The 57,671-nt window shown below is 31.9% G+C and carries 54 protein-coding genes and 1 pseudogene (2 of these 55 running past the window's edge); 19 read left to right on the plus strand and 36 right to left on the minus strand.

The window, feature by feature from the left end:
* A protein-coding gene (locus tag ACXHHC_RS00305) for a peptide MFS transporter (RefSeq protein WP_458227651.1) crosses the window boundary here: on the minus strand, positions 1–1,124 show its 5' portion. It extends 649 nt beyond the left edge of the window; the window shows 1,124 of its 1,773 coding nt (coding positions 1–1,124); its start codon is at positions 1,122–1,124; the stop codon falls past the left edge of the window.
* A gap of 171 nt (positions 1,125–1,295) precedes the next feature.
* Here ACXHHC_RS00305 and ACXHHC_RS00310 point away from each other — a divergent pair, with 171 nt between their 5' ends.
* Complete coding sequence (locus ACXHHC_RS00310) at positions 1,296–2,567, plus strand: hydroxymethylglutaryl-CoA reductase, degradative (RefSeq protein WP_458227652.1); 1,272 nt, start codon at positions 1,296–1,298, stop codon at positions 2,565–2,567.
* Entirely contained in the window at positions 2,567–3,475 is a 909-nt protein-coding gene (locus ACXHHC_RS00315) for a GYDIA family GHMP kinase (protein WP_458227653.1), read from the plus strand. The genes ACXHHC_RS00310 and ACXHHC_RS00315 overlap by 1 nt, the downstream gene beginning before the upstream one ends.
* Here ACXHHC_RS00315 and ACXHHC_RS00320 read toward each other — a convergent pair.
* Positions 3,472–3,990, minus strand: a complete 519-nt coding sequence (locus ACXHHC_RS00320; RefSeq protein WP_458227654.1) for an IS1096 element passenger TnpR family protein — start codon at positions 3,988–3,990, stop codon at positions 3,472–3,474. The two genes, ACXHHC_RS00315 and ACXHHC_RS00320, sit on opposite strands and share 4 nt — an antisense overlap.
* 81 nt (positions 3,991–4,071) lie before the next feature.
* Between ACXHHC_RS00320 and ACXHHC_RS00325 the strand changes: the two genes are divergently transcribed.
* Together ACXHHC_RS00325 and ACXHHC_RS00330 are read left to right on the plus strand one after the other, a co-directional pair.
* The gene (locus ACXHHC_RS00325) at positions 4,072–4,488 is read left to right on the plus strand and encodes a PaaI family thioesterase (RefSeq protein ID WP_458227655.1); all 417 of its coding nucleotides are present in this window, start codon (positions 4,072–4,074) and stop codon (positions 4,486–4,488) included.
* Between the two features lie 11 nt (positions 4,489–4,499).
* Positions 4,500–5,543 carry a chorismate-binding protein gene (locus tag ACXHHC_RS00330; protein ID WP_458227656.1) on the plus strand — a complete coding sequence of 348 codons (1,044 nt, stop codon included), beginning with the start codon at positions 4,500–4,502 and terminating at the stop codon, positions 5,541–5,543.
* Here the strand turns inward: ACXHHC_RS00330 and ACXHHC_RS00335 are convergent.
* The 4 genes from ACXHHC_RS00335 to ACXHHC_RS00350 are packed head-to-tail and all read right to left on the minus strand — an operon-like array spanning position 5,540 to position 8,503.
* Complete coding sequence (locus ACXHHC_RS00335; protein ID WP_458227657.1) at positions 5,540–5,992, minus strand: hypothetical protein; 453 nt, start codon at positions 5,990–5,992, stop codon at positions 5,540–5,542. The two genes, ACXHHC_RS00330 and ACXHHC_RS00335, sit on opposite strands and share 4 nt — an antisense overlap.
* 1 nt (position 5,993) lies before the next feature.
* Positions 5,994–6,470 (minus strand): hypothetical protein, encoded by a 477-nt coding sequence (locus tag ACXHHC_RS00340; RefSeq protein WP_458227658.1) that lies wholly within the window; start codon positions 6,468–6,470, stop codon positions 5,994–5,996.
* 33 nt (positions 6,471–6,503) lie between these two features.
* Positions 6,504–7,046 (minus strand): RNA polymerase sigma factor, encoded by a 543-nt coding sequence (locus ACXHHC_RS00345; protein ID WP_458227659.1) that lies wholly within the window; start codon positions 7,044–7,046, stop codon positions 6,504–6,506.
* Between the two features lie 11 nt (positions 7,047–7,057).
* On the minus strand, positions 7,058–8,503 hold the full coding sequence (locus ACXHHC_RS00350; protein WP_458227660.1) for a TonB-dependent receptor: 1,446 nt from the start codon (positions 8,501–8,503) through the stop codon (positions 7,058–7,060).
* An 88-nt stretch (positions 8,504–8,591) separates the two neighbouring features.
* Between ACXHHC_RS00350 and ACXHHC_RS00355 the strand changes: the two genes are divergently transcribed.
* The gene (locus tag ACXHHC_RS00355) at positions 8,592–9,356 is read left to right on the plus strand and encodes an MBL fold metallo-hydrolase (protein ID WP_458227661.1); all 765 of its coding nucleotides are present in this window, start codon (positions 8,592–8,594) and stop codon (positions 9,354–9,356) included.
* A gap of 95 nt (positions 9,357–9,451) precedes the next feature.
* Positions 9,452–9,613: a YqaE/Pmp3 family membrane protein gene (locus ACXHHC_RS00360; protein WP_458227662.1), complete on the plus strand. Its 162-nt coding sequence runs from the start codon at positions 9,452–9,454 to the stop codon at positions 9,611–9,613.
* 35 nt (positions 9,614–9,648) lie between these two features.
* Here the strand turns inward: ACXHHC_RS00360 and ACXHHC_RS00365 are convergent, their stop codons facing one another.
* The 4 genes from ACXHHC_RS00365 to ACXHHC_RS00380 all read right to left on the minus strand — a co-directional run bounded on the left by ACXHHC_RS00365 (position 9,649) and on the right by ACXHHC_RS00380 (position 13,246).
* The gene (locus ACXHHC_RS00365) at positions 9,649–10,293 is read right to left on the minus strand and encodes an alpha/beta hydrolase (protein WP_458227663.1); all 645 of its coding nucleotides are present in this window, start codon (positions 10,291–10,293) and stop codon (positions 9,649–9,651) included.
* 8 nt (positions 10,294–10,301) lie between these two features.
* Positions 10,302–11,558 carry a dihydroorotase gene (locus ACXHHC_RS00370; RefSeq protein ID WP_458227664.1) on the minus strand — a complete coding sequence of 419 codons (1,257 nt, stop codon included), beginning with the start codon at positions 11,556–11,558 and terminating at the stop codon, positions 10,302–10,304.
* A gap of 146 nt (positions 11,559–11,704) precedes the next feature.
* A complete protein-coding gene (locus ACXHHC_RS00375) occupies positions 11,705–12,439 on the minus strand; it encodes a 5'-methylthioadenosine/adenosylhomocysteine nucleosidase (RefSeq protein WP_458227665.1) in 735 nt (244 codons plus the stop codon).
* Between the two features lie 144 nt (positions 12,440–12,583).
* Positions 12,584–13,246 carry an ABC transporter ATP-binding protein gene (locus tag ACXHHC_RS00380; protein WP_458227666.1) on the minus strand — a complete coding sequence of 221 codons (663 nt, stop codon included), beginning with the start codon at positions 13,244–13,246 and terminating at the stop codon, positions 12,584–12,586.
* Between the two features lie 137 nt (positions 13,247–13,383).
* Here ACXHHC_RS00380 and sucC (ACXHHC_RS00385) point away from each other — a divergent pair, with 137 nt between their 5' ends.
* From sucC (ACXHHC_RS00385) to ACXHHC_RS00400, 4 genes and pseudogenes are all read left to right on the plus strand, one after another.
* On the plus strand, positions 13,384–14,580 hold the full coding sequence (gene sucC, locus ACXHHC_RS00385) for an ADP-forming succinate--CoA ligase subunit beta (RefSeq protein ID WP_458227667.1): 1,197 nt from the start codon (positions 13,384–13,386) through the stop codon (positions 14,578–14,580).
* A gap of 193 nt (positions 14,581–14,773) precedes the next feature.
* A pseudogene (sucC, locus tag ACXHHC_RS00390) lies at positions 14,774–15,973 on the plus strand (ADP-forming succinate--CoA ligase subunit beta); the annotation flags it as partial.
* 117 nt (positions 15,974–16,090) lie between these two features.
* On the plus strand, positions 16,091–17,209 hold the full coding sequence (locus tag ACXHHC_RS00395; RefSeq protein WP_458227668.1) for a transglutaminase domain-containing protein: 1,119 nt from the start codon (positions 16,091–16,093) through the stop codon (positions 17,207–17,209).
* Between the two features lie 140 nt (positions 17,210–17,349).
* On the plus strand, positions 17,350–18,372 hold the full coding sequence (locus tag ACXHHC_RS00400; protein WP_458227669.1) for an SMP-30/gluconolactonase/LRE family protein: 1,023 nt from the start codon (positions 17,350–17,352) through the stop codon (positions 18,370–18,372).
* A gap of 39 nt (positions 18,373–18,411) precedes the next feature.
* Here ACXHHC_RS00400 and ACXHHC_RS00405 read toward each other — a convergent pair whose 3' ends face one another.
* From ACXHHC_RS00405 to ACXHHC_RS00415, 3 genes are all read right to left on the minus strand, one after another.
* Positions 18,412–19,398: a glycosyltransferase family protein gene (locus ACXHHC_RS00405; RefSeq protein ID WP_458227670.1), complete on the minus strand. Its 987-nt coding sequence runs from the start codon at positions 19,396–19,398 to the stop codon at positions 18,412–18,414.
* Positions 19,399–19,403: 5 nt separating this feature from the next.
* Complete coding sequence (locus ACXHHC_RS00410; protein ID WP_458227671.1) at positions 19,404–20,309, minus strand: UDP-2,3-diacylglucosamine diphosphatase; 906 nt, start codon at positions 20,307–20,309, stop codon at positions 19,404–19,406.
* Positions 20,310–20,383: 74 nt separating this feature from the next.
* The gene (locus tag ACXHHC_RS00415; protein WP_458227672.1) at positions 20,384–21,601 is read right to left on the minus strand and encodes a NupC/NupG family nucleoside CNT transporter; all 1,218 of its coding nucleotides are present in this window, start codon (positions 21,599–21,601) and stop codon (positions 20,384–20,386) included.
* Between the two features lie 104 nt (positions 21,602–21,705).
* On the opposite strand from ACXHHC_RS00415, the gene ACXHHC_RS00420 reads away from it, so the two are divergent.
* The gene (locus ACXHHC_RS00420; protein ID WP_458227673.1) at positions 21,706–23,694 is read left to right on the plus strand and encodes a DUF4954 family protein; all 1,989 of its coding nucleotides are present in this window, start codon (positions 21,706–21,708) and stop codon (positions 23,692–23,694) included.
* Positions 23,694–25,538, plus strand: coding sequence for a glutamine--fructose-6-phosphate transaminase (isomerizing) (gene glmS / locus ACXHHC_RS00425; protein ID WP_458227674.1), 1,845 nt, complete (start codon positions 23,694–23,696; stop codon positions 25,536–25,538). Before ACXHHC_RS00420 ends, glmS begins: the two co-directional genes overlap by 1 nt.
* A 75-nt stretch (positions 25,539–25,613) precedes the next feature.
* Here glmS and ACXHHC_RS00430 read toward each other — a convergent pair whose 3' ends face one another.
* The 8 genes from ACXHHC_RS00430 to ACXHHC_RS00465 all read right to left on the minus strand — a co-directional run bounded on the left by ACXHHC_RS00430 (position 25,614) and on the right by ACXHHC_RS00465 (position 33,140).
* A complete protein-coding gene (locus tag ACXHHC_RS00430; protein WP_458227675.1) occupies positions 25,614–26,366 on the minus strand; it encodes a head GIN domain-containing protein in 753 nt (250 codons plus the stop codon).
* 11 nt (positions 26,367–26,377) lie between these two features.
* Entirely contained in the window at positions 26,378–27,967 is a 1,590-nt protein-coding gene (locus ACXHHC_RS00435) for a PspC domain-containing protein (RefSeq protein ID WP_458227676.1), read from the minus strand.
* Positions 27,968–27,971: 4 nt separating this feature from the next.
* Entirely contained in the window at positions 27,972–28,304 is a 333-nt protein-coding gene (locus ACXHHC_RS00440; protein WP_458227677.1) for a PadR family transcriptional regulator, read from the minus strand.
* Positions 28,305–28,322: 18 nt separating this feature from the next.
* Positions 28,323–28,772: a DUF4870 domain-containing protein gene (locus ACXHHC_RS00445; protein ID WP_458227678.1), complete on the minus strand. Its 450-nt coding sequence runs from the start codon at positions 28,770–28,772 to the stop codon at positions 28,323–28,325.
* 262 nt (positions 28,773–29,034) lie between these two features.
* The gene (locus tag ACXHHC_RS00450; RefSeq protein ID WP_458227679.1) at positions 29,035–30,273 is read right to left on the minus strand and encodes a DUF7477 domain-containing protein; all 1,239 of its coding nucleotides are present in this window, start codon (positions 30,271–30,273) and stop codon (positions 29,035–29,037) included.
* Between the two features lie 52 nt (positions 30,274–30,325).
* The gene (gene miaA / locus ACXHHC_RS00455) at positions 30,326–31,231 is read right to left on the minus strand and encodes a tRNA (adenosine(37)-N6)-dimethylallyltransferase MiaA (protein WP_458227680.1); all 906 of its coding nucleotides are present in this window, start codon (positions 31,229–31,231) and stop codon (positions 30,326–30,328) included.
* A 6-nt stretch (positions 31,232–31,237) separates the two neighbouring features.
* The gene (locus ACXHHC_RS00460) at positions 31,238–32,056 is read right to left on the minus strand and encodes an ion transporter (protein WP_458227681.1); all 819 of its coding nucleotides are present in this window, start codon (positions 32,054–32,056) and stop codon (positions 31,238–31,240) included.
* Positions 32,040–33,140 carry an exonuclease domain-containing protein gene (locus ACXHHC_RS00465; protein WP_458227682.1) on the minus strand — a complete coding sequence of 367 codons (1,101 nt, stop codon included), beginning with the start codon at positions 33,138–33,140 and terminating at the stop codon, positions 32,040–32,042. The genes ACXHHC_RS00460 and ACXHHC_RS00465 overlap by 17 nt, the downstream gene beginning before the upstream one ends.
* Before the next feature lie 224 nt (positions 33,141–33,364).
* Between ACXHHC_RS00465 and ACXHHC_RS00470 the strand changes: the two genes are divergently transcribed.
* A complete protein-coding gene (locus tag ACXHHC_RS00470) occupies positions 33,365–33,871 on the plus strand; it encodes a DUF6702 family protein (protein ID WP_458227683.1) in 507 nt (168 codons plus the stop codon).
* 44 nt (positions 33,872–33,915) lie between these two features.
* Positions 33,916–36,234: a M1 family metallopeptidase gene (locus ACXHHC_RS00475; protein WP_458227684.1), complete on the plus strand. Its 2,319-nt coding sequence runs from the start codon at positions 33,916–33,918 to the stop codon at positions 36,232–36,234.
* A gap of 117 nt (positions 36,235–36,351) precedes the next feature.
* Here ACXHHC_RS00475 and ACXHHC_RS00480 read toward each other — a convergent pair whose 3' ends face one another.
* The 3 genes from ACXHHC_RS00480 to ACXHHC_RS00490 all read right to left on the minus strand — a co-directional run bounded on the left by ACXHHC_RS00480 (position 36,352) and on the right by ACXHHC_RS00490 (position 40,671).
* Complete coding sequence (locus ACXHHC_RS00480) at positions 36,352–37,011, minus strand: YggS family pyridoxal phosphate-dependent enzyme (protein WP_458227685.1); 660 nt, start codon at positions 37,009–37,011, stop codon at positions 36,352–36,354.
* Between the two features lie 69 nt (positions 37,012–37,080).
* On the minus strand, positions 37,081–38,793 hold the full coding sequence (locus ACXHHC_RS00485) for a hypothetical protein (protein WP_458227686.1): 1,713 nt from the start codon (positions 38,791–38,793) through the stop codon (positions 37,081–37,083).
* A gap of 171 nt (positions 38,794–38,964) precedes the next feature.
* Positions 38,965–40,671 carry a hypothetical protein gene (locus ACXHHC_RS00490; protein WP_458227687.1) on the minus strand — a complete coding sequence of 569 codons (1,707 nt, stop codon included), beginning with the start codon at positions 40,669–40,671 and terminating at the stop codon, positions 38,965–38,967.
* 219 nt (positions 40,672–40,890) lie between these two features.
* Between ACXHHC_RS00490 and ACXHHC_RS00495 the strand changes: the two genes are divergently transcribed.
* Positions 40,891–41,814, plus strand: coding sequence for a LamG domain-containing protein; glycoside hydrolase family 16 protein (locus ACXHHC_RS00495; RefSeq protein ID WP_458227688.1), 924 nt, complete (start codon positions 40,891–40,893; stop codon positions 41,812–41,814).
* A 71-nt stretch (positions 41,815–41,885) separates the two neighbouring features.
* Here ACXHHC_RS00495 and ACXHHC_RS00500 read toward each other — a convergent pair whose 3' ends face one another.
* The 3 genes from ACXHHC_RS00500 to ACXHHC_RS00510 all read right to left on the minus strand — a co-directional run bounded on the left by ACXHHC_RS00500 (position 41,886) and on the right by ACXHHC_RS00510 (position 45,084).
* A complete protein-coding gene (locus tag ACXHHC_RS00500; RefSeq protein ID WP_458227689.1) occupies positions 41,886–42,839 on the minus strand; it encodes a D-2-hydroxyacid dehydrogenase in 954 nt (317 codons plus the stop codon).
* A 32-nt stretch (positions 42,840–42,871) separates the two neighbouring features.
* On the minus strand, positions 42,872–43,930 hold the full coding sequence (gene serC, locus ACXHHC_RS00505; RefSeq protein ID WP_458227690.1) for a 3-phosphoserine/phosphohydroxythreonine transaminase: 1,059 nt from the start codon (positions 43,928–43,930) through the stop codon (positions 42,872–42,874).
* A gap of 80 nt (positions 43,931–44,010) precedes the next feature.
* A complete protein-coding gene (locus tag ACXHHC_RS00510; RefSeq protein WP_458227691.1) occupies positions 44,011–45,084 on the minus strand; it encodes an acyl-CoA reductase in 1,074 nt (357 codons plus the stop codon).
* Positions 45,085–45,162: 78 nt separating this feature from the next.
* Between ACXHHC_RS00510 and ACXHHC_RS00515 the strand changes: the two genes are divergently transcribed.
* From ACXHHC_RS00515 to ACXHHC_RS00525, 3 genes are all read left to right on the plus strand, one after another.
* Positions 45,163–45,516 (plus strand): 4Fe-4S dicluster domain-containing protein, encoded by a 354-nt coding sequence (locus tag ACXHHC_RS00515; protein ID WP_458227692.1) that lies wholly within the window; start codon positions 45,163–45,165, stop codon positions 45,514–45,516.
* Between the two features lie 297 nt (positions 45,517–45,813).
* Positions 45,814–47,298: a hypothetical protein gene (locus ACXHHC_RS00520; RefSeq protein ID WP_458227693.1), complete on the plus strand. Its 1,485-nt coding sequence runs from the start codon at positions 45,814–45,816 to the stop codon at positions 47,296–47,298.
* A 106-nt stretch (positions 47,299–47,404) separates the two neighbouring features.
* Positions 47,405–49,210, plus strand: a complete 1,806-nt coding sequence (locus ACXHHC_RS00525; protein WP_458227694.1) for a cytochrome-c peroxidase — start codon at positions 47,405–47,407, stop codon at positions 49,208–49,210.
* Between the two features lie 40 nt (positions 49,211–49,250).
* Here the strand turns inward: ACXHHC_RS00525 and ACXHHC_RS00530 are convergent, their stop codons facing one another.
* From ACXHHC_RS00530 to ACXHHC_RS00540, 3 genes are read right to left on the minus strand one after another with little or no spacing between them, the layout of a single operon-like run.
* On the minus strand, positions 49,251–49,553 hold the full coding sequence (locus tag ACXHHC_RS00530; RefSeq protein WP_458227695.1) for a hypothetical protein: 303 nt from the start codon (positions 49,551–49,553) through the stop codon (positions 49,251–49,253).
* Between the two features lie 37 nt (positions 49,554–49,590).
* Complete coding sequence (cydB, locus tag ACXHHC_RS00535) at positions 49,591–50,664, minus strand: cytochrome d ubiquinol oxidase subunit II (RefSeq protein WP_458227696.1); 1,074 nt, start codon at positions 50,662–50,664, stop codon at positions 49,591–49,593.
* A 3-nt stretch (positions 50,665–50,667) separates the two neighbouring features.
* Positions 50,668–51,999, minus strand: a complete 1,332-nt coding sequence (locus ACXHHC_RS00540; protein WP_458227697.1) for a cytochrome ubiquinol oxidase subunit I — start codon at positions 51,997–51,999, stop codon at positions 50,668–50,670.
* A gap of 267 nt (positions 52,000–52,266) precedes the next feature.
* Between ACXHHC_RS00540 and ACXHHC_RS00545 the strand changes: the two genes are divergently transcribed.
* Positions 52,267–52,944, plus strand: coding sequence for a DUF2461 domain-containing protein (locus ACXHHC_RS00545; RefSeq protein WP_458227698.1), 678 nt, complete (start codon positions 52,267–52,269; stop codon positions 52,942–52,944).
* A gap of 9 nt (positions 52,945–52,953) precedes the next feature.
* Here the strand turns inward: ACXHHC_RS00545 and ACXHHC_RS00550 are convergent, their stop codons facing one another.
* The 6 genes in view from ACXHHC_RS00550 to mutL are tightly spaced (at most 13 nt apart) and all read right to left on the minus strand, a layout consistent with a single transcriptional unit that may run on beyond the window.
* A complete protein-coding gene (locus ACXHHC_RS00550) occupies positions 52,954–53,751 on the minus strand; it encodes a carboxypeptidase-like regulatory domain-containing protein (protein WP_458227699.1) in 798 nt (265 codons plus the stop codon).
* A 4-nt stretch (positions 53,752–53,755) separates the two neighbouring features.
* Complete coding sequence (locus tag ACXHHC_RS00555) at positions 53,756–54,112, minus strand: hypothetical protein (RefSeq protein ID WP_458227700.1); 357 nt, start codon at positions 54,110–54,112, stop codon at positions 53,756–53,758.
* Between the two features lie 13 nt (positions 54,113–54,125).
* Complete coding sequence (locus tag ACXHHC_RS00560) at positions 54,126–55,136, minus strand: endonuclease/exonuclease/phosphatase family protein (protein WP_458227701.1); 1,011 nt, start codon at positions 55,134–55,136, stop codon at positions 54,126–54,128.
* Positions 55,137–55,985 carry a rhomboid family intramembrane serine protease gene (locus ACXHHC_RS00565; protein WP_458227702.1) on the minus strand — a complete coding sequence of 283 codons (849 nt, stop codon included), beginning with the start codon at positions 55,983–55,985 and terminating at the stop codon, positions 55,137–55,139.
* Position 55,986: 1 nt separating this feature from the next.
* Positions 55,987–56,700: a rhomboid family intramembrane serine protease gene (locus ACXHHC_RS00570; RefSeq protein ID WP_458227703.1), complete on the minus strand. Its 714-nt coding sequence runs from the start codon at positions 56,698–56,700 to the stop codon at positions 55,987–55,989.
* Between the two features lie 7 nt (positions 56,701–56,707).
* A protein-coding gene (gene mutL, locus ACXHHC_RS00575; RefSeq protein WP_458227704.1) for a DNA mismatch repair endonuclease MutL crosses the window boundary here: on the minus strand, positions 56,708–57,671 show its 3' portion. 953 nt of this gene lie beyond the right edge of the window; 964 of the gene's 1,917 nt are visible here — the last part of the coding sequence; the start codon falls outside the window, past its right edge — the gene reads right to left on this strand; it ends in the stop codon at positions 56,708–56,710.

Here is a 57,671-nt window from a genome sequence, read left to right on the forward strand (position 1 = left end):
AAAACCCACGAGATAATCATTAAAGGAGTAACTGTAAGTAAGGTGTTTATTATGTTGTAAATTACAGCATGATTTCCTACTAGTTCTCGTTGTGTGTAATCTCTTGCAAAAATCACCAAAGAGGTAGCTCCTTGTTCAAAAGCCATCCAAAAGAAAACAGTAAACATGGCAAAAATTACAAAGGATACCATTCGGTCTCTTAAAATTCTTTCATAACGAATAATACGAGAAATTACTAAGAATAAGAAGATTCCAAGAGTAATTAACATTATTTGAGTTGGTCCAGCAATACTGCTTGATGCTCCAATAAATTTTTGAGGCAATAAGTTTAAGTTTCCTATTTTAGAAATAGGATCATTTAATAAATACACTAAACTAACTACAGAACATATAGCTATTAAGATTTTATCTATAGATGTAAAAGGGTTGCTTTTTTCTGTTGCTTTATTTTTTTCTTTAGTAGTCTTATCTTGTTTGGGAGCTTCTCCAATTTCTCCAAATAGCGGAGAAGACAGCCAAAATTGAAAAGTACCAAACAGCATAAAAATTCCAGCCAAACCAAAACCATATGCCCATCCTTTGGTTTCTGCCAAGTAACCACATAGCATCATTCCAAAGAATGCTCCAGCGTTAACTCCCATGTAATAAATGGTGTAAGCACCGTCTTTTTTTTCGGGTACTTTTTCATACATTTCAGATATTATAGAAGTCATATTGGGCTTAAAAAAACCTGTTCCTAGTACTAACAGAGTTAAACCTATGTAGAGCCCTGTTTCTGTTTCAAAGGCCATGGAAGCATGTCCTAAAGTCATAATTGCAGCACCTATAACAACCGCCCATTTATAACCTGTAACCTTATCAGCTATCATACCTCCTAAAATAGGAGTTAAGTAGAGTAAACTCGCATAGGTGCCAAATAATGCTCCCGCATTTTCAGAACTCCAACCCCAACCAGGATTGTCTACACCTGTTATTGCCATTGTTAAAAAGTTAACAAGTAAAACACGCATTCCATAAAAGGAAAAACGCTCCCACATTTCAGTAAAAAAGATAACAAATAGCCCAGAAGGGTGTCCTAATATTGTTTTTTGGTTGGTTTCAGAACCTCCATATATATAATCCATAGGGTAATCTTTGGTTGAGACTCTCAAATTTATCAATATAAACATAAAAAAAGACTGCCTTTAGACAGTCTTTTTTTATTTATTAACATATAATAATGCTTAAGGGTGGTTATTCGTTTTATTATATATCATTAGCGTGTATATTTGCCTTAGAAATAAGATTTATACAAAATGTCACAATTAGTATCGGGTTTTTCAAAGCTTAGTAAAAGAGAAAAAATAGACTGGTTAGCAGTAAACTATTTAAAGGACAATGTAAACGCTAGAGAAATTCTTAGTTTGTATTGGAATTCTGACGAAAAGTTACAACAACTACACGATGACTTTATAGAAAATACGGTTTCTAATTTTTATATGCCATTTGGTGTGGCTCCTAATTTTGTGATTAATGGGAGAAATTATACAATTCCCATGGCGATTGAGGAAAGTTCTGTTGTGGCAGCAGCATCTTTGGTAGCTAAGTTTTGGTCGGATAAAGGAGGTTTTAAAGCAACTGTACTTAGTACTGTTAAAGTAGGTCAAGTTCATTTTATGTATAATGGTGACAAGACTGAATTGTTTAACTATTTTGACAAGGTAAAAGGAAATTTAATTAATGCTACAGACGATATTACTAAAAACATGCGTAAGCGTGGAGGTGGTATTTTAGAAATAGAATTAAGAGATAAAACAGAAGAATTAGAAGGGTATTACCAGCTACATGTAACTTTTGAGACAAAAGATTCTATGGGAGCGAACTTTATTAACTCTTGTTTGGAAGCAATGGCCAAAGAGTTTAAGAAAGAGGGGATAGAGATAGTGATGAGTATTTTATCTAATTATGTTCCAGAATGTTTGGTGAAAGCTACTGTAAGTTGTGAAGTTGAAAAATTACACCCTACAGATGGTGCTTTGTTTGCTAAAAAAATGGAACAGGCTGTTGCCATAGCCAATGTAGAACCGCATAGAGCAGTTACTCATAACAAAGGTGTTATGAACGGAATTGATGCCGTTGTGATAGCAACAGGGAATGACTTTAGAGCAATAGAAGCAGGAGTACATGCTTATGCTGCTAAAACAGGAACCTATAAAAGTTTAACTACGTGCAAAGTAGAGGATGGAATTTTTACGTTTTCTATTGAAGTTCCGTTGGCATTGGGTACTGTAGGTGGATTAACAAGTACGCATCCTTTGTCTAAACTGTCTTTAGAAATGTTAGGAAATCCATCGGCACCAGAGTTAATGCAAATTATTGCTGTAGCCGGATTGGCACAGAATTATGCTGCTTTAAGAGCTTTAACAACCACAGGGATACAAGAAGGGCATATGAAAATGCACTTGGTAAATATTTTAAACCAATTAGAGGCAAGTGTTGAAGAGAAAGAGAAAGTAACACAAGCATTAAAAGGTCAGACAGTAAGTTACAGCGGTGTTGCTGAGGTTTTACAAAAAATTAGAGCCTAATGAAGTTTTACAGTAACGGAAAGCTATTAATTTCTGGGGAGTATTTGGTGTTAGATGGAGCGGTTTCTTTGGCTCTACCAACTAAATATGGACAGTCTTTGGAGGTAGAGGAAACCGATTCAGGATTGATGCATTGGAAAAGTTACAATGTTCAGAATGAGCTTTGGTTTGAGGCAAAATTGAATCTAGAAACACTTAAGGTGCTTTCTTGGAACAATCAAAAAGTTGCAGTTACTTTAGAAAAGATTTTAAGCACTGCTAAATCTTTAAATCCTACATTTTTATTAGATGTTAAGGGCTTAGAAATAAAGACAAGTTTAACCTTTCCTAACGAGTGGGGCTTAGGTACTTCATCTACCTTGATTAACAATATTGCGCAATGGGCAAATATTAATGCTTTTGCATTGTTAGAAAAATCGTTTGGAGGTAGTGGTTATGACATTGCTTGTGCCCAGAATAATTTTCCAATTACTTACAAGAGAAATGGAGTGCATCCAAAGGTTTCTAAAGTAGATTTTAAGCCTAGTTTTAAAGAGAATATTTTTTTCGTTTATCTAAACCAAAAACAAGATAGCAAAGAAGGAATTAAGATGTATCGTTCTTTGGATATAGATAAAACAGGTCTTTTTGAAAGTACAAATAAGATTACACAAGAGATGATAAATGCTACAAACTTAGATGAGTTTGAAGCATTGGTAGACACACACGAAAATATAATATCTGACTTGTTAAAAATAGAAACAGCTAAGCAAAAACTGTTTGCAGATTATAAAGGAGCCGTAAAAAGTTTAGGTGCCTGGGGTGGAGACTTTATCTTGGTTACAGGAACAGAGTCTTACGTTAAGAGTTACTTTACAGACAAAGGCTATAACACCATCTTGTCTTATGCAGCTATGATATTGAATTAGTATTTATCTAAATCAATATCATCTAAACTTTCAAACTCATCAAAACTGGTGTCAAATTCGTCGTCATCAAAATCAAATTCACCGCTACTAGCTTTGTCCGATGTGAATTCTTTTTCAGGAGCTTCTTCAGGAGTTTCTCCTACGGATAAAATCAATTTAGGAAGTTCACTTTCTGTTTTTTCTGTAACTTCAATTAACTCACAATAGAAAGTCCACATGTTTAAATAATCGTATACGTAGATTAATTTTTCTTCGGGATCTTCTATGTTTTGTTGTAAAGTAGTGTTAGACATGCACAGTGCATCAGGACCATCGTCCATAGAGAACAAAGGGATTTCTTCACCTTGATTCCATTCATCATCAGATCTATAAAAAGAGGCCATTTCTTGACCGTTAAAACCAAATACTTTTGCAATTAGTTTATGAAAGTCTTCCAAAGTGTTATTAGCATCTACCAATAAAGTTCTAATTACATCTTCTTCTGTGTCTAATATGACTCTTATTTTATATATCATCTAAATAAATACTTTGTGATGCAAAAATAGTTATAAAACTCAATAAATACTTAATTTTGCTCGAATTAAAATTACAAACTCATGGATTTTAAAAAAGCGTTAGAACAGGTAAATGCATTTAGTAAAAATACATTAATGGAGACATTGGGTATTACCTATACCGATATTGGCCCAGATTTTTTAGTTGCTACAATGCCTGTTAATGCTAGAGTTCATCAACCTATGGGCTTGTTGCATGGTGGTGCTACCATAGCTTTAGCAGAAAGTGTTGGGAGTGCGGCTTCTTTTTTGTTTGTGGATCCTAGTAAATTTACAGTTAAAGGAATTGAGATTTCTGCAAATCATTTAAAAAGTAAGAAAGAAGGAGTGGTAACGGCAAAGGCAATTAATATTCATAAAGGTAAAACTACGCATTTGTGGCAGGTAGAGGTTAGAGACGAAGAAGGTGTTTTAATTTCATTGTGTAAAATTACCAATATTGTATTACCTAAAAACTAGAAGGTAGAAGTTTGAAAATATTATCAGAAATAAGAAAAGCAAAAGCCGATAACAGACCTTTTGTAGCTTTTAGAAATCCCAACGAGAATTTAGTAACTCTTTTTGTGCAAGCAACGAATGAATTGCATGAGTTTAAAAGTTTTACGCAAGAAGGGTATGTGTTTGCTCCTTTTAACGATAAGGAAAAAGCGTATTTACTAAAGGCAGATTTTGTTTTTACTGATGCTATGCAAGATGATTATGCTATAGAGGAGGAGTTGGTTGTAAAGACTGATTTTATAGACGATAAGGAAAGACATATTGGTTTGGTTGAGGATACAATTAATACTATAAAAAACACTGCTATTTCTAAGATAGTTGTTTCTAGAAAAGAGAAAGTTACTTTAGACAATTTTGATGAGGTGGAAACATTTGAGAAGTTGCTTTATCAATATCCAAACGCATATGGCTATATATGGTTTCATCCTAAAGTTGGTTTGTGGATGGGGGCTACTCCCGAGACTTTACTAAAAGTAGATGGTGTACAATTTAAAACGATGGCTTTAGCTGGTACAATGCCATACAAAGGTACTTTAAATGTAGCGTGGGGGAGTAAGGAGATTGAGGAGCAAAGAATGGTTTCTGATTATATAAAAGTAAATTTAGATACATCTGTAGATGTTTTAGAGCTTTCTAAAGTTGAAACCGTAAAGGCAGGTAACTTATTGCATTTAAAAACCAATGTTACGGGTAGTTTAAAAACGGTTAAAGATGTAAAAAAAATAGTAGAGCTTTTACACCCAACACCGGCAGTTTGTGGTTTGCCAAAAGAAGAAAGTAAGGATTTTATTTTAGCAAAAGAAAATTACGATAGGTCTTTTTATACGGGCTATTTAGGAGTTGTTAATATACACCAGAAAACGTCTTTATTTGTGAATTTAAGGTGTTTTACTCTAGAAGATAAGAATGCTTATATCTATGTTGGTGGTGGTATTACAGAAAATAGTATTCCAGAAAAAGAATGGCAAGAAACCTTGGCTAAAAGTAAGGTAATGAAGAAAATTTTAAAAGCTTAGTTCTGTTGCTTTTTCGTTTTTTTCTTAATGTGTTCTAAAAGTTTTTTCTTAAAATTTATTTCAGTTAATTTTAATTTTAAAATTTGTTTAGGTCGTAATATTGTACTTAAATCTTTACTTAAAGCTACTTTTAAATTTATAATTTCTTTTTCTTTTGTAAAAAGTGTGGTAAGAATATTACTAGCTTCTTGTTCCGAAATTTGTTTAAACTTAATTGTTTTCTGAAGCGTGTTTTTAGACTTATATAACTCAGCAGTTTCTTTTCTGTACTTGTTATAGATAGGCCAGAATTTTTTAGATTGTTCAGGTTGTAAAGAAAGCTTTTCTGTAATATAGCTTCTTCTTAAAGCATTGATTTGTTTGTAATCAACCTTTTGATTGTTCTTTTGTTGAGCCATAGAAGTTAGCCCAAAGCATAATAGTAAACCTAAAACAATAAATTTCTTCATATTAAAATTCAACTAAATCATATTCACTTAATTCCAGAGATAATTGTTCAATATTTACATAATCTCCATCTAAGTTAATTTCAGATAAGTCTTCGTTGTTAATTGTTAAATTACTGATGATTTCATCGTATTCTATGTTCTCTTCGTAAGTTAAGTAACTAATTACGTTGTCATCTTGTAATTGAATATCGGTATTGGTTCCTTGTTTAAATAAGAAGAATCCAAAGATAAATGCTGCTGCAACACTTGTATAAGGCAACAGTTTAATTATTTTAGAGCGAGAACGTTTTACCGTAAAGTTTTCAAAATAATTGTTTGGAACTTTAAATCCTGTTTCTTTAGGAAGTTCTTGTTCTACAGAAGCAATATGAATCCTTTCTGATAGATTATTAAAATAATTATCAGGGGTTTTAAAAGGGTTCTTTCCTTGCGTGAACTCCTTTAAAAAATCTTCGCTATGTTGAGTCTCTTTTTCCATCTTGTTTATTAGATACTTTCTAGCAAAAAAGGTTTAATATTTTTTTATGAATGCTTCTATTTTTTTTACAGCATGATGATAGGACGATTTTAAAGCTCCTACAGAAGTGTCTAAAATTTCTGACATTTCTTCGTACTTTAAATCATCAAAATACTTCATGTTAAAAACTAATTGTTGCTTATGAGGTAGTTCTGCAATTGCTTTTTGCAGAATGATTTGAATTTGGTCTCCATCAAAAAGCTCATCACTTTGAACCGATGTTCTTAGCTCTTTTTGATATTCTTCGATAGGGATGTTAGACTTCTTTGCTTTTTTATTTAAAAACGTAATTGCTTCATTGGTGGCAATTCTATACATCCAAGAGAACAGCTTACTTTCTTCTTTAAAACCATTAATGTTTTTAAATACTTTAATAAAAGTATTTTGTAGTACATCATCCGTATCATCGTGATTGATCACAATTTTACGGATGTGCCAATACAAACGTTCTTTATATACCCTAACAAGTTCATCAAAAGCGATGGATTGTTTTTTAGGGTCTTTTAGGTTTACAATAAGTTGTTGCTCTTCGGTCAATGTATATCAGTCTACGCGTTCATTCTCTTCTTGTATCCAAACAAACCTTTAAACTTAATGGTTTCCGCAATACCTTCTGGTAACATTGCTTCCCAACCTTCTTCGTTTCTACCAATCTTTTTAAATACATCTGGCCCTTTTATGTCCATATGATTTACATTGTAGTTTGGTATGTCTATAATTCTTCCTGTTTGTTTAAAATACTTATACAGTTCCTTAACTCTGTGGTTAACTCGTAAGTTTTCACTGTTTACAATTGTTTCACCATCTCTGTCAAGGAGTGGGTAAAGATATATAATCAAATTGTTAGAAAATAATTTACCAACACCTTCTAGTATATTTCCTTTTAAATGGTTGTAATATTTAATATCAAAAATATTCATAATACTATCAGCACCCATTGCAAAACCAAGTTGTTTGTTGGTGAATTCTCCAAAGAAATCAGCTAACTTATAGTATTCTTGGAAATTGGTAATCATTACCATTTGTCCTAAAGAACATAATAAATCTGCTCTGTCTAAGAAATCACGTTCGTTAATTTCTCCTTCGTTTTTTAGGTTAGAAAGTGTTATTTCGAATATGGTTCTCGTATTTTCTGGGTCTACTTTTGGGTTTTCGAAGAACAATTTTTGAGACTCTTCGTAAACATCCATGTTAATTTTGGTAACAGGTCTAAATTTACCTCTTAAGGCCAAAATGTTCTTTTTGTACAATTCTTGAGCAGGTAATAAGTTTTTACCACTATCGTTAAACATTACGGCATTGGTCATTTCGTTCTTAACCAATTGTAAACTCATCAAACGGTTGTCTACATAGGTAAAACGAGGACCAGAAAAGTTAATCATATCAATTTCTAACTCATCTTTTTCAATATTGTCGTACAAAGAACAAATTAAATCTTTAGGATTGTCGTTGTAGTAAAAGGCTCCATAAACAAGATTTACACCTAATTTCCCTAGGGTTTCTTGTTGTAAGGTAGCATCCATTTGTCTAAAACGAAGGTGTAAAATAATTTCGTTATAAGGTTCGTGAGGAGATAATTGAAATTGTATTCCAACCCATCCATGACCTTTAAACTGTTTGGCAAAATCTATGGTTGCAACCGTATTGGCATAACTAAAATACATTTTATCAGGATGTTTAGCTCTGTCTAATCTGTTTTCGGTTAGCTGTATTTCATGGTTTAACATCTTTTTTAAACGACTTTCTGTTACGTAACGTCTGTCGTCTTCAATTCCATAAATAGCATCGGAGAAATCTTTGTCGTAAGCACTCATGGCTTTTGCTATGGTTCCAGAAGAACCTCCAGCTCTAAAAAAATGTCTTACGGTTTCCTGACCAGCACCAATCTCCGAAAAAGTTCCGTAGATATTTTTGTTAAGATTGATTTTGAGTGCCTTGGTTTTACTGGTTAGGATATTTTCTACTTGAATGTCTCCTTTGTGTGATACTGCCATGTTGGTTGATTTCTTTTTGCAATCAAATATACCATTTTTTGGTTTTTTACTTACATCGTTTTCGTATTTTTGAGGAAGAATTTGTACTATGAAAGTAACTTTTTTGGGCACGGGAGCATCTCAAGGGATTCCTATGATGCTTTCTGATGAACCTATCAATTTTTCTTCGGATCCTAAAGATAAAAGAATGCGTTCTTCTGTTATTATGGAGTGGGATGGGTATTCTCTTTTAATAGATTGTGGAGGAGATTTTAGAACACAAGTAATTCAGAACAACATACTACAGATAGATGCCATTCTCTTTACGCACGAACACTCAGATCACATTGCGGGATTAGACGATATAAGACCTTTTTGTTATAAAATAGGACCGATGCCCGTTTATGGAATGAAACGAGTAATGGATGTTCTTTCAACAAGGTATGGGTATATTTTTGCAACAGAAAATAGGTATCCTGGTGCGGCTGCAGTAGATCCTTTTATTATAGATGATACTCCTTTTGAGTTAGGGGGTAAAGAAATAATTCCTGTAAAAGTAAATCATGGAAGCTTGCCTATTTTAGGTTTTAGGGTAGGAGATTTTGCGTATTTAACAGATGTAAAAACAATTCCAGAGTCTGAGTACAAAAAATTACAAGGCTTAGAAGTATTGGTGATAAGTGCACTAAGAATAGAACCACACCCAACACATTTAAATTTAGAGGAGGCTATAGAAATGGTTAAAGTTATAGCTCCTAAAAAGGCTTATTTTATGCATATAAGTCACAGATTAGGTTTTCATGAAGAAGTAAGTAAAGTATTGCCAGAATCTATGTTTTTATCTTATGATGGTTTAAGCTTTGATGTAGGGTAAATTACGGATAAGAATATAAATAATGGTTAATTGTTAGTGAGACTGAAATTGTTAATTTTACGTGGGTAATAATTAACTTTTTAAACTAAACAATTATGAACAAGGTAGTACTTATTATTTTATCATTTTTTATTCCACCATTAGCGGTGTTTTTAAAAAGAGGAGTAGACAAACATTTATTTATCAATATAGTTTTGTGTTTTGTATTCTGGATTCCAGCAATCTTACATTCTTTATGGGTAGTTACTCAGAAATAACAAACAAAAAAGAGAGCTTTTGCTCTCTTTTTTGTTTATATACGTTCTTCAATCCACTTTTTAAAATCATAAAAATTTGTAGGATGTACTCCATGTCCTACAGGATATTCTTGGTAAGAGTTTTCTATTCCTAGTTCAGTTAAAAGTTCGGGAGCTTTTCTAGCCCATTCTACGGGTATTACCTGATCTACAGTTCCGTGGGAAATAAAGTAATCTACGTTGTTTTTTGTAGGTTCTGAAAGTAGAAAATCGGGGTTAAAACATCCGCTTAATGCAACTACATGTTGTACTTTTTCTGGAAAGGTAAAGGAAAAAGCATAACTTAAGATTGCTCCTTGACTAAATCCGGTAAAGAAAATTTTATTGCTGTCTACATTGTATTTTTCAATAATTTCATCTAAGAAAATATTCAATTTCTGAACCGATGCTTTTCCTTCTACAGGATCAGAAAATTTATTTTCATCGGCATCAAAGGTAATGCTATACCATGCATAGCCACCAAAAGGTAAGGCAGTAGGAGCTTGTACACTCACTACCAAGGCTTGTTCTGGTAATTCAGAAGCAAAAGAAAACAAATCGTCCATATTACTTCCATATCCATGAATAAGTAATATTAAAGGAGCTTTTAGAGAGTTAACTTTTGGTTCTCTAACTATATATTCTAAAGATAGGTCTGTCATAATATTGTTTAGGCAAGGGTTAAGATACCATTGTTGTAAGTTCCATAAACTTTTCCTTGGGTAGCTTTTCCTAGATAAGCACTGTTTTTAGAGGTTGATAAAATACTTTCTTCTGTAAAGGTTCCAGTGCCTAAAGTTGTAAATAAACTTAAATTCGCTTTTTTACCTGTTTGGATTTTAGTTTCCGGAAGCTTAAATACGTTGGCAGGAGCAGTGGTTATTTTATCTATAAGTGTTTCTACTCCTAAAACGGGTAGTAAACTTGTAAATAAACTCTCTAATCCTATGCTTCCATCAGTAGCGTTGCTAAATTCTATTTTTTTGTTTTCTATATCTATAGGATCGTGATCCGAAGTAATGAAATCAATAGTTCCGTCTTTTACTCCATTAATTAAAGCTGTTACGTCTTCTGGAGTTCTTAATGGAGGGGTGATTTTATAGTTCGCATCAAAAGCGTGTAATTCTTCATCGGTTAACGTTAAGTGGTCTGCACTAACACTACAGGTAACTTGTAACCCTTTTTCTTTGGCTTCTTTAATAAGCGCTACAGATTTAGAGGTACTAATTGTAGGGATGTGTAGTTTACCTCCTGCATATTCTAATAAAAACAAATCTCTACTTATTTGTAATTCTTCTGCCAAAGCAGGAATCCCTTTTAAACCTAATTGTGTGCTGTTGGTTCCTTCGTTAACAATACCTTCTCCTGCAATGTTACAATTGTTTGGGTAACTCATTACCAAACCATCAAAACTCTGAGTGTATTGCAAGGCAATTTTAATAAGGTTGGCGTTTTTAGTAGCTTTTTTGTAATCGTTAAAAGCAATGGCACCTGCTTGTTGCATGTCATACAGCTCAGCTATATCTAAACCTTTACTACCTGCGGTTAAAGATCCTATAGGAAATATAGTTACACCAGTTCCAAAACTTTTATTCTTTAAATAGTTTACTAAAGATTTAGAGTCTGTGTATGGGTTGCAGTTAGAGTTTAGTGCTACCGCAGTAAATCCACTTTTGGCAGCAACGGTTAATCCGTTTTCTATGGTTTCTCTATCTTCATAACCTGGTTCACCAAAACTTACGCTGGCATCAAACCAACCATTAGAAACCGTTAGGTTGTCTAAAATCACTTCAGAACAATTTTCAGGACAAGATATATTTTCTTGTATTGTATGTATTATCCCATTTTCAATCAAAATATCTAGTTTCTGATTGTGAAATTCACTTGCAGGGTCAAAAATTGTCGCTGATTTTAGTAAAATATTCATGCTTTTAGTTTCGAATTCAATTTAGGTAATGTCTCTGGAAAATAAGCAAATTGGCTCGAAAATGAGCGTAGAAATAAGGTCGCAGAAGAGTGTTTAGCGTTTTCTATCATTGCTTAATAAGGTTGGGCAAAGATACGCAAAGAAAATTAACTGCAATAACTTTCTAAGATCCCCTTAGCGTATTTACTTGCTATTTGCTTTGTGAATTTAGGGAAATCTACTGGTGCACTGTGATCTGCCTTGTCCGAAATAATTCTAATAATATTAAAAGGAATTTTATAAGCTTCACAAACTTGTGCCACCGCAGCTCCTTCCATTTCTACACATTGTAATTCTGGAAGATTCTCTTTTAGGTTGTTAAAAGCTGTTACATCGCTTATAAACTGATCTCCACTGGCAACTAATCCTTTTACTATTTTAGGGGTGTCAATATAAAAGTCTTTGGACTCTTCTTTAGAGATATGTTGGTAGTATTTGTCTTTAAACAATGCTACACATTTGTATAAGAAATTGTTTGCAGAGGTTTCAAAATAAGATTTACCTATTAAAGGAATTTCGAATTTTGGAAATAGGGGACTCGCATCCATGTCGTGTTGTACCAATTGGGTAGCAAAAACCACATCTCCAATGTTTAAATTAGCGTCTATAGCACCTGCAACACCTGTAAAAATAATTTCTCTTGGTTGGTAAGTGCTTATTAGTTGAGTAGTAGTAATGGCTGCAGCTACTTTTCCCCAGTTAGAAAAAACAATTACAACTTCTTGTTGGTTTATTGTACCTTGGTAGTAGGTTCTTTCTCCAATAGTTTTGGTGATTGTATTTTCTAATATTGCTAGTAATTCAGCTACTTCATCGTGCATAGCACTTATAATTCCGATCATTATTTTTTATTAATATGTTTATAAAGTTGAAAAGTTCATAAAGTTTTAATGTTGGGTTGGTTTTTACCAGGAACGAAATTCATATTTTCTTTCAACTTTCAACTTTCAACTTTCAACTTTCAACTTTCAACTTTCAACTTTCAACTAATTCACTAAATTCCCATCTTTTAAAACCAATTTTCTATCGGCCATATTGGCTAGTGTTTCATTATGTGTTACAATAACGAAAGTTTGGTTAAACTCATCTCTTAACTTAAAAAAGAGGTCGTGTAAATTGGTTGCACTTTCGGTGTCTAAGTTTCCGCTAGGTTCATCTGCAAAAACAATAGCAGGCTGATTGATTAAAGCTCTTGCAACAGCAACGCGTTGTTGTTCTCCTCCGGATAGTTGACTAGGCTTATTTTCTGCTTTGTTTTTAATTCCTAAAAAATCTAACAATTCTAATGCACGGGTTTCTACCTCTTTCTTTTTTTTGTTTGCAATAAATGCTGGAATGCAAACATTCTCAATAGCCGTAAATTCTGGTAACAGTTGATGGAACTGAAATACAAATCCTATGTGTTGGTTCCTAAACTCAGACATTTTTTTGTCTTTTAAATGTATAGGAGAAACCTGATTGATTTGTAAATCAACTTTTTTGGTAATATCAGGAGTGTCTAAGGTGCTTAGAATTTGCAATAAGGTGGTTTTTCCTGCTCCGGAAGGTCCTACAATAGCAACCACTTCTCCTTGTTTTATATGAAGATCAATTCCCTTTAAAACTCTAGTGTTATTAAAGGTTTTTTCAATGTTTTTAGCTACAATCATAGGTGTAATATAGTGGAACGAAAATACTAAAAAACTAATGATTTTGGCTTTTTTGTTAAATACTTATCATTTTTAAGTATTTATACGGTTTATTTCTATTTTTGAAACCAACATAATATTTTTATAAGACTGATTTTATGAACTTACACGAATACCAAGGGAAAGAGATTTTAAAGAGCTTTGGAGTTAAAGTACCTATGGAGCTTGTTGCTAACACTCCAGAAGAAGCATTAGAGGCTGCAAATAAAATTCACGCAGAGAAAGGTTGTACTGTTTTTGCAGTAAAAGCACAAATTCACGCAGGTGGACGTGGAAAAGGAGGTGGTGTTAAAATCGCTAAATCTATAGAAGAGGTAAAAACATATGCTGAACAAATTTTAGGAATGATGTTGGTTACTCCTCAAACTTCTGCAGAAGGGAAAGAAGTTCACCAAGTATTGATTTCTGAAAACGTATACTACGATGGTCCATCTAAACCAGAAGAGTACTATATGTCTGTTTTATTAAACAGAGCTACAGGAAAAAACATGATTATGTATTCTCCAGAAGGAGGTATGGATATTGAAGCTGTTGCAGAAGCAACACCTGAGTTAATCTTTACAGAAGAAATCGACCCTGCAACTGGAATCTTACCATTCCAAGCTCGTAAGATTGCTTTCAACTTAGGATTGTCTGGAGCTGCTTTTAAAGATATGACCAAGTTTGCGATGGCATTGTACAAAGCATACGAAGGTTCTGATTCTTCTTTATTTGAGATTAACCCAGTATTTAAAACTGCTGATGATCAAATTTTAGCTGTAGATGCAAAAGTATCTTTAGATGAGAACGCATTGTACCGTCATAAAGATTACATTGAGTACAGAGATGTACGTGAAGAGCACCCAACAGAAGTAGAAGCAAAGGCTGCTGGATTAAACTATGTAGCATTAGACGGAAACGTAGGATGTATGGTAAACGGAGCTGGATTGGCAATGGGAACTATGGATTTAATTAAGCAAGCTGGTGGAGATCCTGCAAACTTCTTAGATGTAGGAGGTACTGCAGATGCAGAAAGAGTAGAAACTGCTTTTGGAATTATCTTAAAAGATCCTAAAGTAAAAGCTATTTTGGTAAACATTTTTGGAGGTATTGTTCGTTGTGACCGTGTGGCACAGGGAGTTGTAGATGCTTACAAAAACATGGGAGATAAAATTAATGTTCCAATTATTGTTCGTTTACAAGGAACAAATGCTGTAGAAGCAAAGGAATTAATTGATGCTCAGGAAGGGTTAGATGTAATTTCTGCAACTGAGTTCCAAGAAGCTGCTGAAAAAGTACAAGAAGTATTGGCTTAATTAGTCAGAAAAACAATACTATTTTAAACCGTTCTCTTACTAAAGAGAACGGTTTTTTTATGGAGTTAATCAAGGTTGAGAACGTTTTCGTAAAAACTTTAAAAAAAACTTGACATCATCATAATTTATTAACGTTTGTATCTAGAATTATTACTATACTTGCACCCGACTTTTAAATACACTCAAAACAACTAGAATGAACTTACACGAATATCAAGGGAAAGAGATCTTGAATAGTTTTGGAGTTAGAATTCAGAGAGGAATTGTAGCAACTACTCCAGAAGAAGCTGTAACAGCAGCTCAACAATTAACAGAGGATACCGGTACTAGCTGGTACGTGGTTAAAGCACAAGTTCACGCCGGAGGACGTGGAAAAGGTGGTGGAGTAAAATTGGCTAAGAATTTAGAGGAAGTAAAAACAATTTCCGATCAAATTTTAGGAATGATGTTGGTTACTCCTCAAACTTCTGCAGAAGGGAAATTGGTAAATCAAGTATTAATTGCCGAAGATGTTTACTACCCAGGAGAAAGCGAAACAGAAGAGTACTACATGTCTGTTTTATTAAACAGAGCTACAGGAAAAAACATGGTAATGTATTCTCCAGAAGGAGGTATGGATATTGAGGAAGTAGCAGAAAAAACACCTGAGTTAATCTTTACAGAAGAAATTGATCCTGCTACAGGAATTTTACCATTCCAAGCACGTAAAATTGCTTTCAATTTAGGATTGTCTGGAGCTGCTTTTAAAGATATGACCAAATTTGTAATGGCTTTGGTTACTGCTTATGAAAAATCAGACTCGGCGATGTTCGAAATTAATCCTGTTTTAAAAACATCGGACAATAAAATTTTAGCTGTAGATGCAAAAGTATCTTTAGATGAAAATGCATTGTATCGTCATAAAGATTTTGCAGCATTAAGAGATATTCGCGAAGAACACCCAACAGAAGTAGAAGCAAAGGCTGCTGGATTAAACTATGTAGCATTAGACGGAAACGTAGGATGTATGGTAAACGGAGCTGGATTGGCAATGGGAACTATGGATTTAATTAAGCAAGCTGGTGGAGACCCTGCAAACTTCTTAGATGTAGGAGGTACTGCCGATGCAGAAAGAGTAGAAACTGCTTTTGGAATTATCTTAAAAGATCCTAAAGTAAAAGCTATTTTGGTAAACATTTTTGGAGGTATTGTTCGTTGTGATCGTGTGGCACAGGGAGTTGTAGATGCTTACAAAAACATGGGAGACAAAATTAATGTTCCAATTATTGTTCGTTTACAAGGAACAAATGCTGTAGAAGCAAAAGCGTTAATTGATGCTGAAGAAGGATTGAACGTTATTTCTGCAACTGAGTTTCAAGAAGCTGCTGAAAAAGTGCAAGAGGTATTGGCTTAACTAGTTAAGTCGGTTTTAATAAATATTATGTTGAAAACCTTCTCACGAAAGTGAGAAGGTTTTTTTATGGCATTACATTTGGAACGATTACATTTGAATTAAAAAAACGAATACGCTATGATGAAGAAAATTGTGTTTACTTTTTTTATACTTATCCCGTTTACTCTTTTAGCTCAAACAGATTATGCGGTGATAGATGCCAAGTCTAAAACAGTTCCTAGTTCATTAAGAACCAGTAGTGAAATTGCAAAGTATTTAACAAAAGATATAAAGACAGATAAGGGAAAGGCAAGAGCAATTTATATTTGGATTGCTCATAATATTCAGTACGATCTCAGCCTTATAAATAAGAATATTAATTTTCTATCAGATAAGGAAGTGGTGGAGTACGCATTAAGTAAAAGAAAGGGAATTTGTATGCACTATGCAGCCTTGTTTTTAGAAATGTGCAAAACTGCAGCGTTAGAAGCCTATACTATTTCTGGATATACCAAAGATTACAATGGGGAGATTGCGAACTTAAGTCATGCTTGGAATGGAATTAGGATTAATGATACTTATTATTTAGTAGATGTTACTTGGTCTGCGGGTTATGCTTATAAAGGAAAATATGTTCACAAGTTTAGAGATTTATATTTTTTAAAATCCCCTAAAGATTTTATTAAAAATCACATTTCTTTTGATCCAGTATGGCAGTTTTTAAACAACCCAATTAACAATAAAGAATTTTATAAGAGCGACTTTGCCAAGTTGGATAGTATGGGAACATTTTCTTTTAAGGATTCTATTCGTCTCTACAATAATCAAAATGATTTAGAAAGAATTAAAGGTGCAACAAGACGAATTAGAACATGTGGTATTGCAAATAGTCTGATAAGAGAAATGGTAGATTATTACGATAATAGAATTGCGAGTGAAGCATACAATAAAGCAATTGAATTAATGAATTCTGGGGTGGCAGATTTTAATTTATACGTGCATTATAAAAATAGAGGTTTTAGAAAACCAAAAATTAGTGATGAAAGAATCCAGCAACTTATAGATAATTCAGGAAGTAAGGCGGTTAGAGCCCAACAAATTCTTTCGGAGTTGCATTCTAATAATATAAAGTTGTCAAGGCTAATTATTAATGCCAAAAAGGATAATAATAGCTTATTGGATAGTTATAAGCAAGAAAAGGCATTTGTTGCTAAGTATTTAAAAAAATGGAAACTCTTTAGAGGTTTTATGTTGTAGTTTTTCAAAGGTATTTTAATCTAATTTTAATGCTAGTGAGAAAACTATTTTGACTAGGTTCAGCATCATATTAATACAGATGCTATGATTGGGTTATTATTTGATACATTTCTGTTTCATTAACTAATTCATGAAACAAGATGCGTAAACTAGTTGCTATTATAGCCGTTGCTTTTATATTTTATGGAGCTGCTAAAGCTCAACATAATGTAAAATCAACTACTTACCTTACTTTGCCAAATTTTTGCCCAACTCCAGATGCCTATGCTGTAGCTCCTGATGGAAGTTTAACACTGTCTTGCCCTAACTATGCAGAAAAGAATGTTCCTGGTGCTTTGGTGAAAATTACAGAAGATAAAAAAGTAAAACTCTTAACTACGATTGCCGGAATTGATAACAAAGGCTTTGGTGCTCCTATGGGAATAGCTTATGGTCCTGATGGAGGTTTGTATGTTTGTGTAAACCAAGGTAAGAATAGAGGTAGAGTTTTAAAATTAACGTTTAAGGATGATGAGCTTATTACCACAGAAGTGATAGCTAAAGGAATGCAGGCACCCAATGGAATTAGATACCATAACAATGCTTTGTATGTTACGCAGCCAATATTAGATAAATTAAAAACAGATAAGAATGTAGGTGGAGTGTATAAGTTTTCTACCACAGACCGTAATGTTTTGGTGAATAATGATAGAACAGATAAACAATTGATTTTTTCTGTAGAGACTAAAAACCCTAAGAGGCAGTTTGGTTTAGATGGTATTGCTTTTAATACTAAGGGAGAGTTGTTTGTAGGAGATTTTGGAGATGCAGTTATTTATCGTTTAGAACAAAATGCACAAGGAGATATTGTAAACCATTCTGTATATGTAGACTTACCAGATGATGTAGGTGCAGATGGAATTGATTTTGATGACAAAGACAATTTGTACGTTGCAGGTTTTATAACAAATCAGATTGTAAAAGTAGGAGTAGACAAAAAGGTTACTGTATTGGTAAAATACGCTGATAATGATGGGACTGATGGACAAATAGATCAACCTTCAGATTTAATAGTTTACAAAGGACAGTTATTAATTTCTAATTTTGATTTGATGAAAGGAAACGGAATGGTAAATACAAAACACGGGAAACCATATACTTTAGCAAAGATAGATTTACCATAAAAAACAAAGATCCGTTGCAAATTTTGTAACGGATCTTTGTTATTTATATTTCTCTAAAATTAGATTTATAATTTTTTCGGTCTCGTCTGGGTAATCCACTGTTAGAACCTGGTCGGTTTCTAGCCATTTATTTACGATAGGAATGGCTTTTTCTTTAAGTTTTTTAACTACAGGAACATTTAATTCTTTAATAGCCTCTGCATTGCACTGTTGTTCGTATTGGTTTTTCATTGGGATTACCAATAATTTCTTTTGTAGGTATAATGCTTCAGCTGGAGTTTCAAAACCAGCACCACAAATAATTCCTTTGCAAGTCTCAAAGCTTTTTAAGAAAGCTTGGTTGTTAACTGGTGCTACTATAATGTTGTTAACTGTGTAGGCCTTTTTAGTATGCTTGGAGAATATTTGCCAAGTAGTTTCTTTAAAATTACTGAAAAAAGAAATTAGTTTGTCGTCTCCATAAGCCGGAAGGTATACGGTATAATGATTTTCTACGGAAGGTTGTAGCTTTCTAATTTCTCCTCTAATTACAGGAGTGTAAATGTTTTCGTTAAATTTTTTAAAATGAAAACCTATATAAGCAGAGGTGGGAGCGTAGTTTTTTAAAATACGTTCACCAATAAAGTCTCTTTTTTTGGGTTTTGGGCTTTCCACAGCGTTAACTGCAGCTTGGTGACTCATGGAGATGCATGGAATGTTGTGGAGTTTAGCCGCCCAGGCAGACAGAGGTTCAAAATCGTTAATCACCAAATCGTATTGTTCAATGTTTAACTGATTGATTTCTTTTCTAAATTGTCTAAAATTGGAGTTCCTATAAGTAGCCCAAATGTCTACTCCACCTTTTTTACCAAAAATAAAACTCCAACCTTTTAGTTGGTATTTAATTTGAAAAGGAAGCTTAACATCGGCTTGTACGCCACTCACTAAAATGTCCAAATCTACTTTTTGTTGTAGCAATGGAACAATGTCTCTGGAACGACTCAAATGTCCGTTACCAGTTCCTTGTATGGCATAAAGAACTTTCATAATTCTTAATTCGTTTCCTTTTTTTCAACAACATTAATTTCCTTAATTAGTTCTTGAAATAAGTCTTTGTTTTTTAAATCTGCTTTCCCTAAATCGTTTTCTGTGTCTAAGTCCGTTGGATTTAGTTTTTTAGCAATCTCGTCGTTGTTGTAGTAATAAATACTCCATTCTTTATCGTTGTATTCTAATGCGGTAAGGTTTTCTACCCAGTCTCCGGAGTTTAAATACTCTACAGTTTGTTTATTGTTATTTTTATTGGCAATTGTTCTTTGTTGAGGTTGGTGAATATGTCCGCATATTACATAGTCGTACTCGTTCTGAAAAGCTATTCCGGCAGCAGTTTCTTCAAAACTATTAATGTGTTTAACAGCAGACTTAACACTGTTTTTAATTTTTTTAGAAAAAGAAATACGACCTCTACCTAGTATTTTTTCACTAATCCAATTGGCCAATGTATTAATCATAATTAATAAATCGTAGCCTAAACCTCCTAGTTGAGCCAACCATTTGGAGTGTTTCATTGTAACATCAAAAACGTCTCCGTGAAAAATCCAAGCTTTTTTACCATCCAGCTCTAAAACTAATTTATTTAGAAGTTTAAAGTTTCCTATATCAAAACCTACAAACTTTCGTAACATTTCATCGTGATTCCCTGTAATGTAATATACATCTACCCCTTTGGTAATCATAGAGGTAATGTATTTTATAATTTTCATGTGCGTTTTAGGGAAATAAATCTTTTTAAACTGCCAAATGTCTATAATATCACCATTTAGCACCAAGGTTTTTGGCTCAATGGTCTTTAGGTAATTTAATAATTCTTTCGCTCCAGATCCATATGTTCCTAAATGGACATCAGAAATTACTGCGACTTCTACTTTTCTTTTCTCACTATTAACTTCTTGACTCATAGGACATATTTATATCTACAAACATATGTTTATAGTATTAAAGACAATTTAATTAAAGGTTAAATTATCTACTACTATAGTATCAGACCAGCTAAACATGCTGTTAACCAAGAGGCAATTGCACCACCAACCATGGCTTTTAGGACCAATTTAGAAATATCTTTCTTTCTATTAGGAGCCAATGCACTAATACCTCCCATCTGAATTCCTATGGAAGCAAAGTTTGCAAAACCACACAAAGCGTAACTAGCAATAATAGCAGTTCTTTCAGAAATAGCATTGTCTTGTTTTAGCACCGCTAAATCTTTGTAGGCAATTAATTCTGTTAAAACAATTTTCTCTCCCAATAAAGTACCAAACATGTGTGCCTCGCTCCAAGGAATTCCCATAATATAGGCCAGAGGTTGAAAAATAAAACCAAGTATTTGTGCTAAAGAAGTATCAAAAAAACTTAAAAGACCATCTACTAGAGCAACTAAACCTACAATGGCTATTATCATAGCAGCAATATTGGCTGCTAGTTTTAGTCCGTCTACAGCACCGTCTCCTATAGCCTCTATACTATTGTTCGCTGTTTTTTCTATTTTAGTTTTTAAAGTACCCTCTGTTTCAGATTTTTCTGTTTCTGGATACATAATTTTAGCTACAACAATAGCTGCAGGAGCACTCATAATAGAAGCAGCCATTAAATGACCGGCAATGTTGGGTATAGAACCTAACATTTTAACATATATAGCCATTACACCACCAGCAACTGTAGCAAATCCCCCAACCATAACGGTCATCAATTCAGATTGAGTCATGTTTTTTACGTAAGGCTTTACCAATAAAGGAGCTTCTGTCTGACCCACAAAAATACTACCTACAACGCTTAAAGTTTCACTTCCACTTGTTTTCATGGTTTTCTGAAAAACTTTGGCGATGATTTTAACAATCCACTGCATTATACCTATGTGATAAAAGAAAGCCATTAAAGCAGAAAAGAATACAATAGTAGGGAGAACTCTTACGGCAAAGTTTATAATTGGTGCCTCCACTTGACCGGTAACAAATGACGAAAACAAAAAATCTCCCCCTTTATCTGCATATTCTAATAATTTTTTGATAGTTTTATCAAAAAAGGTGAAAAAGGGGAGCCCTATTTTGGTTTTTAAAATAATTAAAGAAAATATGACTTGTAACCCCATTCCCCAAGCCACAGTTCTAATAGGAATACGTTTTTTGTTGTTACTCAGTAAGTAAGCTACTAATAGTAGGAAAATGATTCCGAAAACCCCGATGAAATGCTGCATTTTGTTTGTTTTTGATAAGGTTAAAAGTAGTTTTTTTTAACATTTAAGAGCATGTGTTTGCGCAGTAAATTTCTATATTTGATTAACAAAAATTACTTGTTTTTTTGGAAAAATATATTGTTGTTACATCAGAGATTATTAAACAGTTAGAATTACAAGGTTGTACTTCTGAAGACTGGTCTCTTTTACATATAAAGGCAGATACAGACGTATCTAGAATAAAGAATGTTGTTTTTTCTGGTATAAATTACATTGGATCTATTAAAGGAAGTAGAGTTTTCTTTGGTGGAGTAAAAAAATACAATGGAATAGAAGATGTTCAGCTTCATAATTGTGAAATAGGAGATAACCCTCTAATTAAAAATGTTAAGAGCTACATTGCCAATTATAAAATTGGAGAGAATGTTCTAATATATAATGTGGGAATTATTGCAGTAAACGGTAAAAGTAGCTTTGGAAACGGAGTTATGGTGGATGTGATAAATGAAGGAGGTGGAAGGAAAATTCCTATTTTTAATAAATTATCTGCTCAAGTAGCATATTTACTTGCTTTGTATCGTCATAAGACTGTTTTAATAGAACAGCTTTTATTGATGATTGATAAATACAAAGATTCGCAAATATCGGAGACAGGTACTATTGGAAACGATGTGCAAATTATAAACTCGGATACATTTAAGAATGTATGTATTGGAGATAATACTGTAATACGATCTGCTTCTTTAGTAATGGATGGAACTATCAATTCTAGGAAAGATGCTCCAGTATATATAGGTACAGATGTGAAAATGATGAACTTTATTGTTTCTAGTGATTCTACTATAGATAACGGTTCAGTACTTTCAAATACCTTTATTGGTCAGGCTTGTAAAATAGATAAGAATTATTCTATAGACCATTCAGCTTTTTTTGCAAATTCGCAAGGTTATAATGGAGAAGCTTGTTCTATTTTTGCAGGACCCTATACGGTAACACACCATAAATCTACTTTATTAATTGCAGGTTTATTTTCGTTTATGAATGCAGGTAGTGGTTCCAATCAGAGTAATCACATGTACAAGTTAGGACCTATTCACCAAGGTATTATGGAGAGAGGGGCTAAAACAACAAGTAATTCATATGTTTTATGGCCGTCTAAAATAGGACCTTTTACATTGGTAATGGGAAGGCATTATATGCATGTCGATTCGTCGGATTTCCCTTTTTCGTATTTAATTGAAAATAAAAACAATTCTTATTTAGTGCCTGGAGCCAATCTAAAAAGTGTTGGTATTGTAAGGGATGTACAAAAATGGCCTCAAAGAGATAAACGATCTAAAGAAAATAGATTAGATATTGTTAATTTTAATGTTTTAAGTCCTTATACTATTTATAAAGTAACGAACGGTCTTAAACATCTAAACGATATTATCGCAATTTCGGGTACCAATTTAGAATCGTATACTTATAGAGACATGATTATTAGAAAATCTAGTCTAGAAAAAGGTATAAAACTATATACGATGGTAATCCATAAGTTTTTGGGTGCCTTAGTTATTAGTAAGATTTTAGGAGAAAAAATAGAGTCTGAATCTGATTTACAAGAGATTTTAAAGCCTACTGCAGAGCTAGGTATAGGTAAGTGGATTGATGTAGGTGGAATGATTTGTCCTATTGAATGTTTGCATAACTTTATAAATAAAGTTGAAAATAAAGAGGTAAACTCTGTAGAAATGATTCATGATGAGTTAAACGAAATTCATAGCAATTATGATGAACATGTTTGGACTTGGAGTGTTGAATTAATTGAGAAATATTTTAAAATAAAAGTAAAAGATATAACTAAAGACGATTTAATTCATATTATTGAAAAATGGAAAAAAGCAGTAATAGAATTAAACAAGTTGTTATACAAAGATGCTAGTAAGGAGTTTGATTTACATACGCACGTAGGTTTTGGTGCAGATGGTAATGAAGAAGAAAAATTAGCAGATTTTAAAAATGTACGAGGTGTATTTGAGAGTAATTCTACTGTAGTAGAAATATTAAATGACACTGAAAATATGAAAAAGTTAGGAGAAAAAATTATTACTCAAATAAAAGAAATAAGATAATGTGTGGAATTGTTGGATATATTGGAAATAAAGAAGCGACTCCAATATTGGTAAATGGATTGAAGAAATTAGAGTATAGAGGTTACGATAGTGCTGGAATTGCTATATTAAATGGTGACTTTCTAATATACAAACAACCAGGAAAGGTTAAAAACTTGGAAGACAGTATAGATGAACAAGTAAATGGTTTAACTACTGGAATAGCACATACTCGTTGGGCAACTCATGGAGAACCTACACAGTCTAATGCGCATCCTCATCAATCTAATAATGGAGAGATTACATTGGTTCATAACGGAATTATAGAGAACTATAAATTCTTAAAAGATGAATTGGTAAATCATGGTTATGAGTTTAAAAGCGAAACTGATACAGAGGTATTGGTAAATTATATTCAATTTGTACAGGAAAGTGAGAGTTTAAATATAGAAGATGCTGTTAAAAAGGCTTTACAAAATGTTAGTGGAGCATATGCCTTGGCTATTTTAGACAAAAAAGAACCTAACAAAATGATTGCTACTAGAAAAGGAAGTCCTTTGGCAATTGGTGTTACCGAATCTTTAGACGAATTTATTGTAGCTTCTGATGCAATTCCTATTGTAGAGTATACACAATCATTGGTTTATTTAAATGATGATGAGGTTGTAGTTCTTGAAAGAGGTAAGAAGTTAAAGGTTGAAGATATATATGGGGTTAGAAAAAACTATAAAATAAAAAATATAGATTTAGACCTTAATAAGGTTAGCAAAGGTGATTATGAGCATTATATGTTAAAAGAAATCTTTGAGCAACCAGAAACCATAGAAGATACTTTATACAGTCACTTAAATAAGTTCGATTCTTCAATTAATTTTCAGGATTTAGATTCTTTAAAAGAGAAACTAGTTAAAGCAAATAGATTGATTATTGTATCGTGTGGTACTTCTTGGCACGCAGGTATTGTTGGTGAATATTTAATAGAAGAGTTGGCTAGATTGCCTGTAGAGGTAGAGTATGCTTCGGAATTTAGATATAGAAATCCAATTATAAATGAAGGTGATATTGTAATGGCTATTTCTCAGTCTGGAGAAACGGCTGATACATTAGCTGCTTTAAGATATTCTAAAGCTCAAGGAGCAACTACTTTTTGTATTTGTAACGTAGTTGGTTCATCTATGGCTAGGGAGTGCGATTTTACAGCATATACGTATGCAGGTTCTGAAGTTGGAGTAGCTTCTACTAAGGCATTTACAGCTCAAGTATCTGTTGTAACTTTATTAGCAATTCAGATAGGGTTAGAAAGAGGAACTATTACCAAAGATACAGCAGATCAATTAGTAGAAGAGTTAAAAACAATTCCTTTAGCAGTTAATAAAGTATTGTTGTCCGATGCTAAAATTAAAAGAGTAGCTAAAGAATATACAAAAACAACAAGTTTCTTGTTTTTAGGAAGAGGAATGAATTTCCCAATAGCTTTAGAAGGTGCTTTAAAGTTAAAGGAGATTTCTTACATTCATGCAGAAGGGTATCCTGCAGCAGAAATGAAACACGGACCTATTGCAATGATTGAGGAGTCTTTACCAACTGTAATTATAGCAACCAATAATAAATATTACGACAAATTGGTGTCTAATGCACAAGAAATAAAAGCACGTAAGGGACCAATTTTAGCAGTAATAAATGAAGATGATGAAGAAATGATTCACTTGGCAGACTTTTCTTTTAAAGTACCAAGAGTGTCGGATATTTTACAACCAATTGTTTCTGTAATTCCATTGCAGTTGTTTTCATACCATGTTGCTGTATTTAAAGGATGTAATGTAGATCAGCCTAGGAATTTAGCAAAGTCTGTAACGGTAGAATAATAAAAGATTTATATAAAATACAAAAGCTGTCTAATTATAATTTAGACAGCTTTTTTGGTTTAAAAGATAGATTAATTAACGTCTGGAAATACTCCCACCATACGATGTTTTAAAGTCTTCTATATAGGGTCTTCCTTTGTATCTTATAGAGGCACCACTACTTGCTTTAGGTCTTAATTCATCGGTTACTTGTAATCTTATTGTAGACCCAGAACTAGCTCTTGCAGTAGCTTTTTTAGAGATTAACTCATAAGAGTGAATACTACCACCACTACTAGATTCTGAGTTAAAAGAATCGGATGTTCCTTTGATACGAATACTACTTCCGCTACTTGAATCTGCAAATAACTTTAAGGCATCAACATTCACTTTAATAGAAGCTCCACTAGATGATGTTAAGTGTAAATCGTTACTCATTAATAAGTTTTCGGATTGTGCAGCACTACCGCTAGAAGCTTTAATAGAATTTATAGTTGGTAATGCTACATATACAGTTTTGGCTTTAGAGGAACTTATAAAACCGTCAACATAGATTTTTAGAGCTCCGTTGTTAATTTCTGTTTTAATGTATTCATGTAAGTTTTCATCTGCTTCTACATGAATAGATGCCTGTTCATCTAATTTTACATATAATTTAATTCCTTGCGAAACGCTTATTTTGTTAAAAGCAGCGGTAACTTCTCTTTCTTCTGTAATTACGTTTTTATTACCTTTTATTCTTTTTCCATTAATTCTTCCGCTAAAACTATTGTGTATATCAAACTGACAACTAATCAGCAAGCTAAAAAACAGGAATCCCAAGCATACTTTATAAATTGCTTTTTTCATTTTCTTAAATTTTATAATTGATTATTGTTTTCTTTTTTAAAACAGTCAGAACACTTTAGTCCTTCGTTCGTCATTCTAAAATGATGGTGAATTAACTGCCATGGTTTTTTTCTACCAACTGTATGGTATTGGTGTAGAAAATTCTGAGCGGATTTGTTAAAATATAAAGTGGCACCATTAGGAATGTAAATGTTAACTGTAACAGCTTCGTATTTAAATCTATTTTCAACAGGACTTAAGAAATAACTATCTAAGATCAATTCATGATCAATCATTGTGTAGTCATATTCAATTAAATCGGCATTAATAGCTGCGTTTTTATTACTAGTTCCTTGAGACTTTCTTCGTATTTTAATGTATGTACTATCTGTTTCGCTTCTCTTTATATTTATAAATAAATTACTGCTGTATAGTTTTTCTACATCATTTTCAACTATAATTGTTTGATTAGAGCTTCTTCCAAGTTTGTTCTTAAAGAATAAATTATCATCATTTACTACTTTTAGGAAAATACTATCGGTGGCTACTGTGTTTATAGTTTTGCTATTTATTTTAGAACCGTTATATGCATTTTGAGAATGAAATTCTACACCTGTAAGTGCTATGGTTAAAAAAGAGACAATCCAAACACCTAATAAAGTTAATGATACGACTTTGTTCATTTGCCTAACAGAGCTAGAAACAATACGAGTTCCTAGGTAAAATAACATTATTAAAGGAATTCCTACAGTGGTAAATAAACAGATTGATAACAACCAACTAGGTAAAACAGATTGGTATAAGAAAGGTAAGTTACTGACTAAGCTTTCGTTGAAACCAATAAATTCTAATGTACTAAAAGAGAAAGCACTAATAATAAATACGATTAAAAGAGTAACAGCTATGATAATTAATACCACTCCAATTATTTTGCTAATAATTTGAAAAAACCGAATTAATATAGTTCCTAGTACGTCCAAAAAATTTTGAAAACCCGATTTAACCCCGCTATAATCAGCGTTTTTAATTTTGTTGCTTACATTCTCAAACTCGGTACGAATTTTTTTTTCTATGTTATCAATGTTAACTGGTTCTCCTTGCATTTGTAGCTTTTCAGCAGTTGTTTTTGCTTCAGGAATTAAAACCCAAAGAATAACATAAGTATAGACTCCAAATCCACCTGCAGGGAGTAATAAAATTAATGCAATACGAATCCAAATAGGATCAATGTTAAAGTAATGACCAATACCTGCAGCAACACCTCCTAAAAACTTATCTTCTCCATCTCTAAATAATTTCTTTTTAGGAGTTGTGTTTCTTTGGTAAGAAGAACTATAGTCGTTATAAGGTTCGTCAACATCTGCATAGTCTTCTGGTTGCCCCATTATTTTAATAATGCTTTGTATGTCATCTTCGTTTATAACTTGTCTACTGTCCTGAATGGTTTCTGATAGTAACTCACTTATTCTAGCTTCAATATCTGCTAAAATTTCATCCTTTCCTTTAGGATCGTCACTTAAGGATCTAGAAATAGCTTCTAAATATTTCTTTAGAATTTGGTAAGCAGATTCATCTATATGGAAAAAGAATCCTCCTAAGTTTATATTGATAGTCTTGTTCATGTTATTATTTTTTTTGGCTGGTAATTAGGTTTACAGCATTAACCAAATTCCCCCAGGTATTATGTAATTCTTTTAAAAATATGGCTCCGTTTTCTGTTAATACATAGTATTTTCTTGGTGGACCAGAGGTAGATTCTTCCCATCTATAACTTAATAAACCAGCATTCTTTAACCTGGTAAGTAGGGGGTATATGGTACCTTCGACCACTATCATTTCTGCACTCTTTAGCGTAGAAAGAATTTCCGAAGTATAAGCATCTCCATTCTGTAAAATGGAAAGGATGCAGTACTCTAGTACTCCTTTTCGCATTTGTGCTTTTGTATTTTCAATCTTCATGTGTGTCTTTTTGGTTTGTTATTTAATAAACTTCATTGTCATTGGGTAAATGTATTCTTCTCCTTTTTTAGCTTTTAATGAACCTATAATTATTAAGGCACATTTAATAAAAGTAAAAAAACTAAACACAGAGATAAATATTAAGGGAATGAAGAAATTATGATTTTTAAAATAATATTCAATATCAAAATGATCGTTGAATTGAATGTTTTCTAAAACAGGAATGTGATTTGCTATCATGTATATTAATAAAAATCCTAAACATAAAATTAGAATTAGTTGATACACTAAATAACTAAGATTAAAGTTTACAACTTCTTTTCCTTGGTTGTCTAAAAATTCACTTTCTCCTTTTTTGGTTTGCCAAAGGATTAATGGAACTATAATTCCTCCAAAGGGAATAATATAACTGCTAAATGCACTTAGATGGAATAAAAGCGCATTGGTGGTTTCGCTATTTTTTTTCATGGCTACAGATTTTATGTTGTTTTGATGACACAAATCTATGTAATATTTTAGTACTATGCAAAACAAAGTACTGTGTTGTAGGTGTGTTTTTACTCAGTTAACGTCTATAAACCAAGATGTATAAAGGGCTTTTAGCTCAATTATTTTTTTTAATTTTTAATTAAAATTATTTGAAAATGAGTAGGATAGGAGTGAAGTAACCTTTTAAACAAAAAAAAACGCTACTTTTTAGCAGCGTTTTTTGTTTAAAAATTAAAGAGTTTTATTGGTTAGAAACGATGGATATTATTTTAAAACCGTCTTTTTCAGCATTACTAATTTTGGTGTAAGGAAAATAACCAGCAGTATTCCATCTTTCTTGGCGATGCCCTGATTTATTTTTAGACATGACCAAAACCCATTTGTTCTTGTTGTATGTTAGTGTAGAAATTTCATAACCTTTGTCCCAGTATTCTTTTATTTCCTTTTTTGGGTATTCAACTCTTGTTCTCCACATTTGTTCTTTATAATCTGTTCCTTTAGACATTACAACAGACCATTTTCCGTCTCCATAACCAACAGAAGTAATATAAAAACCGTCATCCCAGCCTTTTTTAATTTTTTCTTGCGGGAAAGTAGCGTTAGTAAACCATTTTTGACGTGTATATTTAGCATTTTTAGAGAGTACTAAAGCCCATTCATTGTTTCCATAAGTTAAAGATGTTATAAAGTAGCCATCATCCCAACCTTCTTTTATTTCTTTTTTAGGGTAATAATCTCTTTTTCTCCATTTTTGTAAACTTATACCAGTATGTTTAGACATTATTAACACCCATTTATTATTGTTATAGGTAAGGTGTGTAATGCTATAATTTAAATCCCAATATTTTTTGATTTCTGTGCTAGGATACGTATCGGTTCTAAAAAATTTTTGTTTACTAATTTTAGAAGTTTTCCTAAATAAACATGCCCATTTTAAACTTTCTGTGTTGTTGGTAGTAGCAGTTTTTTTAGAAGCGATGCTTTTGGTTATTCTTGTGTATTTGTATTCGGAAGTATCGAAAAAAGAAATTAAATACTCTTTGTTTAGTTTTTTAGCATCAACTTTTCTCCAATATGTTACGTTGTTTAACTTGGTGAGTAAAGAGCCTTTAGCGATGTCGTTATCGTCAAAATGATAAGGGGTGCCATTTAAGTTGTTTTCCGAAAAAAAGAAATTATCTGGATAGTAGCCTGTAGAGTTACTACCGTAAATTACTTTCGCATTTTTACCATCTAATAAGTAGCCCTTTAAGCCTCCTTTTTCAAAAGAATCCCATGTACAATCGTAGCTAATAATATTCTCTCTGTTATTTTTCTTGTAGTTAATTCTCATAAAAGCATCTGTACTAGAATAATAAACTAACAGACCTTTGTAGGTAAAGCCTCCAGAATACCAAGCGGTTTCATAAAAGTCTTGTGAGTTAGCGTTTTGAAAAATAAAAATGCTTAAAATGAAGATGATTTTTTTTAGATTCTTCATGTTTTTAAGGTGTTGTAGGTCAATTAAATATAAGAATAATATATTAATTTTTTTATTGGTTAATTGTGTTTTTTATCTCTTTAATAATTGTGTTTACATCCGTTAAATAATCAAACCAATGTGTTTCGGGGTCTTTTTTAAACCAAGTTAATTGTCGTTTGGCAAATCTACGTGTGTTTTTCTTAATTTCTTCAATGGCAAAATCTAAATCAATTTTTCCATCAAAATAATCAAATAACTCTCTGTAGCCTACGGTTTGTAATGCATTTAATTCTTTAAGTGGGTATAGTGCTAGGGCTTCTTTTAATTGACCTTTTTCTAGCATAATATCCACTCTTTGGTTTATGCGTTGGTACATTAATTCTCTATCTGCAATTAGCCCTATTTTAATGGCTTTAAAGTTTCTAGGTGCTTTAGGTTTGTTTTTAAAAGAGCTAAAAGTTTGTCCACTAGCTATGCAAACTTCTAAAGCTCTAATTACCCTGTGCGGATTATCTATAGCAATAGCGTTATAGGTTTCAGGATCTAAAGCTTTAAGCTCTTTTTGTAAAGATTCTAAACCTTCGGACTCTAATCGTTGGTTCAGATTTTCTCTTGTTTCTGGAGGAATAGGAGGGAAGTAATCTAAGCCTTTTAGTACAGCATCTACATACAATCCACTACCACCTACCATAATTACAATAGGGTGCTTTTTAAAAAGTTCTTCTAATTTTTCTAGTGCTTCTTTTTCAAAATGGCCAACACTATAATCTTGGTGTATACTTTTGTTTTGTATAAAATGATGTGGTGCTGCTGCTAGCTCTTCTGGTTCTGGCACAGCAGTACCAATGGTCATTTCTTTAAAGAATTGCCTAGAGTCGCAAGAAATAATTTCTGCATTAAAATGTTGTGCTAATTTAATGCTTAGAGCAGTTTTTCCAATAGCGGTAGGACCTACAATTGTAATTAAGTAATTCATGTTAGATTATAGCGTATTTCCGCATTGATGACAATGTTTGGCATTGTTATCATGATTAGATTCATTACAATGATGACATACCTGTGTGTTTGTAATCATTTTTTTAACATCGTTGTATTCAGAGCTAACGATTCCTGTAGGTACAGCAATAATTCCATATCCCATAATCATAACAATAGTTGCGAAAAATTGGCCCAAGGCTGTAACAGGAGCAATATCTCCATAACCAACGGTGGTCATGGTAACCACTACCCAGTAAATACTTTTAGGAATACTGGTAAAACCACTGTCAGAACTCCCTTCTATTAAATACATAAAAGTTCCTAGGACAATAGATAGAATAACAACCACAAATATAAAAACCCCTATTTTGGCTTTACTATTCTTAATAGCCCTAATCAATTCGTTAGAAGCACCAATGTATCTAACTAATTTTAAAATGGTAAATACACGTAACAATCTTAAAGATCTTAGTGCTAGTAAAGCTTGTGTATTTCCTATAAATAGACCTAAATATTTAGGTAACGTTGCAATTAAATCAATAATTCCGTACCAACTAAAAATATACTTCCAAGGAGATTTAACCGTAATAATTCTTAAAATATATTCTATGGTAAATAAAATGGTAATTACCCATTCTATGGTGTTAAAAAATTCGCCATACACCTTTTGTAAAGGGGCTACTGTTTCTAACATTACTACTAAAACACTTATAAGAATTAGAATCAATAGCAATACATCAAACAATTTACCAGCAGGTGTATCAGCTTCGTAAATTATTTCGTGCAGTCTTTCTTTCCAATTTTTTTTAGGCTTCAGAGTCAAAACGAATTATTTTTTTGAATTTCCCTTTGGTTAGATATCTTTTAATTTGCTCTCTATTGTATAAGTTATCTTCTAACGGTGTTATTAAGTTTTTAACAATGTCTAAATGGTTAATTTGATGTTCTAAATCAACATATCCGTAACCTTTAAGTATGTCATCTTCTATTAGAAAGATAGATTTTTCGGATGTATTTCTACCTCTGTCTATAAACAATGCACTGTCTGTATTAAATACTACAGTAGGTATGTGTTTGGTTTTGCTGTACCTGTTAAATTTAGGATCTAGTTCTTTTATAGCTTTATTGGCTTTGATATTCGAAATTAGAATACTTCCTGTTTCTTCAAAAGAAATATCAAAAGTAATTTTCTGCAAGTTCTTTGCTTGTCTAGACTTTCGTATTAGTAACTGATTTACACCGTTGCGAATATTTTTGTTTTTGCCCACATACAAAATATCTCCATTTTTATCATGTACGTAGTAAACTCCAGTTGTTCTAGGCATTTTGTCTAGAATTTTTTGAAGATGATTGCTTAGAACAGCCTTGTTTTTTCCCTCTGCTTTAATATTAGCGGTAATAATTTCTTTTTCGTTATCCTTACTCAATAAAATTTTAAATAGTTTAACAGTAGCAATGGTGTCTCCATTAGCTCTGTGTCTATCGCTCATAGGAATTCCTAAATTTTTACAAAGTTTTCCTAAGCTGTAAGAATCTTGGTCTGGAATTAGTTTTCTACTTAATTCTACGGTGCATAAAGTGTCTTTAATATAAGAATAGCCTAACCTTTCAAACTCAAGTTTTAAAATTCTATAATCAAAGGCAGCATTATGTGCCACAAGAACACATCCTTCTGTAATTTCTACAATTCGTTTTGCAATTTCGTGAAACTTAGGAGCATTTCTAAGCATCTTATTATTAATTCCAGTAAGTTGAACAACAAAAGGTTGTATAGGTATTTCAGGATTTACGAGCGTAATAAATTTGTCGATAACTTCTTTACCATCAAATTTATGAATAGCAATCTCTGTCATTCCTTCTTCATTATATTTACCTCCAGTTGTTTCTATGTCAAGAATTGCGTACATAAAAAGGGTTTAGACTGGTAATTAATAGCAATTACCATTTTTTGGCAAATATAAGATATAAATAACTTTGTTTATAAGCTAGTAATAATCAATGTTTATTAATATTTGACAAGAAAAAAGAATATGTGTTAAAAACAGTTTTTTTCCTAACGTTTATTTTTCTCTTTTCTTTTTTAATATGTTAAATTTATGCGACATTGCTATTTTTATTGCTGTATGTTACTATGAGAAAACCAACGTTGCTTTTAGCCCTCTTATTTTTTATTTTTCCTCTTTTAGGTTTTCAGTCTTATCATAAATATTACATAAGTGTTACAGATGTGGAGTATGTTCCTAAAGAAAAATCTATTCAAATTATATCAAGAATTTTTATTGATGATTTTGAACATGTTCTAAAAGAAAGGTATGATGATTCATTGCTATTAGGAAAAAGATTAGAGTCTTCTAAAGCGGATTTTTACATTAAAAAATACTTAGCGGATAAGTTGCAAATAGACATTAATAGCAAAGAGTCTACACTTGTTTTTATAGGAAAAAAGTACGATGAGCATGTTCTTAAATGTTACTTAGAAATAGAAAATGTGAAAGAAATACAATCTTTAGAGGTAAGGAATACGGTTTTGTTTGATGTTTTTAAGGAGCAACAAAACATTATAAAAACCAAAATAAATTCCCAAAAGAAGAGTTTTACACTTACACAACATAAAAAAAGCAAGCTTCTAGAATTTTAATTCTACAGATAGAACCAATACCATAAATTAATTATACACTGAATATGAAAAGATTAAAAAGTATTAAAATACCATATCTATTATTGGTGTTTTTTATTCCGTTTCATTTAATAGCCCAAGAAGAAGCTAAAAAGGAAGAGAATGGACATGTAAATACAAACAAATTTAAACAATTGTACGATGAGTTTTCTACTCCAAATATGTACAGGTCAGCATCGGGAGCACCAGGGGTTTCTTATTATCAGCAACAAGCAGATTATAAAATGAATATTGTTTTAGATGATGAAAAGGCTAAAATTTCAGGATTCGAAACAATTACTTATACCAATAACTCTCCGGATGTTTTAAAGTATTTATGGGTGCAATTGGATCAGAATATGAGAGCTAAGGACTCTAAATCTCCATTAATAGAAGGAGATGGTTACGATCCTGCCATGAGGCCAAGTACTTTTACCGCAAAGTATTTAAAAGAAAAGTTTGATGGTGGTTTTAACATTATGGAGGTAAAAGATGCTAAGAGTAAGCCGTTATCTTACATGATTAATAGAACTATGATGCGTGTAGAATTGCCAACACCATTAAAATCTGGAAGTAAATTTAAATTCTCAATTAAATGGTGGTACAACATTAATAACCATGTAGAAGGTAGAGGAAGATCTGGATACGAGTATTTTAAAGAATCAGACAACAGAGCTTATGTAATTGCACAATTTTATCCTAGAATGGCTGTTTATAGCGATGTAGAAGGGTGGCAAAATTCTCAGTTCTGGGGACGTGATGAGTTTGCTTTACCATTTGGTGATTTTGATGTAGATATAACCGTACCTGCTGACCATATTTTAGACGGGACAGGAGTTTTGGTAAATAGAAAGCAGGTGTATTCTAAAAAGATGATGGAGCGTTACAATAATGCCAAAAAGTCTTATGATAAACCCATTGTTATTGTTACCCAAGACGAAGTGGTACAGAAGGAGAAATTAAAATCTAAAGAAACCAAAACATGGAAGCTAAGGGCTAAAAATGTGCGTGACTTTGGTTTTGCAACATCTAGAAAATTTATTTTAGATATGATGGCTGTAAAAATAGGAACCAAAGATGTTATGGCGGTTTCTATATATCCAAAAGAAGGAAATCCACTTTGGGAAAAATGGTCTACACGAGTTGTAGCAAGTACTTTAGAATCGTATTCTAGAATGACGTTTGATTATCCTTATCATAAAGCTATTTCGGTTCATGCAAAAAATCAAGGAATGGAATACCCAATGATTTGTTGGAATTATGGTAGACCTAGAAAAGACGGTTCTTATAGCGATCGTGTAAAATATGGAATGATGAGTGTTATTATTCATGAGGTAGGACACAATTTCTTTCCTATGATTGTAAATAGTGATGAACGTCAATGGACTTGGATGGATGAAGGATTAAACTCTTTTGTACAACATGTAGCTCAGATGGATTTTGGTGAAAAATATCCAGATGCATTGTCAAAAGGAGATAAAGTATATCCATCTAGAAGAGGACCTGCGCATAAAATAATTCCTTACATGAGCGGAGATCAATCTCATATAGCACCTATTATGACCAAGGGATTAAATACCTATCAGTTTGGTAATAATGCATATGGAAAACCAGCAACAGCACTTAATATTTTAAGAGAAACTGTAATGGGAAGAGAGTTGTTTGATTATGCTTTTAGAGAATACGCACATCGTTGGATGTTTAAACACCCAACACCAGAAGATTTCTTTAGAACTATGGAAGATGCTTCTGGATTTGATTTAGATTGGTATTGGAGAGGGTGGTTTTATACCACAGATTGGGTAGATATTGGTGTTAAAGGAGTTAAAAAATACTATGTAACCTCTACACCAAATAAATTTATTAAAGATTATGTAGCTAAAAGAAAGAGAACCTTAAAAGATTTACCACCATTGGTTTATTTTGTAGAAGAAGGAAGCGAAGATTTTGATATAAAAATGAAAGAAGACGGATTGCTGAAAAATGCAAAAAGTTTAAAGGAGTATATCATGGATAATTTCACAAAAGAGGAACAAAAGAAAATAAAATCTCCGAATTTCTTTTACGAAGTAACGTTTGAAAAACCAGGAGGTTTGGTAATGCCAATTATTGTAGAGTATACCTATGCAGATGGTACAAAAAAATCGGTTACTTACCCTGCTCAAATATGGAGGTTAAACGATAAAGAAGTTCAGAAAGCAATTGCCTCTGAAAAAGAAATAGTGAAAATAGAAATTGATGCCAAAGCTGAAACAGCAGATATCGATACTTCTAATAATGTTTGGCCTAAAGTAGAAAAGGAAAGTGAGTTTGATGAATTTAAGAAAGAGAAGCAACAGAAATAAGTCGTAGATTTAAACTTATACCATAATAAAAAATACTCCTTAGTGAATTTACTAAGGAGTATTTTTATGCTTAAGATTTACTAGATAAACGAATACACGTATCAACAAATTAACATTTTAGATATTGTAGTTTCTTGCTCCAAAAATAGCACTACCAACACGTACCATAGTACTTCCTTCTTCAATAGCTATTTTGTAATCTCCACTCATTCCCATAGACAGTATATTTAGACCATGCGGCTCTTTGGTAATTGTATAAAAATCGTTTAAGCTCTTAAACTCTTGCTTTATTTGACCTTTATCTTCCACAAAACTTGCCATCCCCATCAATCCAACTATTTTTACATTTTCCATAGCCTTATATTCGTTGGAGTTTAGAATAGTCGTAACCTCTTCTTTAGATAAACCAAACTTGGTGTCCTCTTGGGCTATTTTTACTTGTAGTAAACAGTTGATAATTCTATTGTGTTTTAAGGCTTGTTTGTTTATTTCTTTTAAGGTAGATAGGCTGTCAACTCCGTGAATTAAATCGACAAAATGAGCCATATATTTTACTTTGTTTTTTTGCAAATGCCCAATCATATGCCATGAAATATCTTTAGGTAGTATTTCATGTTTTTCTGCCATTTCCTGAATTTTGTTTTCTCCAAACACACGTTGACCAGCATCATATGCTTGTTGAATATCAGAAACTGGTTTGGTTTTAGAAACCGCGACTAGGGTTATATGTTTGGCAATCTCTTTAGAGACTATATCTAGGTTTTTGGCTATACTCATTTACATTGTGTTTTAAAAAAAAACAAAAATAGAAAATCCAATGCAATCCATTAGGTATGTAGCTTTGTATTATTTTAAGTGAAAATTTACTAATTGAAATACCTCTTTGTTTGCTCTTTCTATAAAGAAATTAGTATGACCATTAGCAATATTGTTTGCACTAATCAAATCAACCCACATTCCCTCTCTGTAAGATAAAAAACGTTTACTATTCATTTTACCTTTATCATTAATAGAAATAATATAGAGGAAATTATTTTTAGAATTCGTTTTGTCCTCAGGGCTTATTTTTTTATGTGTCCTTGGAATGTCTTTTTTAATGATATAGTTTGTTCCATTAAGACATTGTGATATCTGAAAATCTCTACCATCTCTATCTTTTATAGCTCTAGCCCATAATAGTTTGTTATCGTTAGAAATTTTTGCGGCAATAATTTTCTTTTGATTCCTATTTGAATCAGAAGAAACAGAACTAGTTCTTGAACTCACAGAATATGAAAGTGAGAATGAAAGTCCGCTAGTAAGAGGTATATTGGCCATAGGCACTCCCGCAGGACCATTTATAGGAGCCGTAGCAAAATTAGAGCTTACATAATATTCTTCTATGTTAATTGTACAATTTCCATTTTTATCGATGTGAATAAAATCAGAAGTAAAATTATTGTTGGAATAAAATATTTGTTTTGTACTAGTTTTTATTTTAGAAGAAAAAGATAAATCTTCAAAAAACTGGGGAGTAAACTCTAAATAGTTTTGCCCTTCTTCTTTAAAGGTGTTTTTATTAAAATCTAGTTTACAAATACCATTTATATTACTAGGTTTAGTATCCCAGTACAAACCCGTACAGACTATTTTGTCCTTATAAAAATCAAAATTAACAGCTTCTAGTTTATGTTTGTTGCTTCCAATAGTTTTAAAAAAAGTTCCGTTGGGTGATATTTTAATAATATGGTATTGAGGGAGCCCCCTTTTAATACCAATTAATGGTTTTGTTTTATCTTTTAAAGTTGAAACTAATAAGTAAATATCTTTATTTGTTGGATCTGTTTTTATTTTTTCGACATTAAAACGACTCCTGTTATTAGTAGAAATAATTTTCTTTGAAAAAACTTTTGTTAGATTCGTATCAAACATTTCAACTTTAAAAAGAGTATTATAATAACGTTCTTTCTTTTTTGTAGGGTTTGAAAGTATACTTATATCAGCATCGTTTATTTTTACTTTAGTAGTAGGGTTTGAAATTCTAGTAATATGTATAAGGTTATTTTGCGAATCTGTATGTAATAGGGTATTCGTATTCTTGGGAATTTTAGACCAATATGCCATATTATGATTAACAGTAAACCACTTAGTTTCTTTAAAATTAAAGTCTTTTAAAGATGCAGATTGTTTAAAAAAATCAACACCTGTTATTGTAGTTGGCCTTTGTGTAAAGCCCTCAGGTTTTGGAGTAAACAAATCTTTTTTATGTCTAATAAGGTATATACTATCTTTGGATATAAATATTTTATCAATTTTATTGGTCTTTAACTTTTTTTCTAGAACCAGCTTTTTGTTTTTATCATAATAATAGAAGTAATAGTATGCTTTAGAACTTAACATTTTCCTTTTCTCTTTTACGTATATAAGTCCCCCCTTATCGGTAGTATCTAAAAATATAATATCTGCATAAAGGTTTAAATCTGTTGTGGTTTCATAATTTATCTTTTCAGTTATATCTGTTGTCTGAGAAAAACAAACAGCAAAGAAAAGAAAACAAATAATGTTTGTTGTTTTTTTCATAGCTAGAGTACTTTCTTTAAAAGTGTAGTGAATATAAAGCAATTATTTGAAACAAAAAATGGCTCTTGTCTTTCAGAATCTAACTCTAACAAACAATATCTTAAAGTAATATTTACTAGATGTTACTATTACTAAATAGTATGAGTTTCATTAATGAAATAAACTGATTTATTAGAAAGTTAATTGCATAAGACTTTTACTTTTCTTTCCTTTTTTAATATCAAAATACATTATGTTGTTATAGGTTCCTTCTGTTGGTGTATTGGAAGAAAAGTAAGTAAACTTAGCTGTGTTTATTGGGTAAGAAAAAGGTTTGTACAATATTTCTCCAAACTCGTTAATTGTAATAAAATAGGTTTTAACATTTCTATTTCTTGTCATTAAAGCAGAAGATGTTTCTTCTCCTGACAAGTAATTAACAATTGCTTCTTTTTGATTAAAAATAAAATAGTTTTTATGATCTCTATAGGAAGAGAAATAATCATCTATAAATAGAGTATTGGTTTTATTGCTACTGTAAATACACCTAGCCCAACTTAACTTGTTTTCTGTACTAATTTTAGCAGCTATCATTACTGTGGTCATGCTTCTTTTAATACGAGTATCCATACCAATTATTCCAAAATATTTTCCAGGTGCTTTTCTATTGTAATTAAAATTAGATTTGTACTCCTTCATATTAATAATACACTCACCACTATTGGTAAAAAAAACATTTACAGGACTTAATATATTAAACTCATGAGCACCATAAGAATCTTTATTGTCCATTTTTAAAATCTTCTCTCTGTCTTTCATAAATCTATCTGTAAAAGGCAAATAAGATGACTCGATGGTTTTTAAATTCTTATTTAGCTCAATTTTAAAAAAACCTTTGTAGTGTCTTCTTTTTAAATCGTTAGCATACCCCCCTATTAAAAACATTTTTTGTTGATGGTAAAAGATCGAAAATCCACCAAGATAGTATTGATCATTTAGCTTCCCTATATTAACTCTAGATATTCCGTTTTGATTTATTAAAACTACATTTTTTGTCACCAATTTATAGCCTTTAATGTCGTCTACAATGCTATTTAATAAATTTTCCTTTTTAATATTCTCAGTTTCAATAAAACTAATATCAGCATTAAATTCGTTAATTTTTAAATCGTTTATATCAGCCCAGCTTGCCCCATGATTTAAAACAAAATTTTGGGAATAAACTTCTTTTAAGGTGTTGTTTTGTAGTAGTGCAACTTTGTACGCATTACTGTATGTTCTTCGGGTTGATTTAGCAAAGAAACTATTTGAAAAAAGATACTCATCTGAACTCGAATAGATTTTTTTATTGGTCTCGCATTTAAATAAAATAGCTAAATATTTACCTGTTTTAGAAACTTTAAAGTTGTAATTTAAAGAAGATGTGTTTTTTAAGAAGAAAGAATTAAAGTCGTTAAAAGCTTCAGAAGAACTAAAATCATATAGTTTTGTTGATTTGAATTCTAAATTATTAATAGCGGTAGCAGACACATAAATACCTAAATGTCTTTTTTTACCGGTTGTATAGAATTGTTTTTTACCGTTTAATAGAAAAAGACTATCATTTCTAACCCATATCTTATCAAAAGGAGCATGTTTAATTTTTTTTTGCTGTATTAATTTTCCATTTCTGTTGTATACTTCTATATAATATTTGTCTCTGGGGTGCGTAGTAAATGTTTGTATCGTTTTTCTTATAACTAAATACTTATTGTTGTTGATTTTCTTTGCAAAGCGAATTTCTGTATTTGACTTGCTATACTTTTGGGTATCAAATTCTTTAAACTCTAAATTATTACTGTTTTGTGAATGAGCAACGTAACAAATTAATAATACTAAGGTTAGTATATACTTTTTCATAAGCGATTCTTTAATTTATAAGTAAATATATTCATTGATGTAGAAAAACTATTTATAACCATATTAATAATTTGTTACTTGAATTATTTTAACTTTTAGGATATATGTTTTAGTTTTTTATCTTAAAATAATGCAATTTCTATACTGGATTGTCCAAATTTGAATCATTAGAAAAATAGGTATTCTAATTAACCAATTTTAATAATTCAATAGTAAAAAATGAAAAAAAACAGAGTATTTGCTATGTTGTCAATTTTATTGGTAACTACAGCATTTTCACAAACCAAACCAAAAGAAAAGTTTACCAACTTGGTGGACTTTAGCAATGCCCCTAAAAGGGTAAATAATGTTTATCCTTTGTCAGATCAGCAAAATAAAAGTAAATGGGTTTTGTCAGAACTATTTTCAGATGAGTTTGATGGGCAAAAATTAAATACGAATAGATGGTATCCAAACAATCCTGGATGGAAGGGGAGAAAGCCAACTTATTTTCATGGCTCTAATGTTAGTTTAAGAGATGGTGAATTGGTTTTTAAAATCAATCAGCATAAAGACGATGCTATTCTTCCAGAAGGTTATACACACTCAGCTGGTTTTATTAAAAGTAAAGAAAAGGTATTATACGGTTATTTTGAAGCAAAAATGAAGCTGATGGATGATACTTGGGTATCTGGTTTTTGGGCTTGTTTAGGAACCAAAGATTGGTGGACGGAAATAGATTTCTGCGAAAATTCACCCACCACTAAAAATCAACAGAACGATTTAAACTCTAATATCCATGTTTTTAGATCTCCAAAAAAATACGGAGATGTTAAAGCACATTTTAGTAGAAATAAAAAATACAAAGTTCCTTTTAATTTACACAACGATTACCATGTGTGGGGAGTGGAATGGGATAAAGATTACATTCGTTTTTATATAGATGGTGTTTTGTTCCGAGAAGCTATAAATACACACTGGTTTCAGCCTATGCAGGTAAACTTTAATAATGAGTCGAATAAATGGTTTGGAGCGTTACCATCAGAAAAAAGTAAGTTAGACCAAGAGTTTAAGGTAGCGTACTTTCGTTATTGGAGTAAGAAGAAACCTTTAAAGAAAAGAAGTAAAAAGTATGCAGAAGGTTATTACGGAGTAAGTAAATAAGAAAAATTAAAGACAAAAAAAAGCCCTAACAATTTCTGTTAGGGCTTTTACTTTTTATAAGAGTCTGATGATTATTTCAAGATAGAAATAATTTGATCAGCTAATTCTCCTCCAATTCTATCCTGTGCCTCAGCAGTAGCAGCACCAATGTGTGGTGTTACAGATACTTTAGGGTTCATTAATACTTGAACAGCAGGTTTAGGCTCAGCTTCAAATACATCAATAGCAGCACCACCTAATTTTCCGCTATCTAAAGCTTCTAATAAAGCAACTTCATCAACTACACCACCACGAGCAGCGTTTGCTAAGAAAGCACCGTTTTTCATTATTTCAATTTCTGGCTTTCCAATAACGTACTCTTTTTGAGCAGGTACGTGTAAGGTTACAAAGTCAGCTTGTTTTAAAACATCTTCTTTAGAAATAATAGCAACATTAATATCTATAGTAGCACCGTTAAAGAAGTCTAATGTAATAGTAGCACTTTCTCCCATAAAAGGGTCAAAAGCAACCACATTCATACCTAAACGTAAAGCTACAGCAGCTGTTGCTTGTCCAATACGTCCAAAACCTAAAACACCTAATGTTTTACCTTTTAATTCTAAACCGTTAGCGTAAGATTTTTTTAATCCTTTAAAGTTAGATTCTCCTTCTAAAGGCATGTTACGGTTAGAGTCGTGTAAGAAACGAACCATACCAGATAAGTGTGCAAAAACTAATTCTGCAACAGAATGAGAAGAAGCAGCAGGAGTATTAATTACATGTAATCCTTTTTCTCTTGCGTATTCAACATCAATGTTGTCCATTCCTACACCACCACGTCCAATAATTTTTAAAGAAGGACAAGCATCAATTAATTCTTGTCTTACAGTAGTTGCAGATCTTACTAAGATTACATCAATGTTATTTTCATTAATATAGTTTTCTAATTGATCTTGAGCAACTGTGTTTAAAATTACTTCAAATCCAGCATTTTCTAATGCAGTAACACCTGATTGTGCTAAACCGTCGTTTGCTAAAACTTTCATTTTAATTATGATTTTTGCTTATTAACTAAGCGTTAAAATTTTTTCATTACGTTTATTAATGCCTCAACACTTTCTATTGGCATTGCATTGTATATAGAAGCTCTAAATCCACCAACAGAACGGTGACCTTTTACGTTAGAGATTCCAGCTTCTGCACAAGCAGCTAAGAAATCTGCATCTTTAGAAGCATCGTTTAATAAGAAAACAACATTCATTAAAGAACGATCTTCTTTAGCTACATTATTTACAAAAGAAGGGTTGTTGTCAATTTCGTTGTAAAGTAATGCTGCTTTTTCTTCGTTTCTTTTTGCAGCAGCTTCTAAACCACCGTTTGCTTTTAAGTATTCTAAGTTTAACATAGAAACGTAAATAGCAAATACAGGAGGTGTATTAAACATACTTTCTCCTTTAATATGAACTTGGTAGTCTAACATAGAAGGAATAGTTCTTCCAGACTTACCTAAGATGTCTTTATTAATTATTACAAGAGTAGCTCCTGCAGGTCCTAAGTTCTTTTGAGCACCAGCGTAGATAATTCCAAACTTAGATACATCAATAGGTTTAGAGAAAATATCAGAAGACATATCTGCTACCAAAGGAGCATCTGTAGTTGGAAACTCTTTAAACTGAGTTCCGAAAATAGTGTTGTTAGATGTAATATGTACAAAATCAGCATCTGCTGGTACATTAATATCTTTAGGTATATAGTTGTGATTTGTATCTTCAGAAGAAGCAACTACATCTACTTCTCCGAATAAACCAGCTTCTTTAATCGCTTTTTTACTCCAAGCTCCAGTGTTTACATATGCTGCTTTACCACCCTCAACTTTCATTAAGTTCATAGCAGACATTAAAAACTGAGTAGAGGCACCTCCTTGTAAGAATAATACTTCGTGAGTTGTAGGAACATTTAAAATTTCCTTTACCAATGCAACCGCCTTATCATAAACAGCAACAAATTCTTTACTACGGTGAGATATTTCTATGATAGATAGTCCCGTGTTGTCAAAGTTTAAAACTGCTTCACTTGCCTTTTTAAATACTTCTTGTGGAAGAATAGAAGGTCCCGCACTAAAATTATGTTTTTTCATTATAGGTTTAATTTTGGAAAGCACAAATTTAAAAATTCTGTACTCTTTATGAATACGTTTAACTATTTATTTTTTTTGATTTATGCGAACGTTAATAAAAATTCAAGAGTATCAACATTATCAGCATAATTCCATAACAATGGGGCTTGTGTTGTCCCTAATTTTACAGAATTTTCAATGTTTAGTTCTGTAGAAATGCATTGAATCTGTTCAGATTCGTCTTTTAATCTTATTTTTAACGATTCTAAGTCGTCATAAGTTTCGTAAAAAAGGCTTGCAATAGGCGATGAATAACTTTTATCTTCTTTAAGCATTAAGAAGCCATTTTCCTGAATATCAAACAAACTCATTAAATAGACTGCTTTGTTGTAATCGTAATTGTTAGCGTATTTTTGATAGTTTATAATATCCTTATTTTTATAGACTGCTTTAAATAATTTGTCGAAGTCGTAATCTGTAGGAACAAATATTTTAGCAATACTTCTACATCCTAAACCAAAATACCTAAAAATGTCGTCACTTAAGCCTTCTAGTTGTTCCTGTGTTTCATTACCATTTAATACAGCAATTGCATTTCTGTTTTTTCTAATAATATTTGGATATTTTCCAAAGTAATAATCAAAATAACGAGCAGTATTATTACTACCTGTAGCAATTACAGCATCGTAACCTTCTAATTTCTCTTCTGTAAATGTAAATAAGCCTTTAAATAGCGGTTCTACATATTCTAAATATTTAGCTACTAAAGGAATAAAGTACTTGTCGTTAGAAGAAAGTTTTGCTAATACTTTGTATCCGGTAATACCAACACATAAAAAATCGTGAAAACCAACCAAAGGAATATTCCCTGCCATTATAATAGCAATGGTTTTTGGATTGCTAGTTGTTGGTTGTTGATCTATGCTATAAGAACTTAACCAAGTGTCTAAGTTTTCTTTGGTTAACGCTTTAGACCAGCTTTCTAAAGAAAATAATACGTTGTCTTTTGTAAACCAACTGTTATACTCAACCGCTCTATTTATTTGTGTGTTAAAAACATCAAAGAATATGTCGTTGTGAGCAATGTTTTCTTTCTTTTCAATCTTTTGATTTGAAAATTGACTTAAAAATTCACCCAGTTGAACAAAGGCTTTTTTTCTCTTATCTAAACTCATTATAAGTTAGTTTATAGGTTTTGATTGAAAATAACTATGTACTATTTTTGTGGCTACAAATTTAAAGAAAAAACGACGATGGCAATTATAATTACAGACGAATGTATTAACTGTGGGGCATGTGAGCCAGAGTGTCCAAATAATGCAATTTACGAAGGAGCTGAAGAATGGTCTTATGCAGACGGTACAGAGCTTACCGGAGATTTTGTTTTACCTAACGGTAACGCAGGTAATGCAAGTGAAGATCAAGAACCAGTTTCTGATGAAGTATACTATATAGTACCAGACAAATGTACAGAGTGTAAAGGTTTCCACGATGAGCCTCAATGTGCTGCTGTATGTCCTGTAGACTGTTGTATTCCTGATGAAGATGTAGTAGAAACAGAAGAAGAGTTGTTAAAAAAGAAGGCATTCTTACACCAAGAAGACTAAAAAGAACCTCCTACTAAAAATAAAAAAATCCCAAACCATTTCGGTTTGGGATTTTTTTTGGTTTTCTATTTAAACCTTTAGAATTAATCTAAATAGCCGAATGGGATTAATTAACATAGTTAAGCCATTGATAAATCAACAAATTGAGGGTGTTTTTTTTAGGGAGCTTAAAGTTTGTTTAACGATGTTTACATTGAATTAATAAAAAAAGGTGGTTTTTCTTAAAGTTCAGTTTACATGGTTTGTTTCTGTGGCTTGTTAAGTTTGGAACGTTCAAATAACAAAACAAACTAAAAGATGAAAAATTTATTTAAATTATCACTAGCAGGAATCTTAGCAGTTGCTGCTGTGTCTTGTGAGGATGATACAAAATTATCAGAGACTGAAGTATTGGACATTGTGAGTAGCAATGGAAAGAAAACCTTTGAGAATAAGTCTAACTTAACTCCTTTGGTAAAAATGCATTCTGAGTTTTCTAATGTAGAGGCATATTCTTTGATTAGTACTTCAGATGTATTAGAGAACGGATTTCAATTGTTTGGTGCACAGGATGGTGCAGGATTATTAAATGATCCAGATAGTGATGGGTATATTTATCTGTCTAACGCTGAAGATGATTATTCTGTTTCTCGTGTATACTTTGATGCAAACATGAATCCAATTAAAGGAGAGTGGTTGTTAAACGGAGAGGTTGCAGATAGAGCTCGTCAATGTTCTGCTACTATGTGGGAAAAAGATATTCACGGAGGTACAAAAGATATTTTCTTATCTGCTTCTGAAAGTATAGCATACGATGTTAAAGGGATTGATCCTTACATGGAGCCGTCACCAACTGCTGATTTCGGATTAGATGCTCTAGGAGAGTTTTCATGGGAAAATGCAGTGCCATTACCTAAAGATGCATATGCTGGTAAAACAGTTATTATTGGAGGGGATGATGATTCTAGTGGATCTGAGGGTCAGGTAGTCTTGTATTATTCTGAAAATGGAGATCAAGATTTAGAGAATGGAAAAATCTATGTTTTAAGGTTAAAGCAATACTCTGAAGCTGGTGTAACTACTGCAGTAACTGCTGGAGAAATTTACAATGAAGGACAATTAGATTTTCAAAAAACGTATGATATAGAATTTGTGGAAATTGTAAATGGTAAAGACATGACTAAATCTGAAATGGAAGATGCTTGTGTTGCTGTTCAAGCTTCTGCATTTATGAGAGTTGAAGACGTAGATTACCAAAAAGGTTCTGATGCTAACGGAAGAAACGTGTATTTTGCTGTTACAGGACGTGGGCCAGGAAGAGGTACTTACAACGATTGGGGGACAGTATACAGCTTAAAGTTAGATGAAGCTTCTCCGTTAACAGGAAAATTGACACAAGTAATTAGTGGAAATACAGACACTAACAACAATGACGGAAACATTGCTACTTTGCAAAGTCCTGATAATATATGTGTAACAGAAAACTTTATTTATACACAAGAAGATCCGAACTCTTTTTCTAGAGGTCATGCAGCTTATATTCATCAAACTGATTTAGATGGTAACAATGCCAAAGTTGTGTTAGAGTTAAAAGTAGAGCAAAACTTAGCAGAAAATGGGACAACAGGATTAAGTGGAGAGTTTGGAGCTTTAACAGATGTTTCTGATAAATTAGGAGAGTCAGATGTGTTTATTTTAAATCTACAACCTCACTATTGGAAAAATAATGATTTTGTAAAAGGAGATGCATTTCCTCATAACCAAGGGGGACAAGTAGTTTTATTAAAAGGTTTACCAAGATAAATTACACAAGTTTGTAATAATAAAAAAGCCTTCACTTTAGTGGAGGCTTTTTCCTATACACATTACAAGTCTTAAATTATTAGATGAGTGTACTAAAATAGTTAGAATGAGAATATTTAAATTATTGATTGTTATTTTTCTTTTTATCATATTATCATGTAAACAAGAAAAATCAACTACAAATAAATCAGAAGTTGATTTTACAAAGGCACAAGAGTTTTATCTATTTCATATAAAGCAAGCAGTTGTTTACATAGACTCTTTGGCATTGTATGATGTAGATGCTGTAGAAGCAAAAACGATTTTTAAAAAATTAAGAATAGCTTTTAAAAAAGCAGAACCCTATGCAGCTTATTTAAATCCTGAAGTTGGTTGCAAGGCAAATGGTCCTGCATTGCCCCACTTTACTGATGATACCCAAAGAGTATTAAAACCTATAGGACTTCAAAAAATTGAAGAATCTATTTATGAAGGTGGGATAAGTAAGTTTGAATATCAAGAAGAGTTAAGATTAACTAAAGGGTTATTAAAGGTTTTACAAGGTAATATAGAATTACGAGCTTTAAATCCACAACGCTTTTTTAGAGCTACGCATCAACAGTTGTTAAGAATTGTAAGTTTTGGACTTACAGGTTTTGATACTCCTATAAGTCAACTAGGATTACAAGAAACAAGGGTTTCTTTAGAAAGTTTGTTACAGGTGTATATGGTTAGCTTACAAGCGTTAACTAAGGAAAAAGATATTGTATTACACGAAAAATTTATAGACACGACTCAAAAAGCCATTCAATATTTAGAAATGAATTCAGATTTTGTAACATTTGATAGGTATACGTTTTTAAAAAAATATTTTAATCCTATTGTTCGTAATTGGGTAGCTATTCGAAAAACTCTGGATATTTGGACCCCAAATGTAACTTCTCCTTTTAATTTTGATGCCCCTACTTTTTTTGAAGATAATAGTTTTAATGTTAATTTTTTTAGAAAGCCATCCAATAGAAATCCAAGTGAAAAAGAAATTTCCTTAGGCCGAAAATTATTCTTCGATTCTAAGTTGTCAGCCAATCAAACAATGTCTTGTGCCACTTGTCACAGTCCTAATAAAGCTTATACAGATGGTTTAAAAACAAGTTTAGATAATAATGGTAAAGCAAGTTTACGTAATGCACCAACACTTATAAATGTTGCTTTTCAAAAGAATTTCTTTTTAGATGGAAGGTCTAGTACATTAAATGATCAAATCAGTTTAGTTTTTAAAAACAAGTCTGAGTTTAACACAGAAATTCATCAATTTTCTAATGAAATTTTAACAGACTCTACCTACATAACTTTATTTAAAGAGTTGTATGGAGCTGTACCTAAAAAGAATACTAAAATTATAGGAGCTATTTCTACTTATATTTCTACACTCAACAGTTTCAGTTCCAAGTTTGATAAAAATATTAGAGGAGAAGAAGATAATTTTACAGAATCTGAAAAAAGAGGACTGAATTTGTATATGGGAAAAGCCCTGTGTGCCACTTGTCATTTTGTGCCTTTAACCAATGGAACTGTTCCTCCTTTTTTTAAAGAAACTGAAAAAGAGGTTATTGGAGTACCAAAAGCCGCAGATAACAAAGAATTGGACAGCGATAGAGGTTTTTATTGGATTCATGAAGAAGCAATTCATGATGGTATGTTTAAAACACCTACGATCCGAAATATAGCTTTAACAGCACCCTATATGCATAACGGTGTTTATAATACTTTAGAAGAGGTGTTAGACTTTTACAATCAAGGTGGTGGAGCAGGATTAGGCTTTGATATTCCTCATCAAACCTTACCATTTGATAAATTAGATTTGTCGGAACAAGAAATAAAAGACATTATTGCTTTTATGAAAACGTTAACTGATGCAAGTGATAGTTATTAACTGTTATAAAATCCGTTTTTAGATGTATAAGAACACCCAATCATTGACTCGATTGGGTGTTATTGTATAGATATCTTAGCAACGTTAAAAGTCCTATTCCTCCTATAAGAGAAATAATAAGATTTAGCGCTAACAAAAAATAGTTAACCGTATTTGCAGAGACAATATAGTTGGGAGCAAATCCTAACCTTCCAAAAGACTTTATCAATAAAACACTTCCAAATACACCTATAACAGCATTGCCAGAAATACCAAAAGAATAGTTCGCTTTTCGTTTTCCAAAAACAATGGCTCCAAACACTCCAAAGAGAATGCTTAGTAGAGAAATACTAGTTTCTGTCATAAGTTACTTATTAATGTTTTAGGTATTTTTTATAAGATTAGTGTCCATATTCCATATCATCTATCTTTCCAGCATTTAATTTCTTTTGTACTATAAAATAAACCACAATAAGAATAAGTCCAACAATCATCCATGGAACGGCTACAGACATTCCGTATGCACTTGTTGCGGTATTGTAAATAGTCAGATCTGGGTTTACCGTATTTGTAGATGGTAATAAGGTTGGAAACATAGTTGCTAGGGTAGAGGTAATACCTCCCACAATCATTAAACAAGAACAAATAAATGCGTGTACCTCTTTTTTAAACTTTTTTACAAAGAATTGCCCCGATAGCCCTATAAAATAAACGGCTGGGAAAATTAAAAAATGTGGGTTTTTTAAATAATTGCTCAATGGATCTGGAGTTACCAAATGCCATATACTTACAGAGAATACTGTTAATACAGCTAAAGCGATGTTGAATTTAAAACTAATATTTTTTAGCTGCTTGTTAATACTAGAGTTGGTTTTTAAAACAATCCAATTTGCACCATGAATTGCTAAAGTTACAATGGCAATAACACCAATTACCAATGTAAACCAATCAATAACACCAGGAGTTTCCGATGTAGGACTAAAGCTACTGTCCCAAAGAGGTAAAAAGAAATAATGAGGTTCGTAAGCAGAAACACCATGTTCTACACCTCCTAAATTTACACCTCTAGCAATATTTCCTAATGCAATTCCAAAAAACAAGGCCAATAATAAACTAGAAACTCCAAAAGATCTATCCCAAATTGTTTTCCAAACAGGGTGCTCTAATTGTCCTCTTAATTCCAATCCCATTGCTCTAAAAATAATCAACCAAAGGATAATAATTAGAGGTAAATAGAAACCACTAAAAGCAGAAGCATATAAGGTAGGAAAAGCCATAAATAATAAACCTCCAGCAGCTACTAGCCATACTTCGTTAGAGTCCCAAAATAAACCAGCGGCTTTGGCAATTGTTTCTTTGTCTTTTTCTTCTTTGGCAAAGAATAGGTGAATAATTCCTGTTCCAAAATCATATCCATCTAAGATGAAGAATAGGGTTAAAATAACGGCAATAATAATGAACCAAAATGTTTCCATGGCTTAGTGTTTTTGAGGTTGAGGTCCGTGGTAAATAGTTTTACCAACTAATACTAAAAATAAAAGACCTAAGATTAGGTATAAAGCAACAAACCCTAATAGCGTAAATAAGGTGTTTCCAGAAGATACGGTTGGAGAAACTCCATCTACAGTACGTAATAATCCGTGCACTAAATAAGGTTGTCTACCCAACTCTGCTACATACCAACCTGTTATATTGGCAATAAAAGGGAAGGGAGCAGCTAATAGAATGGTCCATAGCAAAGGCTGAAAACCATATAATTTTTTTAGGTATAGAAATAGTAAGGCAATAGCCATAATTCCAATAAAAATAGTACCAAGTCCTACCATTATATGATAAGAGTAGTACAAGGCAGGTACATTGTCTGGAAGTTCTTCTTTGTCAAACTTGTCCATACCCGGAATTTGTTGCTCCCAATTCTGATAGGTTAAGAAACTTAGTACATTGGGAACTGCAATTTTATTGTCTAGCTTTTTTTCTACCATGTTTGGCTGTCCTATTAATACAATTTCAGATCCAGCAGGTTCGGTTTCAAAAATACCTTCCATAGCTGCAAAAGAAGCAGGTTGATATTTTGCCACATTTTTAGCGTTTAAGTCTCCTGTAGGAAAGGCAACCAGCATACAGGAAACAAAACCAAAAACAACTCCAGTTCTTAAGAAAAGTTTTCCGTGTTCTTCGTTTTTCTTAATCAATAAATAAAAAGCTCCAATACTAGCAACTACAAAAGAAGAAGTTACCAAAGAGGCCATTTGGTTGTGTAAGAAAGCGGGTAGCAACCAAGGATTGCTAAATAATTTAGAGAAATGGGTTAAAACGTATTTTCCATTCTCTAACACTTCATACCCAACAGGATGTTGCATCCATGCGTTGGTGGCCAATATTAAGTAACCACTTGCCCAAGATCCTAGAAATACTAAAAATCCGGTTAAGAAATGTAATTTTTGTCCCATTCGTTTTTCACCAAAAATAAAGAGTGCTAAAAACGAAGATTCTAAGAAGAAAGAAAAGGTTCCTTCCATGGCTAAAGTCTGACCAATAATTCCTCCTGTTAATTCGGAAAACTTAGCCCAGTTGGTTCCAAATTGAAACTCCATGGGAATACCTGTTACCACACCCATGGTAAAATTAAGGGCAAATATTTTCATAAAAAACTTTGCGGCATCGTTGTAAATTTCTTTTTGAGATTTTAAATAATACCCCTTAAAAAAGAGAATGATTAAGGAGAGTCCCATGGTTAATTGCGGGAAAATGTAGTGGAATGTAATCGTAAAAGCAAACTGCAAACGATCGTAAAAAATCATGTCTTCCATTTGGAAATAGATTTGTAGTAAAGTTGAACTATTCAGTGACTATTTTTAGAGGAAAATCCTTAGGAATTACTGGTTTTTTCTTCTAAAAATATTGAAAATAAATTTACGAGATTTTGACTGTTTAATTGCAACAATTGTTACAGAAAAGAACTGTTTTTATAACGTAAAAATAGTTTTAATTTTAACCGTTTTTTAGTGTTTTTATAAATGATGAAATTACGTGTGATTTTGTATATTTAACCTATCATTTTTATAGGATTAAGAATTATGTCTACTCAGATAACACCTTCTATTTTTAAATTTTTAAACGCATTAAAAGAAAATAACAACCGAGAGTGGTTTGCAGATAACAAAGCTTGGTTTACAGAGGAGGATGAAAAAATGAAAGCTTTCTTCACTCAAGTTATGGAAGGCTTAAAGGAAGAGGACGATATAGAAGATATGAAAGCCTATCGTATATATAGAGATGTTCGTTTCTCTAAAGATAAATCACCTTATAAATTATATAGAAGTTGTAGTTACAAAAGAGCTACCGAAGCCTTAAGAGGAGGATATCATGTTGAGGTTAGTCCTGGAGCTTCTTTTATAGCTGTAGGGTTTTGGATGCCTAACAAAGAAGATATTCTTAGGATACGAAAAGAATTCGAAATTGATGCTTCGGACATAAGAGACATATTAGCGGATCCTACTATTAAAAAATACTTTGGAGGTTTTTATAAAGGGGAGGAGTTAAAAACAGCTCCTAAAGGCTTTGATAAAAACCATCCAGATATAGATTTGTTACGAAAAAAGAGTTTCTTATTTCAAAGAAATTTAACAGATGAAGAGGTGCTCTCTGAGAATTTTTACGACGATATTATAAAAAGTTTTAAAGCCACTCGTCCTTTTTTAGATTATATGAGTAGCGTGTTAACAACCAATTTAAATGGAGAGTCGTTAATTTAGATAGATTGTTTATTTATCTTTTTTAAATGTACTTCCTTTTCTAACTGCTTTATGATTTTCATAACATTCTAGAACAGCTTCTATTAGTTGTAAATCGGTGGCTTTCTTTATAAAATAAGGAGAGTAATTACATTCTGATAATACTTGTGTTAATTCATCTAAGTCCATTTGTAAATAGTCTAAGATAATTTCTCTATCAAATCTATTTGTTAAGATATTCCTAGTAGCATCTTTTTCTTTTAATTTTTTAAGGTCTCGTAGCTTTTTAGGTTTTCTTCCAAATAAATTATAAACAAAATCCACAGGGTTAGTTAAAGCTTGACCAATACTTAAACTGCTAAGAGATTTAGGAGTTTTTCTAACTTCATAAGTTTGAGGAAGTCCGTTGATATGTACCCTGTTAAATTTGTCTCTAGGGACTTTTTTCATATCAATTTCTAGTACACCAATCAGCTTGTGTATTCTAACAGCTTCTAATTGTTGTATTTTTGGATGTAGCTGAATATCTAGTTCAGTTCCTTTAGAAAGATCTTTCGTTATTTTAAGTTTAATAGACTCAAAACCGATATGAGAAATTAAAATAGTATCGTTCTCTTGTGTTTTTATTTCAAACAATCCTTTTTTACCTGTAACAGTACCATCTATTGTTGTTAAATTAAGTAGGGTAGTACCTTCAATTGCAGTACTATCAACTACACTAGAAATTTTACCTTTAAGTGTAAATTTTAATAGTTCTTTTTCTTGTGAAAACCCTAGCTTACACATTAGTAAGCCCATAAAAAATAAGATGTATACTTTGTTCTTCATATTGTTAGAACTTTTCTTTGTAGTGATACGTATTGTATTTTAAATCCTTTTTGTTGCATTTACCTATAGCAGGAGTAATGTTTACAAATTCCGAGCCAATTGCTTCTTTGTTGGGCCCTCCTTCTAAATGCCAAAGAGTTAATCTAATTCTTTTTTTATTTCTGCATCTAAAAGTATAGGAACCTGGATCGGTTCTCCAACCATTATATTTTAAATCGGATTCATTGATATTTTCTCTCATTGGAATCCTAAAATCTGTAAATAATGAAATAGGTTCTTGTTCTAACTCCTCATCTTTTTCTTGTGCAAAAAAAGCTTGACAGAAAAACAATAACATCACACATAAATACCATTTCTTCATAAATTCAAATATACTAATTATTCAAGTCTATTCTAGCTAATATGGGGTAGTGGTCAGAAAGTTTTACATTGAAATTTGTAAAAGAGGCAACATTCATATCTTTTTGGGGTAAAATAAAATCGATTCTTAAAGGGAGCATATAGTTATAGGTAGCACCAAATCCACTTCCAGCCTCTACAAAAGCATCTTTTCTATCGCTAATTAATTGATGATAATTCCAAGAAAAAGAAGTATTGTTAAAATCTCCTGCAATTATTGTTCTGTAAGGACATGTTTTTATGTGTTTCTTTAAAATAAGAATCTGCTCAGATTGTTTTATAAAAACCTTTTTAAAATGTTTTAAAAGCTCTTTGTTGTTTTTATCTCCGTAATGTTCTTTGTCGGTTTTTAATCCAAAAGATTGCATATGTACATTGTATACCCTTATAATCTCTTTGCCAATTTTTAAATCGGAATAGATAACATTGTTTAAAGTATTCTTAAATTCTAAAGAACCTTTGTCTACTATAGGATATTTAGAATAAATGGCTTGTTGATTACCTTTATGCATTTTTTTGTATGAGAAAGGTAGTTTTATTTTATGATTTTTTATTGAAACATGTTCTTGAATACAAACAATATCTACTTTTTTTGAGTTTATAAACTCAAAAATTTCTTGTGTAATTGTAGGAGAATTAATTAATTTACTAATATTAAATTGACGAACATTATAGGACAGCAGTTTAATATCTGATTGTTTTAAATTTTCTTTCGCATGTAATGAATAAAAAGACGTAAGATCTTTATATCCTATTCCTATTAAAATAGCTGAAAATAGAAAGTGGGGTTTTAGACGAATTAACCAGATAAGAAAAAACACTAAGTTTACTATTACTAACAAAGGGTATCCTAAACTTAAAAGATTTATCCAAGGAAAGTGATTAGGGCTTAAATAAGGTATTAAATAAATTAATACTAAGAACAGACCAGCTATTACATTAAAGAAAAACAGAAGTTTTTCGAAAATGGTTAGTTTTTTTTTCATTTATTTTTTTCCTTGTTGAAATAAAAATGCTTTTTCTTCTTTGGATAGCGATTCGTATCCGGATTTACTTATTTTGTCCAAAATAACATCTATTTTATCTTGTACAGATTGTGGTTTGTCAGTTTTTGTGTTGTTTTTACGATTGGTTTTGTAAGATGTTTTTAAAGGTGTTTTTTTTGTAAATACTTTTTTAAAAGGGTTTTTTAGTTGAAAGCTATCTTTATAATAAATAGCTAAAAAACCATACAATGCTCCACCCAGGTGCGAAAAAGTGGTTCCAGCGTTGTTCCCTATAGAAATTAAATCGATTCCAATAAAAATAGCAGCAATTACCCAAAGCTTTACAGGTCCTATAAATGTAAAGTTGAATTGATGGTTGGGGATATAAGCTGTGGTTCCTGCTAAGATAGCCATAACACCTGCCGATGCACCTACTAAAATAGTATTGCTATTTTGTAAGGCAGGAAAGTAGTTGTAGGTTAGTAAGAACAAAACTCCTCCGCAGATAGTTCCCAGTAAATAAAAGTCTAATAATTTTCTTGGAATAAAGTAATTTAAAAAAAGACGGCCAAATACATAGAGGTAAATCATGTTAAACACTAAATGAAAAAAGCCTCCATGTAAAAACCCGTAAGTTACAATAGTCCATGGCTTAAATATAAACCCATATGTATTAGAAGGCAAAGCAAGCCAAGTCCAAAAAAAACTATTGGATGAGTTAAAAAGAGAACTTATACCATCTATAAAAAATGTTAAAATAAAAATTCCAACATTTATAAAAATGAGTTTTTCAATAATACCTCCTTTAGTATATTTTTGTTTAAGTTGTGTAAAAATATCTTTCAGCATATCAATTCATTCTATAATCATCCCTTTTCCAGACAAGTGCCATTATTAATCCAACTAATATTCCAAATAAACCATAAAAAGCATGATTTAGAGGTATAAAAATTGGTTGAGACATAAAACTAGATACTAGAGAAATTAATACAATAATAGGGACGAAGTATTTTACGGTTACAGGTATTACAAAATATAAATAAAATTTTCCATTTGGAAAGTACAGCGCATAGGCTGCCAACATAGCATATATAACAGATGATGTACCGAATAATCTTGTCGTATATATTCTATTAGCTATTTCTACTGTTTCATTTTTAAACACTTTTGTTTCATTAAAAACGCCTATTAATTCTTCTTTATTCCCACCTAAAGCTATAAGTTCATTCATTGCATTTTGAAACTCAAGTTGTCTTATACCTAAAAACAACAATCCAGATCCTATACTAGCCGATACATAGAAGAATATAAATTTATTTTTCCCCCATAATTGAATCAATGGTGTTCCTAAAAAATACAATCCCATAAGATTAAACAACAGACTAATAAAATCAAAGTGTAAGAATATACTAGTCGCAAATTGCCAAAACCTAAATTTTGGATGACTGTAAAAGTGAAGAGTAAAAGCTTCAAATAAGTCATAGTTCTTTATTGTTGCTGTTGCAATAAAAAATATTACATTAATAATTAATATATGTTTTATGGTTTCAGGAACTTTTGGCATAATTTATTTAGTCTATGTTAAAAAAGGCATCCAATTTTTTGGTGTCTACTTTTGTGAATATTTTTTTCCTAAAAGGAGATATATTGGCTTCTTTACAAGCAAATAAATCATTAATTAGGTTTTGTTGTTCTGTATCCGATAGTTTAGTTCCAGTTCTGATAGCTAAAGTTTTGGCTAATGATTTAGCAATCATATCTAGTTGACTAAAGCTATTTTCTTGAATGTCTTGTTGAAAATCTTCTATTAATTGCTCAAAAACCATGCTAATCTGACTTTCTGTAATTGTGGTTGGAATTCCTGTCACAACTACAGCATCGTCTGAAATTTTGTCGAACATAAAACCAGTGCTCTCCAATTCTTCTTGAATGTTTTTTAGAATGTGAATTTCTTGTGCACTATAATTAATATGAATAGGAAACAGTAGTTGCTGACTAGAGGCTTCTTTTACAGTAATATTGGCCAAAAAGTTTTCGTACAGCACTCTCTGGTGTGCCAAATGTTGGTGGACCAAGAAACTACCTGTTTTTAAATGACATAAGATGTATTTTTTAACTACTTGAAAAGTGTCTACCACTAAATTGTTATCCGATTTTTCGAATAGTTCTGGTGCTAATTCTTCTTTATTCGGCTCTGTGTTGGCTACAGATTCAATTCCGTGATACAAAGCTTCCCAGTCTCCTTGCTTTTTGGTGAAAGAATTATAGGAACTTGATCCTGAAAAATTGTTGCCAGACTTTCCGCTAGTCGATGGTTTAGCAACAGAAGTAGTAGACTTAGGCGTACTGTCCGTTTCGAACGGATTAAAACTGGAGTCTGATTTAAACGGATTAAATGTAGGGTCTACTTTAATAGTTGGAGTTTTTACAGGAGCATCTTTGTAGCTGTACGGAGTTTCTAAATCTTTGTTTTTAGTAAAATCCAAAGAAGGTTTCATGTTAAACTGACCCAAGCTATGTTTTACAGATGCTTTA

Source organism: Wenyingzhuangia sp. IMCC45574 (assembly GCF_054182685.1).

Coding starts and splice junctions, on each gene's coding strand:
- glmS (WP_458227674.1), top strand. CDS start 23,694: ATGTGTGGAATTGTTGGATATATTGGAAATAAAGAAGCGACTCCAATA.
- ACXHHC_RS00565 (WP_458227702.1), bottom strand. CDS start 55,985: ATGCTGAAAGATATTTTTACACAACTTAAACAAAAATATACTAAAGGA.
- ACXHHC_RS00500 (WP_458227689.1), bottom strand. CDS start 42,839: ATGAAAGTTTTAGCAAACGACGGTTTAGCACAATCAGGTGTTACTGCA.
- ACXHHC_RS00355 (WP_458227661.1), top strand. CDS start 8,592: ATGAAAGTAACTTTTTTGGGCACGGGAGCATCTCAAGGGATTCCTATG.
- ACXHHC_RS00415 (WP_458227672.1), bottom strand. CDS start 21,601: ATGCAGCATTTCATCGGGGTTTTCGGAATCATTTTCCTACTATTAGTA.
- ACXHHC_RS00475 (WP_458227684.1), top strand. CDS start 33,916: ATGAAAAGATTAAAAAGTATTAAAATACCATATCTATTATTGGTGTTT.
- ACXHHC_RS00560 (WP_458227701.1), bottom strand. CDS start 55,136: ATGAAAAAAAAACTAACCATTTTCGAAAAACTTCTGTTTTTCTTTAAT.
- ACXHHC_RS00350 (WP_458227660.1), bottom strand. CDS start 8,503: ATGGCAGTATCACACAAAGGAGACATTCAAGTAGAAAATATCCTAACC.
- ACXHHC_RS00485 (WP_458227686.1), bottom strand. CDS start 38,793: ATGAAAAAAACAACAAACATTATTTGTTTTCTTTTCTTTGCTGTTTGT.
- ACXHHC_RS00310 (WP_458227652.1), top strand. CDS start 1,296: ATGTCACAATTAGTATCGGGTTTTTCAAAGCTTAGTAAAAGAGAAAAA.
- serC (WP_458227690.1), bottom strand. CDS start 43,930: ATGAAAAAACATAATTTTAGTGCGGGACCTTCTATTCTTCCACAAGAA.
- sucC (WP_458227667.1), top strand. CDS start 13,384: ATGAACTTACACGAATACCAAGGGAAAGAGATTTTAAAGAGCTTTGGA.
- ACXHHC_RS00380 (WP_458227666.1), bottom strand. CDS start 13,246: ATGATTGTAGCTAAAAACATTGAAAAAACCTTTAATAACACTAGAGTT.
- ACXHHC_RS00335 (WP_458227657.1), bottom strand. CDS start 5,992: ATGAAGAAATTTATTGTTTTAGGTTTACTATTATGCTTTGGGCTAACT.
- ACXHHC_RS00515 (WP_458227692.1), top strand. CDS start 45,163: ATGGCAATTATAATTACAGACGAATGTATTAACTGTGGGGCATGTGAG.
- ACXHHC_RS00510 (WP_458227691.1), bottom strand. CDS start 45,084: ATGAGTTTAGATAAGAGAAAAAAAGCCTTTGTTCAACTGGGTGAATTT.
- ACXHHC_RS00315 (WP_458227653.1), top strand. CDS start 2,567: ATGAAGTTTTACAGTAACGGAAAGCTATTAATTTCTGGGGAGTATTTG.
- ACXHHC_RS00530 (WP_458227695.1), bottom strand. CDS start 49,553: ATGACAGAAACTAGTATTTCTCTACTAAGCATTCTCTTTGGAGTGTTT.
- ACXHHC_RS00480 (WP_458227685.1), bottom strand. CDS start 37,011: ATGAGTATAGCCAAAAACCTAGATATAGTCTCTAAAGAGATTGCCAAA.
- ACXHHC_RS00435 (WP_458227676.1), bottom strand. CDS start 27,967: ATGAACAAGACTATCAATATAAACTTAGGAGGATTCTTTTTCCATATA.
- ACXHHC_RS00545 (WP_458227698.1), top strand. CDS start 52,267: ATGTCTACTCAGATAACACCTTCTATTTTTAAATTTTTAAACGCATTA.
- ACXHHC_RS00395 (WP_458227668.1), top strand. CDS start 16,091: ATGATGAAGAAAATTGTGTTTACTTTTTTTATACTTATCCCGTTTACT.
- ACXHHC_RS00340 (WP_458227658.1), bottom strand. CDS start 6,470: ATGGAAAAAGAGACTCAACATAGCGAAGATTTTTTAAAGGAGTTCACG.
- ACXHHC_RS00570 (WP_458227703.1), bottom strand. CDS start 56,700: ATGCCAAAAGTTCCTGAAACCATAAAACATATATTAATTATTAATGTA.
- ACXHHC_RS00470 (WP_458227683.1), top strand. CDS start 33,365: ATGAGAAAACCAACGTTGCTTTTAGCCCTCTTATTTTTTATTTTTCCT.
- ACXHHC_RS00440 (WP_458227677.1), bottom strand. CDS start 28,304: ATGAAGATTGAAAATACAAAAGCACAAATGCGAAAAGGAGTACTAGAG.
- ACXHHC_RS00365 (WP_458227663.1), bottom strand. CDS start 10,293: ATGACAGACCTATCTTTAGAATATATAGTTAGAGAACCAAAAGTTAAC.
- ACXHHC_RS00555 (WP_458227700.1), bottom strand. CDS start 54,112: ATGAAGAAATGGTATTTATGTGTGATGTTATTGTTTTTCTGTCAAGCT.
- cydB (WP_458227696.1), bottom strand. CDS start 50,664: ATGGAAACATTTTGGTTCATTATTATTGCCGTTATTTTAACCCTATTC.
- ACXHHC_RS00410 (WP_458227671.1), bottom strand. CDS start 20,309: ATGAGTCAAGAAGTTAATAGTGAGAAAAGAAAAGTAGAAGTCGCAGTA.
- miaA (WP_458227680.1), bottom strand. CDS start 31,231: ATGAATTACTTAATTACAATTGTAGGTCCTACCGCTATTGGAAAAACT.
- ACXHHC_RS00405 (WP_458227670.1), bottom strand. CDS start 19,398: ATGAAAGTTCTTTATGCCATACAAGGAACTGGTAACGGACATTTGAGT.
- ACXHHC_RS00525 (WP_458227694.1), top strand. CDS start 47,405: ATGAGAATATTTAAATTATTGATTGTTATTTTTCTTTTTATCATATTA.
- ACXHHC_RS00445 (WP_458227678.1), bottom strand. CDS start 28,772: ATGAAAAAAAATAGCGAAACCACCAATGCGCTTTTATTCCATCTAAGT.
- ACXHHC_RS00375 (WP_458227665.1), bottom strand. CDS start 12,439: ATGATCGGAATTATAAGTGCTATGCACGATGAAGTAGCTGAATTACTA.
- ACXHHC_RS00495 (WP_458227688.1), top strand. CDS start 40,891: ATGAAAAAAAACAGAGTATTTGCTATGTTGTCAATTTTATTGGTAACT.
- ACXHHC_RS00360 (WP_458227662.1), top strand. CDS start 9,452: ATGAACAAGGTAGTACTTATTATTTTATCATTTTTTATTCCACCATTA.
- ACXHHC_RS00550 (WP_458227699.1), bottom strand. CDS start 53,751: ATGAAGAACAAAGTATACATCTTATTTTTTATGGGCTTACTAATGTGT.
- ACXHHC_RS00490 (WP_458227687.1), bottom strand. CDS start 40,671: ATGAAAAAGTATATACTAACCTTAGTATTATTAATTTGTTACGTTGCT.
- ACXHHC_RS00540 (WP_458227697.1), bottom strand. CDS start 51,999: ATGGAAGACATGATTTTTTACGATCGTTTGCAGTTTGCTTTTACGATT.
- ACXHHC_RS00370 (WP_458227664.1), bottom strand. CDS start 11,558: ATGAATATTTTACTAAAATCAGCGACAATTTTTGACCCTGCAAGTGAA.
- ACXHHC_RS00400 (WP_458227669.1), top strand. CDS start 17,350: ATGCGTAAACTAGTTGCTATTATAGCCGTTGCTTTTATATTTTATGGA.
- ACXHHC_RS00325 (WP_458227655.1), top strand. CDS start 4,072: ATGGATTTTAAAAAAGCGTTAGAACAGGTAAATGCATTTAGTAAAAAT.
- ACXHHC_RS00465 (WP_458227682.1), bottom strand. CDS start 33,140: ATGTACGCAATTCTTGACATAGAAACAACTGGAGGTAAATATAATGAA.
- ACXHHC_RS00430 (WP_458227675.1), bottom strand. CDS start 26,366: ATGAAAAAAGCAATTTATAAAGTATGCTTGGGATTCCTGTTTTTTAGC.
- ACXHHC_RS00320 (WP_458227654.1), bottom strand. CDS start 3,990: ATGATATATAAAATAAGAGTCATATTAGACACAGAAGAAGATGTAATT.
- ACXHHC_RS00450 (WP_458227679.1), bottom strand. CDS start 30,273: ATGAAGAATCTAAAAAAAATCATCTTCATTTTAAGCATTTTTATTTTT.
- ACXHHC_RS00520 (WP_458227693.1), top strand. CDS start 45,814: ATGAAAAATTTATTTAAATTATCACTAGCAGGAATCTTAGCAGTTGCT.